The following is a 55,285-nucleotide window of genomic DNA, read 5'->3' on the forward strand; positions in this document are numbered from 1 at the left end:
GTGGCGGGGTCTCTTTTTTTTTTAAACCTCCCTCTCCTTCCTCCCCCCCCCCCCCCCCCCCCCCCCGGGGGCGCCCCCCCCCCCCCCCGCCCCCCCCCCCCGCCCCCCCCCCACGGCAGACCCAGGTCTACGGCCTGCGCGAACTGGAACAGATCGAACCCTTCCTGCGCGACCTCTATGCCGCCTGCAAGGCGCAGGGCATTCCCGCGCGCACGGCGATTTCCGAATACGCCCCCGGTCAGGTGGAAATCACCCTGGAACATGGCCCGGTGCTGGCGGCGATGGATCAGGCGGTACGTTACAAGCGCCTGGTCAAGGGCGTGGCGCACCGTCACGGCATGCAGGCCTGCTTCATGGCCAAGCCATTCGACCATCTGGCCGGCACCGGCATGCATATGCACGTCAGCCTGGCCGATGCGCAAGACAACAACCTGTTCGCCAGCGAAGATCCTGCCGGCACGCCGCTGCTGCGCCAGGCGGTTGGCGGCATGCTCGCCAGCCTGCTCGACTCGCTGCTGCTGTTCTGCCCCAACGCCAACTCCTACCGGCGTTTTCAGGCCAACAGCTATGCGCCGCTGGCGCCAACCTGGGGTGTGGATAACCGTACCGTCAGCCTGCGCGTGCCGGGCGGGCCCGCCAATACCCGGCATGTCGAGCATCGTATCTGTGGCGCCGATGCCAACCCCTATCTCGCCGCGGCGGCGATTCTTGCCGGGATTCACCGTGGCATCGCTGATCGTCTCGACCCAGGCGCGCCGGTGGAAGGCAACGGGTATGCCCAGGCCAAGACTCTGCTGCCGACCGAGTGGCTGGCGTCGATCCAGGCACTGGAGCGCTCCAGCTGGGCGCGTGATGCCTTTGGTGCCGAATTCCTCAAGGTCTTTCTCGCCGTCAAGCGTGCCGAGTATCGCCAGTTCATGGGTGAAGTCGGTGAGCAGGATTGGCGTTGGTATCTGAGCAATGCCTGAGCGCATGAATTGAAAAGCTCGCGGCTAAAGCCGCTCCTACAGGACTCAGCTCAGTGTAGGAGCGGCTTCAGCCGCGAATTCTCCGGATTTACTGGTGCGCACAGCGCACTCTACGGCGGTTCCGCCGCCCCAAGGACATGCAATGAACGCGATCAAGCAACCCGTCAAACCCGCCGCCGAGCGCGCGCCGTCTTACTACTCGGCGTCGCTCAACTTCGAGACCGACTACCCGACACTGCAGGGCAGCGTGACCGTCGACGTGGCCATCATCGGCGGCGGTTTCACCGGCATCGCCACGGCGGTGGAGCTGGCCGAGCGCGGCCTCAAGGTCGCCGTGGTGGAAACCAACAAGGTCGGCTGGGGCGCCAGCGGGCGCAACGGCGGCCAAGTCACCGGTAGCCTCTCCGGCGACGAGGCCATGCGCAAGCAGATGCGCAACACCCTCGGCGAGGAGGTGGATGACTTCATCTGGCACCTGCGCTGGCGCGGCCACGAGATCATCAAGAACCGCGTGGCGAAGTACGGCATCGACTGCGACCTCAAGCACGGCCATCTGCATACGGCGATGAAAGCCAGCCATATGGACGAGCTCAAGGCGACCTACGACGAAGCGCTGCGTCGCGGCATGGGCGGCGATGTCACCCTGCTCGATGCGGCTGGCGTACGCGCTCAGCTGGGCAGCGAGCTGTACTGCGGCGCGCTGAAGAACACCCGCAACATGCACCTGCACCCGCTTAACCTGTGCCTCGGCGAAGCCAAGGCCGCCGAGAGCCTGGGCGCGCTGATATTCGAACATTCCGAGGTGCTGGATATCGTCCACGGCCCGCGTCCGGCGGTGGTCACCAGGGGCGGGCGTATCGAGGCCAAGCAGGTGCTGCTGGCCGGCGACGTCTATCACAAGCTCGAGCGGCGCAAGCTCAAGGGCATGATCTTCCCGGCCATGGGCGGCATCGTCACCACCGCGCCGCTGGGCGAGCTGGCCCGCGAGATCAACCCGCAGGATCTGGCGGTATACGACTGCCGCTTCGTGCTCGACTACTACCGGCTGACCGGTGACGGCCGCCTGCTGTTCGGCGGCGGCGCCAATTACTCCGGGCGCGATTCGCGCGATATCGCCGGCGAGCTGCGCCCGTGCATCGAGAGCACCTTCCCGCAGCTCAAGGGCGTGCAGATCGACTACCAGTGGAGCTGCGCCATGGGCATCGTGATGAACCGCATCCCGCAGTTGGGCAAGCTCTCGTCCAATGTCTGGTACTGCCAGGGCTACTCCGGCCACGGCGTGGCCACCACTCACATCATGGGCGAGATCATGGCCAAGGCGATCACTGGTGATCTGGAGCAGTACGACACCTTCGCTGCCTGCAAGCACATCAAGGTGCCGCTGGGCGACCAGCTCGGCAACCCGATGCTGGCCGCCGGCATGTGGTACTACCAGATGCTCGAAAAGCTGCGCTGAGAAGAACAGGCTTCTGACCGGTATCGAGCAACGCTTCAGCGCTTGGCGTTGTCAATCAGTTGTAGTAACTGCTGGCAAGCCTGCTCGACGTCAGGCTCCAGAATGTTGGGAATGCCTAGTAGCAAGCCTGGCCTGGCATGCTCGGCCTCGGCATACCAGACACTCAGGGGCGCTGGCGCCAGGCCTAGCGCCAAGGCCTGCTGGGCGATGTGCTGATCATCTTGCCCGTTGTCGAGCGGTAGAAGCAGTGCCAAACCCGCCATGGCATCCTGGGCGTGTTGCTGGCCCAGCGCCTTTCGCAGCAGCTCCAGGCGTGCGGCATATAGCCGTTTCATGCGCCTGAGATGGCGCAGGTAATGCCCGCCTTTCATGAACGCCGTAACGGCCATTTGAGTGGCCATGGCCGGAGCCGGTGCCAACACGGCTGCCGTGTCGACGAATTGATTGACCAAGGCGGGTGGCACGACCATGAAGCCCAGGCGCAATGCCGGGCTGATGGTCTTGCTGAAGGTGCCGATGTGGATCACGCGCCCCTCGTTATCCAGCGAAGCCAGCGCCGGAGCGGCCTTGCCTGCCAGTTGCAGTTCGCTGAGGTAGTCGTCCTCGATGATCCAACTGTCACTGCACGCAGCCCACTTCAGCAGTGCGTGGCGCCGAGCCAGCGACAGGGGCATGCCCAGCGGTGCCTGCTGTCCCGCCGTCACCACGGCCAGAGCGGCCTGGGGCACTTGGGACAGACCCTGATCAACCTTCAGCCCCTGTTCATCGACCTCGATTGGCATCACTCGAAAGCCTGCCTTCGTCAGGGCGATGCGGGCCAGCGGGAAGCCGGGTTCTTCGAACCAGGCTTCCCGGTTGCGCAGAGGCAGTGCGTGCAATGCCAGGCCCAAAGCACCGGTATAGCCGCTGGTCACCAGAATCTGCTCTGGCGAGCAGACCACGCCACGAGCGACCGCCAGGTAGGCGGCGATTTCCGTGCGCCGGGACTGCGCGCCACGGGGATCGGGGTAATTGGCTGGGCTATGCGCGGCCTGCCGCGCGGCGCTGATCGAGGTGCGGCGCCATAGCGTGTGGGGAAAGGCATCCTGCGCCGGGACACCGATCTGGAACGGCAGTGGTGGATTGCCGAACGGCTGCACGAAAAACGCCGGCAATGGCCCACGTAGTCCAGCCGGCTCGCTGGTCGTCTTGTTCACAGGCGGGTGCTCGCACACATAGGTGCCTGCTGCACCGCGAGCGACCAGCAATTGCTCGTCGATCAAGCGCTCATAGGCCGCTCGCACGGTACCGCGCGCCACGCCCAGCTGAGCGGCCAGGTCGCGCCATGAAGGCATGCGAGCACCGGCATACAGCTGCCCATCGCGGATGGCCGCGCCGATGCCGAGTCGTATCTGTTCGATCAACGACTGGCCGGTGTGGCGGTTGAGTTCGATGCGCACGTTGCTCACCAGACAAGCCTCGTCTCGGGGGTGCTACATCCATGTGCCGCCCGATCAATATTGCGATGTCGCTAAAAAATGGGCACACCTGCATGCTTTGCCGTGCATGGATGAGCCTCATCGTCATTCGGCTATTTGGGCGATGGTACAGTTGGAAAGGTCATTCTTGGCTCTTTTTTTTGAACCGTCAGCGGGTGAAGATCACCGCCTCTCATTACTCGGTGCGTAGCCGCTCGGCCCCTAGGTCGCCCGTATGCGCGGTACAGGCTTGAAGGAGACTCCCGTTGACACTCACAACACGGATCAAGTGGCTGATCAGCCTGGCCTTGCTCGCTATCGCCAGCCAAGGCGTTCATGCGCAAGACAGCATCGATGAAGGCGAGCGCCGTGCGCAACATGCGGGTGCCTCGCTGATCGGCAAACCGGCGCCGGCCGCAGTCCTCGAAACCATCGATGGCGAGCGGATCGACCTGTCGCAGCTCTACGGCAAAAAACCGGTCTATCTCAAGTTCTGGGCGACCTGGTGCGTGCCTTGCCGGCAGCAGATGCCTGGCTTCGAGGAAGTACAGCAGGCCCTCGGTGAAGATATCCAGATCATCGCCGTGAACACTGGTTTCAGTGACGACATCGAGTCGGTTCGCGCCTATCGCGAGGAGTTAGGGCTGAGCATGCCCATCGTCGTCGACGACGGCAGCCTGGCCGCTGCACTCAACCTGCGTGTCACGCCTCAGCACGTGTTGATCGGGCAGGATGGACGGATCGCCCATATCGGTCACCTGGATGATCCGCAGTTGCATGCGGCCTTGAACCGTATCAAGGCCGTGGGCGATACGACGGTGGCCGCACCTGCGCCTGACACGGCCGACAAGGCCCGTCGCTTTGGCATCGGCGATCAGGTCGAAGGTGTGCAACTGACGACCCTTGACGGTACGGCTGTCTCGCTCGGTCAGGCCAGCGGCAAGCCTCGGGCGTTGGTGTTCTTCGCCCCGTGGTGCGAGCCCTACCTGGCCGAGAGCCGTCCGCAGACCTCCCAGGCCTGCCAGCGGGTTCGTCAGGATGTCGACAAACTGGCGGCGCAAAGTGGTGTCGACTGGCTCGGCATCTCGTCCGGCCTGTGGACCTCGAAGGAAGACCTGCAGGACTACAAGACCAGCACCGATACGCGCCTGCCGCTGGCTCTGGATGAGGATGACGGCCTGTTCCGCGCCTTTGGTGTGCGTGACATTCCCAGTGTCGTCCTGCTCGATGCGCAAGGGCGGGTGGCACAGGTGCTGGCGCCGCAGGACACACAACTGGCTGAAGCGCTGAACGCCATCGCCCCGCGATGACATCCACTGACAGCGGCGGTGTGCGTCGCTGTCAGCCTCTGCTTGCAAGGTAATCATGTCGAAACGGTTAATCACGGCACTGCTGCTCGCTGTCATCGTGGCATCGACTGCCTGGGCACAGAACATGCCGGGGCGCGACGAGATCCTCATCGCTTCGTCCCTGCTGGCCGAGAGCCCGACACCAGCAGCAGGCAAGCAGACGACCCTGGCACTGTTCATGGAGCCCCAGGGCGATTGGCACGGCTACTGGAAGCAGCCAGGTGATGTGGGCCTGGCATCACGGCTGACCTGGCACTTGCCTGAAGGTGTCAGCGTGGGTGAGCCGGTTTACCCGGTGCCGGATACGTTGCTGATCGATGGTCTGATGAACCATGTCTACGAGCACCCTTACGCCGTGCTGGTGCCGTTGCAAATCGCGGACGACCTACCGGCCGGTCAGCCGTTGCCGATTCGCCTGGACATGCAATACCTGGCCTGTCGCTACGATGCCTGCGTCCCGGAACGGGCGACGCTGGAGGCGCTCCTGACGGTTGGTGACGGTCGCCACAACCCGGCACTCAGCAGTGTTTTTGCCCGCTGGCGGCAGGCACTGCCCAAGCCGCTCGGCAGCCGGGCACGGTTCACCCTCGACGAGGGGATCATGCGCGTCAGCATCCCCCTTCCGGCCACTCTGCAGATAGAAAATCCCCACCTGTTTTCAGCCACTCCGGGCGTTCTCGACAATGCGGCTGAGCAGCGTGTGCAACGTACCGACGATCACCTGATCATCGAAACCCGGCCGGGCAAGCAAGTGCCAGAGGCATTCGAGGCATTGCTGTCTCTCGGTAATGGTCTGGGCCTGGACGTGCAGGTCGCGCGCAATGCCAGCCCGTCAACCAATACCCTAATAGTGACGCTGGTCGCTCTGGGCGGCGCGACGCTGGGTGGCCTGCTGCTCAATCTGATGCCCTGCGTATTCCCGATCCTCAGCCTTAAGGCGCTGAGCGTCGCCCGCGCCAATAGCAGTGACGGAGCCGTCCGTCGTGAAGCACTGGCCTATACGGGCGGTGTGGTGGTCGTCTGCGTGCTGCTGGGGGCGTTGCTTCTCGCTCTGCGCGCCGGTGGTTCGCAACTCGGTTGGGCTTTCCAGCTCCAAGACCCGCGCGTGATCCTGATGCTGCTGTTGCTGACCACGGCAATCGCCCTCAATCTCGCTGGTCTGTTCGAGCTTTCGTCGGTGGATGTGGGTAACGGCTTAGTCAGGCGTGAGGGCAGTGCCGGTGCCTTCTGGACGGGAGCGCTGGCTGCCTTCGTGGCCACGCCCTGTACCGGGCCTTTCATGGCGGCAGCCTTGGGCGCGGCCCTGGTGCTTCCAGCCGCTGCGGGCATGCTGGTATTCGCCGGATTGGGCGTGGGCATTGCGCTGCCGTTCCTGCTGCTGGGGTTCGTTCCTGCACTGCGTCAGCGCCTACCCAAGCCTGGCCCCTGGATGGAAACGCTGCGCCGCATTCTCGCCGTTCCCATGTTCCTCACGGCGTTGGCGTTGCTCTGGGTGCTCGGTCAGCAAGTGAGTGCCAATGCCTTGGTCGTGGTGGTTGGTTGCACCCTGCTTCTGGGGCTTGGCTTATGGGCCTCGGGCTTGCGTCAGCGCACGTTGAAGTCCCGTAGCTGGATGCCGGCAACCCTGGCGGCCCTGCTGGCGCTGGGCATTGGCCTGACCCAGGACAACAGCCCGTCGACGCAGACCTCGGCGCCGGATCATCAACCTTTCGACGAGGCTCGATTGGCCACCCTTCGCCAGAGTGGCAACGCCGTCTTCGTGTACTTCACGGCAGACTGGTGCGTGACCTGCAAGGTCAACGAGCAGGTCGCCATCGATCGTCCGGAGACGCAGCGCGCCTTCGAGGAAAACAACGTCGTGGTGATGCGCGGTGATTGGACTCGTGGCGATGCGGCGATTACGGCCTTTCTCGAACAGCATGGTCGATCGGGCGTCCCGCTGTACCTGTGGTACGCCGCCCACAGCTCGTCAGCAGAGGTGTTGCCGCAAATTCTTGGCCCAGGACTGCTGAGCGAGCGGGCCTATCAATGACCCTCTGGGTCTTCAGGCGCAACGCAAACAACTTAACTCGGTCTACCGTCGTCTGATGCCAAGCGAACCAAGGATTGGGGCACCTGCAGACCCTAAGTGGTACTGATGGGGCGATCTTGCAGGGCCGGCTGCTCGCGTTCGGTGATGAAGGTCGCAGGCTTTGACCCATCGGCGTTGAGCTGAAGGATGCGCTTGGGCCGCCCCTGTTCATCGAAGAACACCTGGCCTAGGCCGGCGCTGTTCCACAAGCGTTCACCCGAGCGGCTGCGGTCGGGGATAAGCGGGGTGACGCGCATGCGGCGGCGTTTGGTCAGCCAGTTGAGCGGCGACCAGGGCGCGTAGAGCCAGCGATTGAGGCGGTCGAACCAGTCCAGCAGGTCGGCCGGGAATTCGTTCTTGATGCCGCTGCTGGTGATCTGCCAGATGGTCGGGCTGGCGCGGCGGTGGCGGATGTTCACGCGGTAGACGAAGGAGTAGTGCACGTCGCCGGAGAGGATGACGAAATCTCTTGGCGTACGTGAATGGCGGAAGATGTTCATCATCACGCTGGCCGCGCCGCGGTGGGCCATCCAGTTTTCTGCGTCGACCATCAGCGGGTGGCCGGCGAGTGTGAAGAGTTTCTGGATGCCCTCGATCAGTTTCACGCCGAACATTGGCGCCGCTGAAACGATGATGCAACTGGGGTGATCGAGCAGCGCCTGCTGGAAGTCGCACAGCGCCTCCCAGTCCATCAGCCCCGAGGGTTTCGACAGGTGCCCTTCGCTGCGCCAACGCCGTGTGCGGGTATCCAGTACCAGCAGCGCCGGCGTGCTCGGCAGCACGTAGTGCCACTGTTCGAAGCCCTGCAACTGGTCGATCAGTGCGTCCTGCGCCTTGGCCTGCAGATGGTCGTCCTGGCGCTGCTCAAGCAGTTCGCGAAAGGCCTGCAGCGGCTCCTCGAACACGTCCGGGTTATTGCCCCAGCCCTGGCACAGCAGGTAGGCGAGCAGGGCGTTGCCGATGATGCGTTTGGAGAACGGATGGCCGTAGGCGGTCTGCTCCCAGCGCGCGGAGAGGTTCCAGTCATCGGTGACGTCGTGGTCGTCGAAGATCATCAACGTCGGCAGGTGGGCGAATACCCGCGCGACCTGGCCAAGATTCTGGCGGAACGCATCGATACGCTCGCGCTCGTTGGCGTAACGCTGCTGTTGTTCTTCATCCAGCGGCGGCTGCTTTTCGCTGATCAGTGTCCAGGGCACCGGCGACCAGACCAGCAGGTACATGGCGATCATCTCGGCGAAGGTCACCAGGTGGTTGTCGGCGCTGTTGCTGGTAAAGACCGGCTTTTCCACACCGCCGAAGAACTTGTCGCGCAAGGTCTGGTTGCTCTTCACCGCGGGCAGTAGTTCGGCGCGCTGGTAGTAGCCGACCGGGTTGGCGTAGAGCGCCTGGCTGTCCTCGACCACGGCACCTTCGAGAAATTCGTCAAACAGGCCGAGGCGGGCGATCAGTTGGTGGATGGCGCACAGCAATGGGCCGGCGACATCGTCGACATAGACCTGGTCGCCGCTCATCAGCAGCAGGGCCGGGCGCTGGTCGGCTTCGGGTTGACCTGCGAGCAGGCGGTCGGCGCAGAGCAGGCCGTCATCGGCAGCGTGGTGCGGCTTGCGGCAGGAGCCGTGGAGCAGGTGATCGACACGCGAGCGCAGGACGAAATCGGCATGCTCGGCACCGTCATGCATCAGGTGCGGTGCCCAGTCGCGCATGCCTTGCGGATCATCGTCAGCGACGATCTGCAGGTCATAGGCGATGCGTACGTCTTGCGGCAGGGCCTGCGTAAGGGGCAGGTCGATCAGATGCAGCACGGCATGTCGGCCGAGCGGCAGTTGCTGGCAGTGTTCGTCCAGTGCATGTGTCTGCTGCGTCTGGCCTTCGGGCTGCAGCCACAGTTGCAGGCTCAGCTCGCGACTCGCCACCAGCCACAGTACCAGGCGGCCGGGCTCCAGGCGGCGCAGCAGCGGGCCGGCGAGCACATCGGGCAGTGGAGTGTGAGTGTTGTCTGGCATCGGTACGGTACTTCCTGCAAAAACACGACAGGGGTTGGACAGTGGCAGGGCGCCAGCAGTTCAGGAGGCCAGCTGGCGCAGACGCTCGAAGTCGAGAATTTCGATCTCACCGTAAGTGAGCTGCACCACGCCCTGCGCCTGCAACTCCTTGAGGATCTGGTTGGTGGTCTGGCGTGACAGCGAGAGCATCAGCGCCAACTGCTCCTGGGCCAGGTGCAGAATCCGGCGCGGTTCGCTTTCACCGTAGTTCTCAGCGATCAGCAGCAGCCGTCGGGCCAGGCGCGGCGCAGCGGGTAGCAGGCTCATGTCTTCCAGGGTGAGGAAGGCCAGGCGCAGCTTGTGGCTCATCAGCAGGGCGAAGTCGCGCCAGTACTGCGGCTCGCGTTCGAGCAGCGCGAGCAGGTCGTGCTGGGGCAGCAGCAGCAGGGTGCTGGCGCTTTCAGCGAAGGCATCGTGGGTGCGTGGCAGGCCATCGAACAGGGAAATTTCGCCGAACCAGTAGGGCGGCTCGACCAGGGTCAGCAATGCCTCCTTGCCGTTTTCGCTGACCGCGCCGATGCGCACTGCACCTTCGACTACCGCATACAGCCCGCTGGGTTTTTCGCCACGGCGAAACAGCCGCTGGCCGGCATCCAGGCGTTGCACCTGGGCCATTTCCAACAGGCTCTGGCTTAGCGCTGGGGGCAATGCGGCGAACCAGTGACCCTGGTTCAGCTGGCTGACGTAATGACGGGGATCGGGCATTGCGGCTCCTGTGAGGTTGCGCGGCGGTGCGGCCATCCCTGCCATTATCGGCTAGCCGACAGTGCGACTAGCCAAGGTGGGGGGATCATGTACGGGCCCGTTTCACACCTGAGGACGATAATAATGAAAACCCTCGTCGATCACCTGGCGCAATATGCCGCCTACCATCGCGACCGGCGCAATATCGCCAGCCATTTCATCGGCATCCCGATGATCGTGCTGGCCGTCGCCGTGCTGCTGTCGCGGCCAGGCTTCCATCTCGCCGGCCTGTGGCTGGCGCCTGCCACGCTGGTGGCACTAGCGTCGGCATGGTTCTACCTGCGTCTGGACACCCGTTTCGGCCTGCTCATGGCCGTGCTACTGGGGCTGTGCCTGTGGGCCGGTGCCAGCCTGGCGGTCGCTTCCACAGCCCTGTGGCTGACGGCAGGCATTGGCCTGTTCGTGGTCGGCTGGGTCATCCAGTTCGTCGGTCATTACTACGAAGGACGCAAGCCGGCCTTCGTCGATGACGTCATGGGGCTGGTGATCGGCCCGCTGTTCGTGGTCGCTGAACTGGCTTTCCTGCTCGGCCTGCGCAAGGAAGTCGAACATGCCGTGGTGGAGATCGCCGGCCCGACCTGCATCCGCGAGAAGAAGGCGCTGGCCTGAGCACGTGCTGCTGTTCGTCGCGGCTGAAGCCCCTCCCACGGCCATTCGGTTTTGTGGGAGGGGCTTCAGCCGCGAGCCTTTCTAGAACATCTCCATCCACTGCGCCGTCATCGAGCGTGCGTGACGATCCACGGTAATGGGCGCGAAGGGACGGCCGGAGACGCTCTGCAGGGTGTTGCTCTGGCTGTTCATGTCGGCCAGCGCGGCACGCAGGTAGCTCCAGCGCGTCTGCAGCTTGGTCACCTGCGGGTCGGATTGATCCTCGATTGCCTGCAGCTCGCTGTCGATAGCGGGCAGCAGCAGGCGTTCGTCCTGACCGAGGTAGGTGCCGGGTTGCTCGCGGGCGATCTCGAAGGTGCCCAGGTAGGAGCGGCTGAGGTATTGCACACAGAGGTACTCGACCTTTGCCGCCAGCTCGCTCTGGCCTTCGGCGCCCGGCAGGGCCCGGGCCGTGCTGAGGAAGTCACGCAGGGCGCGGCTGAGGTCCTCGGGGAAGCGCCAGGGCACGTTCTCGTCACCGGGGCCATAGGAAACACCGTTGCGCAATTGGGTAACGAGCGCCTGATGCGCGCTGGTGAGTTCGGCGCTGCCCTGCGGCAGGCTCTGCATCGCACCGGCCAGCGCGGCGAGGTCGGCTTCCAGGCGCTGCTGATGGGTCTTCTGGAAACCTTCGCCACGTAACAGCATCAGGCTGCTGGTGGCGCGGCTGGCGTGTACCTGAATCTGTTCCTGCGGGCTGACAGCCTCGGCGAAGGCCACTGGCGAGAGCCCGACGAAGAGTCCGAGCGACCAGAGAAAAGCATGACGCAACAGTGCTTTACAGCGCATCCGGGGTGCTCCTTGTTATTGTTTTGAGCAGGTATGCATTGGCAGCGTCAATGACGCAGCGCCAAGACTACTGCGCCAAGCGTCGCGGAGCATGACCCGAAAGAGTGATTTCGTCGGAAATCGCTACCGTTCAGGGGCTTTTCGCCAGGTTGCGCAGGTAGTCGGCGGTGAAGGCGTCGGCGGGGAAGAAGGTCTCCAGCGCCAATTCGGCGAGGGTCACGTCATTCGGTGTGCCGAACACCGTGATGGTGCTGATCAGGCTGAGTACACCGTGCTCACTGTGCAGTTGCAGCGGCACCAACACGGCATCGCTCGGCGGCGCAGGGACCTCTGCCGGCGCCGGGTAGCCGCTCAGCTCATCGAGCAGGCTGAACAAGGCTTCGTCGCCGCTGATTTCTGCATCGCGCTGCAGGCGCATCAGCAGATGTGCGCGCCACAGCGCCAGGTTGGCGATGCGCGGGGCCAGGCCCTCGGGGTGCAGTGACAGGCGCATCACGTTGAGCGGCGGGCCGAGCAGAAAGTCCGGCATGCCGGCGAGGAAGGGGCCGACCGAGGCGTTGGCTGCCAGCAAATTCCATTGTCGGTCGATGGCCAACGCCGGATAGGGCTCATGGGCCTTGAGCAACTGTTCGATGGCCTGGCGGGCTGGGGCCAGCGCCGGGTCGCTGAGCTCGTGCTGGCTGTACAGCGGGGCGAAACCGGCGGCGCTGAGCAGGCGATTGCGCTCGCGCAGGGGAATCTCCAGTTGCTCGGCCAGGTGCAGCAGCATTTCGCGGCTGGGTTGGGCGCGTCCGGTTTCGACGAAGCTCAGGTGGCGGGTGGAGATCTCCGCCTCGCAGGCGAGGTCGAGCTGGCTCAGGCGGCGCCTTTGGCGCCATTGGCGCAACAGGGCGCCGGCGGTCTGGGTATTGTTCATGGTCAGCACGATAGTTCAGTCAGGTCATGCCGGCCATTACCTGGCAGGTAATCGACGCCCCGCGCGTTTCGGCGAAATCTGTAGGCCAGGCACCACCCCGGTGTCCCTATGGAGGATTCATCATGAACGCACTGCAACCCACCCCGATGCTGCGCAATGCTCTCTTGCTCGATGGCCTGCTCAGCGGCGTCACCGGCCTGCTGCTGGTCCTGGCGGCCGGCTGGTTGGGCGCCTTCCTCGAATTGCCACGCCTGCTGTTACTGGTCGCCGGTAGCGCGCTGCTGCCCTTCGCGGCGCTGCTGGTGTGGTTGTCCAACCGCGCCGAAATCAGCCGCCAGGCCATCTGGGCGGTGATCGCGGTCAACGCGCTGTGGGTGATCGACAGCCTGCTGGTACTGGTGATCGGCTGGGTGTCGCCGAACTTGTTCGGCTACGCCTTCATCATCGGCCAGGCGCTGGCGGTGGCGCTGCTGGCCGAGTTGCAATGGTTCGGCCTCAAGCACTCGCAGGCTGCCGTGATCTGATGGCGCCGGCTCAGAGACCGCGCAGCGCCAACTCGGCACCGAGCAGCAACAGGCCGATGAAGAACCAGCGTATGAAGCGCTCCGCGCTGATGCGTTTGCGCAGCCACTGGCCGCCGGCCATGCCCAGCAGTGCGGGCAGCAGGGCGAGAGCCGATACACCCAGCACCGCCGGTTGCAGCAGTTCACCGCTGTGACCGAGCGCTGCCGCTAGAGCCAGGGTGGAGACGCTGAAGGACAACCCCAGGGCCTGAACCAGATCGTCCTTCTCCAGGCCGATGGCCTGCAGGTAAGGCACGGCGGGAATCACGAATACACCGGTAACTGCGGTGATCGCTCCGGTGATCGCTCCGATCACCGGGCTCAGCCAGCCTTCCTTGGCCCGCTCCACGCGAAAGTGCACCTTGGCCAGGCCAAGCACTGCGTAGATCACCAGCGCGACGCCCAGCCAGCGGGTAGCGCCGGGCAGGTCGAGGCTCTGCAGCAGGGCGGCCACCAGCAGCGTGCCGCACAGGATTCCCAGCAGCATCGGCCATAGCCGGCGCAGCATCGGCAGCGGGCTGCGACCGTCGCACAACTGCCAGATGTTGGTCACCATCGACGGGATGATCAGCAGCGCGGCGGCCTGCAGTGGCGCCATCACCAGACCGAGCAGACCGACGGCGATGGTCGGCAGACCAAGGCCGACCACACCCTTGACCATGCCGGCGAGCAGGAAGGTGGCGAGGATCAGCGGCAGGTGCTCAGTCATCGCGCTGCCCCTGCTCGTGGATCGCGCGGCTGTCGGCCGGCGCCTGTTCGCGCTCGTGCATGCCGTAGTCGCGCAGTACGTGGGCCACGCGCAGGCGATAGTTACTGAAGACCTCCTCGCGTCCTGCCGTCTGTGCGCGTCGGTGTTCCTCGCGCTGGCGCCAGGCCTGGATCGCGGCTTCGTCCTGCCAGAACGACAGCGACAGGATCTTCCCAGGCTGGGTCAGGCTCTGGAAGCGTTCGATGGAGATGAAACCCGGCTGCTCGGCGAGCAGCGGGCGCAACTCCCCGGCGAGGTCGAGATAGTCCTGCTGCTGGCCTGTCTTGGCCTGAACTTCGAAGATCACGGCGAGCATCGGTTTCTCCCTGGCTGGCTCTGGCTGAAATTGCCTGCCAGTATCCACATTTGCTGCACGCCATGTTTCGTCATGAGGTGAACTATGGAATACGCACCGGGTTTCAGCTCGATTGCCGCACTGCTCGCCGATGCCGGGCGCGCCAGCATGGTCTGGGCGCTGATGGACGGCAGCGCGCGGCCGGCCGGCGAGCTGGCATTGCTGGCGGGGCTGTCGCCTTCGTCGACCAGCGCGCACCTGGCCAAGCTGGTAGAAGGCGGCCTGCTGGCGCAGCAACGCCATGGGCGCAATCGCTATTACCGCCTGGCCGGGCCGGAAGTCGGGCAATTGGTCGAGGCCCTGGCCAGTGCCGCGCTGGCCGCGCAGCCACGGCAACCACGCGCGGTGCCGGCTTCACGCGGGACGCCACAGACCATGCGTGAGGCGCGCACCTGCTATGACCATCTGGCCGGCGAACTGGCGGTCGGCGTGTTCGCGCGCATGCGCGCGGCTGACTGGCTGAGCGAGGAGGGCGGTGCGTTGCAGCTGACGGCAAGTGGTGAGCAGGGGCTGCAGGCGTTGGGCATCGATCTGCACCAGATCAACCGTCAGCGACGCCAGCGACTCTGTGCCTGCCCGGACTGGAGCGAGCGCAAGCCGCATCTCGGTGGTGCGCTGGGCGCGGCGTTGCTGAGTCTGTGCGAAGGCGAGGGCTGGCTGCGGCGCAGCACGGGTTCGCGTGCGCTGCAGGTTTCACCGAAGGGGCGCAGGGCGATCATGGCGATCGCTGCTTCGTCGGGGGGGCTGGGCGGTGATCCGCTTCAGCCCACCGAACACAGGTTGAGCTCCTGTCGGTGTAGTCGGTGGGCTGAAGCCCACCCTACGCCCAGCCTACGTACTATCGCCCGGCCTACCCTACGAAGAACTACACCTGGGCGCTGACCGGCTTGCCGCCCTTGGGCTTGAAGTACAGGGTGGTGCCGCGGGCGAGGTTGTCCAGGCTGATGTGATCCTTGGCCACCTCGGCCTCGATCAGCTCGTCCTGGCCGTCGACCTTGAGGGTGATGCGGGTGATCGCGCCGAGCAGGCGGATGTCGCGCACCTCACCGGCCTTGTGCTCCGGGCTCGGTTCGCTGGACAGGTCGACCTCGTGCGGGCGGAACAGCACGTGGTGATCATTGCCGACGTAGAGGCGGTTGGCGTCGCCAAGGAAGTGGTAGACGAAATCGCTGGCCGGATACTCGTAGACTTCGGCCGGCGTGCCGATCTGCTCGATCACACCCTTGTTCATCACCACGATGCGGTCGGCCACTTCCATGGCTTCTTCCTGGTCGTGGGTGACGAATACGCTGGTCAGGTGTACGTCCTCGTGCAGGCGCGCCAGCCAGCGGCGCAGCTCCTTGCGCACCTTGGCGTCCAGCGCCCCGAAGGGTTCGTCGAGCAGCAGCACTTTCGGCTCCACTGCCAGGGCGCGGGCCAGGGCGATACGCTGGCGCTGACCACCGGAGAGCTGTTCCGGGTAGCGATCGCCGAGCCAGTCGAGCTGCACCAGGTCGAGCAGTTCGTGCACCTTCTGCTGGATCACCGCTTCGCTCGGGCGCTCGCGCTTGGGCTTCATGCGCAGGCCAAAGGCGACGTTGTCGAATACCGTCATGTGGCGGAACAGCGCGTAGTGCTGGAACACGAAGCCGACGTTGCGATCACGCACGTCGTGGTTGGAGACGTCCTCGCCGTGAAACTCGATGGTGCCGCTGTCCGGGGTTTCCAGGCCGGCGATGATGCGCAACAGGGTGGTCTTGCCGCAGCCGGACGGGCCGAGCAGGGCGACCAGTTCGCCGCTCTGGATGTTCAGATTGATCTCGTTCAGCGCCTTGAACGCATTGAAGTTCTTGCTGACGTTACGGATTTCGATACTCATGTTTATTCCTCGCCAGCACTGGCTTTGCGGCGGTTGATACGGGATTCGCTCCACTGCTTGAGCAGCAGGATGAACAGCGCCAGAAGCAGCAGCAGGCTGGCAACGCTGAAGGCGGCGACGTGATTGTATTCGTTATAGAGAATCTCGACATGCAGCGGCAGCGTGTTGGTGTAGCCGCGGATGTGCCCGGAGACCACCGATACCGCGCCGAACTCGCCCATCGCCCGGGCGGTGCACAGCACCACGCCGTAGATCAGGCCCCATTTGATATTGGGCAGCGTCACGTGCCAGAACATCTGCCAGCCGTTGGCACCGAGCAGGCGCGCGGCCTCTTCCTCCTGTGTGCCCTGCTCCTGCATCAGCGGGATCAGCTCGCGGGCGACGAAGGGCACGGTGACGAACACGGTGGCGAGGACGATGCCGGGCAGGGCGAAGATGATCTGGATGTCGTGCTCACGCAACCAGGGACCGAAGAAGCCCTGGGCGCCGAACAGCAGCACGTAGATCAGACCGGCAATTACCGGTGACACCGAGAACGGCAGGTCGATCAGGGTCACCAGCATGCTCTTGCCACGGAACTCGTACTTGCTCACGCACCAGGCGGCGGCCACGCCGAACACCAGGTTGAGCGGCACGGCGATGCCCACGGCGAGCAGGGTCAGTTTCAGCGCGCTGATGGCGTCGGGCTCGAGGATCGAGGTGACGAACACGCCGACGCCCTGTTTGAGTGCCTCGGTCGCCACCACGAACAGGGGGAGTAGCAGGAAGAAGGCGAACACCAGCCAGGCCGAAATGATCAGCAGGCGGCGGCCCAGGGCGTTGCCGCGGCGCGCGGCGTTGTTGGCGGCGCTGGCCGTCAGGGTTGCAGATGACATGCCTGGCTCCTCAAGAACGACTGATGCGGCGCTGCAGCAGGTTGATCAGCAGCAGCAGAATGAACGACACCACCAGCATCAACACGCCGATGGCGGTGGCGCCGGCGTAGTTGTACTGGTCCAGTTGCACCATGATCAGCAGCGGCAGGATCTCGGTCTTCATCGGCATGTTGCCGGCGATGAAGATCACCGAGCCGTACTCGCCGACGCCACGGGCGAAGGCCAGGGCAAAGCCGGTCAGCCAGGCCGGCAGCAGCGCCGGCAGCAGCACATGGCGAGCCACCTGCAACGGCTTGGCACCGAGGCAGGCGGCGGCTTCCTCGACCTCGCGCGGGATGTCGGCCAGCACCGGCTGCAGGGTGCGCACGACGAAGGGCAGGGTGACGAAGGTCAGCGCCAGGGTGATGCCCAGCGGGGTGTAGGCGATCTTGAAGCCCAGGGCCGTGGCGAACTGGCCGATCAAACCGTTGGGCGCGTAGAGCGCGGTCAGGGCGATACCGGCAACGGCTGTGGGCAGGGCGAAGGGCAGGTCGATCATCGCTTCGATGACCTTGCGACCGGGGAAGGTGTAGCGCACCAGCACCCAGGCCAGCAGGGTGCCGATCACGCCGTTGATGATGGCAGCGAGAAAGGCGGTGCCGAAGCTCAGCTTCAGGGCGGCCAGCACGCGCGGTGAGGAAATGATTGCCCAGAACTGATCCCAGGTGAGCTGGGCAGCGTGGACGAACATGGCACCCAGGGGAATCAACACCAACAGACTGAGGTACACCAGGGTGTAACCCAGCGTCAGCCCGAAGCCGGGTATGACGGGGGAAGTGCGGCGAGACATGGAATGAACCTGTACGGGGTAGGGTGCGCCGTGCGCACCATCTGAGTGCGCGCAGCCTAGTGTGTAGGGTGGAAGTCGCTTTTCACTTCCACCAGCGGCACTCGCAGGGGCGATGGTGGATCGGTGAAGCGTGATCCACCCTACGGATCAATGGGCCTGGTAGATCTGGTCGAAGATGCCGCCATCGTTGAAGAACTTCGGCTGAGCGGTTTTCCAGCCATCGAAGTCAGCGTCGATGGTTACCAGTTTGAGCTGCGGGAACTGCTTGGCGAACTCGGCCGCCACCGCCTGGTTGCGTGGGCGGTAGAAGTGCTTGGCGGCGATGCGCTGGCCTTCCTCGCTGTACAGGTAGTTGAGGTAGGCCTCGGCGACTTTGCGGGTGCCTTTCTTGTCGACGTTCTGATCGACCACGCTCACCGGCGGTTCGGCGAGGATCGACAGCGACGGCGCGACGATCTCGAAGTTGTCCCCGCCTTCTTCCTTGAGTGCCAGGAAGGCTTCGTTTTCCCAAGCCAGCAGCACGTCGCCGATGCCGTTGTTGACGAAGGTGATGGTCGAGCCACGGGCGCCGGTATCGAGCACCGGGACGTTCTTGTAGAGCTTCTCGGTGAAGGTCTTGGCCTCGGCTTCGCTGCCGTACTTCTGCTGGGCATAGGCCCAGGCAGCGAGGAAGTTCCAGCGTGCGCCACCGGAGGTTTTCGGGTTCGGGGTAATCACTTCCACGCCCGGCTTGACCAGGTCATCCCAGTCCTTCAGGCCTTTCGGGTTGCCCTTGCGCACCAGGAACACGATGGTCGAGGTGTAGGGGGTGCTGGCGTCCGGCAGACGCTCCTGCCAGTTTTCCGGGATCAGCTTGCCGAGCTTGTACAGCTCGTCGATATCGCCGGCCAGAGCCAGGGTCACCACGTCGGCGCGCAGGCCATCGATTACCGCACGGGCCTGCTTGCCCGAGCCACCGTGGGATTGCTGGATGGTCAGCGCTTCGTTGCCCTGGGCCTGCCAGTGCTTGTTGAAGGCGGCGTTGAATTCGGTGTACAGCTCACGGGTCGGGTCGTAGGACACGTTGAGCAGGGTTTGTGCGGCGGCCACCGGGCCGGCGATCAGACTGCTGGCCAGCGCGGCCAGGGCAAAACGACGAAGGGACATGGTGCAGCTCCTGACTGGGTTTTTATGTTGGCTCTGGTTCGTGGCGGTCAGTCGCACATTCGCGGGCGACAGCAACGATGGCGGTGCGTGTTCATGGCTGGGTTCTTTTCATGGTCACGCCCTCCGGTGGTCCAGTCGGGCTGCTTGCTTGGCTCAGGGGGTCTTGGCGTTCGGTTGTTGCAGGCGAATCTTTTCCTTGCGCTCGATCTGCACGACCTGGCCGTTGTGCACGGTGATTTCCACCGAGCCAAATTTCAGGCCATGCAGGGCGGTCTGGATCTCGCGCAGGATCACGGCTTCGTCCTGGCCTTCCAGGTTTCTCAGCGTCGCGGTCATTTCCAGGCTCCTTGTGAACAGGTCGCCACGGCGGCGGTATGGAGTACCGACGCTGGCGTGGAGCGGATAGTAGAGAGGCGGAAATATTCTTAAAAATATTGTTTAAGAACATTTATATGCTTTTTGGAAATATGAGGCGTGATGCGGTTTATCGTTTTTTTGGAATAAGTAAATAAGTTCTTATTCTTTTTGTAATTTATTCGTGCTGCCTAGACTGACGCCATTCGATTCAAGGAGGCGCCGTCATGGGCAGCGAAGCAATCCGTTATCTGATCCTGCCGGGCTGGCAGGGCTCACCCGAAGAACACTGGCAAAGCCATTGGCAGCGCAGCCTGCCGAACAGCGCGCGTGTGGAGCAGAAGGACTGGCTCAACCCGCAGCGTGGCGACTGGGTCACCGCGTTGAACCAGGCAGTCGCCGACGATCCGCGTCCGCTCATCCTCATCGCCCATAGCCTGGGCTGCGTGACGGTGGCGCATTGGGCCGCGCAGGCACCGGTCGAACTGCTGCGCCGGGTGCGCGGCGCGCTGCTGGTGGCGCCGGCCGATGTCGAGCGGCCGGGTTGCCCCGAGCCGCTGCAGAATTTCGCACCGATGCCACGTGATCTGCTGCCCTTTCCCAGCCTGCTGGTGGGCTCCGACAACGACGCGGCGGCCAGCGCCCTGCGCGCCATGGAGCTGGCGCGGGCCTGGGGTAGCGAGGCGGCGATTCTGAGCGGAGCCGGGCATATCAACGTGAAGTCCGGGCACCGTTACTGGGAGCAGGGCTTCGGCTATCTGTATCGCCTGCAGAACCGGATCGAACAGCAGTCGCGCTTGCGCGCCTGAGACTGTCATTGCTGCACCACCTTTCTCATCGCGGCGCACCCCACGGCGTGCACCGATCTTTACGTAGGGTGCGCCATGCGCACCGGGTGTGCCGCAATTGTCGGGCATCTGGTAATCGCCCCGGATTGCATCCGGGCTACGAGCCTGGTGCATCCGCGTGTGATCGGTGCGCGGCGCACCCTACGGTCGGCCGGATCGTTTGTCCCGCACCCTACGGCGCGAGCAGCGACACCGACTTCACCTGCGCCCACAGCGCCTGTCCGGCATGAATGCCCAACTGATCGAAGGAGTAACGGGTGATTCGCGCCAGCAGGCGTTGATCACCGATGCGCAGGGTCAGCAGCATCTGTGCGTCTAGCGCCTGCCAACTTTCCACCGTCGCCAGCAGCAGGTTGAGCAGGCTGCTGCCCTCGGCGCGTTGCAGGCCGAGGCTGACGTCGCGTGCCTTGATCTTCACCCGAACCTGATGGCCGCTGGGCAGCGCCGTATGGGGCAAGCGCAGGCGCGCCTCGCTGCCAGGTAGTTGAAGCTCCAGCAGATCGTAGGCGGCATCGTGGCCGCAGACCTGGCCGTCGATCACCGCTTCGGCATCCTCGTCGCTGGCGAAGGGCAGGTCGGCGCGCAGCAGGGTTTCCTTGAGCGGGCCGCTGGCGCGCACCTGGCCTTCGTCGAGCAGCACCAGATGATCGGCCAGGCGCGCCACTTCGTCCGGCGCATGGCTGACATAGAGCACGGGGATGTCCAGCTCTTCGTGCAGCCTCTCCAGATAGGGCAGCACTTCCTGCTTGCGCTTGAGGTCCAGCGAAGCCAGCGGCTCGTCCATCAGCAGCAGGCGCGGGCTGGTGACCAGCGCACGGGCGATGCCGACGCGCTGGCGTTCGCCACCGGACAGCGCCGAGGGCATGCGCTCGAGCAGATGGCCGATGCCCAGCAGCTGCAGTGCCTGATCCAACGCCACCTTGCGCTGCGCGGCGGGGATGCGCCGTTGGCCGTACTCCAGATTCTTGCGCACGCTCAGGTGCGGGAACAGGTTGGCGTCCTGGAATACGTAACCGATGGCCCGCTTGTGTGCGGGCAGAAAGAACCCGCGCTCACTGTCTTGCCAGAGCTCTCCAGCGACCTGCAGGTAGCCCTGCTGCGGGCGATCCAGCCCGGCGAAGCAGCGCAGGCAACTGGTCTTGCCCGAACCGGAGTGGCCGAATAGCGCACTGACGCCGCGTCCGGGCAGGTCGAGGTCGACATCCAGGGTGAAGCCCGGATGCTTGACCAGAAAGCGCGCGCGAATGCGTCCATCGTCGTGAACGGCGGGTGGCGAGGCCTTGCCGAAACCGAACATCACAGCGCCCTCATCCGGGTGCTGCGCCCGCTGTACAACGCCAGCAGAACGATGAAGGAGAACGCCACCATGCCACCGGCCAGCCAGTGCGCCTGGGCGTAGTTCATGGTTTCCACGTGGTTGTAGATCTGCACCGAGACCACCTGGGTCTTGCCGGGGATATTGCCGCCGATCATCAGCACCACGCCGAACTCACCGATGGTATGGGCGAAGCTGAGAATGGCGGCGGTGATGAAGCCAGGGCGGGCCAGCGGCAGCACGACGCTGAAGAAGCTGTCCCAGGGATTGGCGCGCAAGGTCGCAGCAGCCTCCAGCGGGCCGCGGCCGATGGCCTCGAAGGCGTTCTGCAACGGCTGCACGACGAAGGGCAGGGAATAGAAGATCGATCCGATCACCAGGCCGGTAAAGGTGAAAGTGAAGGTGCCGAGACCCAGGCTTTGCGTCAGTTGGCCGAAGAAACCATTGGGCCCCATGCTTACCAGCAGATAGAAGCCGATCACCGTCGGTGGCAGCACCAGCGGCAGCGCCACCACGGCGCCGACCGGGCGCTTGAGCCAGGAGTCGGTGCGCGCCAGCCACAGGGCGATGGGGGTGCCGATGATCAGCAGCAGCACGGTGGTCAGCGAGGCCAGCTCGAGGGTCAGGAGAATGGCATCGAGGTCGTTCTTGGACAGCGGCATGAGTGGGTTCCGGTGGCAGACGTAGCCCGGATGCAATCCGGGGCATGCTCAGACAGATGGCCCCGGATTGCATCCGGGCTACGGCAGTTTATAGCCGAACGATTCGATCACCTTGGCCGCTTCCGGGCCTTTCAGATACTCGACCAGTGCGACGGCGGCCGGATTGTTCGCGCTCTGCTTGAGGATCACCGCGTCCTGCCTGATCGGGTCGTACATGGCGTCCGGGACGATCCAGGCCGAGCCGCTGCTGAGCTGGCCGTCCTTGTACACCTGCGACAACGCGACGAAACCCAGCTCGGCGTTACCGCTGGAGACGAACTGATGCGCCTGGGTGATGTTCTGGCCCTCCACCAGCTTGGCCTTGACCGCCTCGCTCAGGCCCTGCTTGTCCAGCACCTGCATCGCGGCCAGACCATAGGGCGCGGCCTTGGGGTTGGCGATGGACAGGTGCCTGAACTGGCCGGCTTTCAGCGCTGCGTCCGTGCCGTCGAGGTAGCTGGCATCGGCCGACCACAGCACCAGGCCGCCGATGGCGTAGGTGAAGCGCGAGCCGGGCACGGTCGCGCCCTCGCGTTCCAGCCTGGCCGGCGTCGTGTCGTCGGCTGCGAGCAGTACATCGAACGGCGCACCATTCCTGATCTGCGCATAGAACTGCCCGGTGGCACCAAAGGACGCCACCAGCTTGTGCCCGGTGGCTTTTTCGAACGCGGGCGCCATGGCCTGCATCGGTGCGGTGAAGTTGGAGGCCACGGCCACCTTGACCTCGTCGGCGATGGCGCCGCTGGCGAAGACCAGGCCGAGGACAAACAGGCTGTGCTTGAGAGGCTTGAACATGAGGATTCCTCGTGGAATCGATCCCGACGAGAGACCGGATGCGCAATCCTACATCGTTATGTTTTTTTGTATATAGCGATCGTTGAAGTGGCTGCGGGCCTGGCCTGCATCACTTGAAGAACTGGCTGGGCGTTGTGCCGAACTGCTTCTTGAACATGGTGGCGAAGGCGCTGGGGCTTTCGTAGCCCAGCTCCCCGGCGATGTCGATGATCTTCTCGCCCAGGGCGATGCGCTCCAGGGCCAACAACAGGCGCGCTTGCTGGCGCCATTGGCCGAAGGTCATGCCGGTGCCCTTCTGGAACAGGCGCTGGATGGTTTTCTCGTCCAGACACAGGCGGGTGCTCCATTCAGCCAGGGTGGAGGCGTCGCCAGGGTCGTTCTGCAGCGTCGCGCAGATCGCCTGGATGCGTGGGTCGGCCGGCTGCGGCAGGTGCAGCGGCAGGGTCGGCAGGATGCGCAATTCATCGAGGATCAGACGCATCACCCGCGCCTCGCGCGAGTCGTCGGCATAGGGCTGGGTGATCGCCACGGCGGCTCGGATCAGCTCGCTGAGCAGCGGTGAGATGGCCACGGCGCGGCACTCGGCGGGCATGTCCGCCAGGCTGTCGGGGCGCACGAAGACGCTGCGCATTCGCACGCTGCCGATGCAGCGGATCGCATGTACCTGGCCGCGGGGCATCCAGATGCCTCGGCTCGGCGGCACCGTCCACTGGTTCAGCGCCGAAGTCACCACCATCACCCCGGAGATGGCGTAGATCAGCTGGTGCTTGTTGCGGTGCGAGTGCGGCTCGATGACGGCGTTGATCGGGTAATCGGTGGCGCTGCTGCTGACAAGCCAGGGGGAAGCGTCGATCTCGGCCAGCAACTTGTCAGCTAAGCGCATGAGGATGCCTTTTTTGCGAGGGTTGCTGCCCTGTCTTCGTGAGACAGGCGATTGAGCGGAGCCTAGCATAGCGCCGTTCCTCACCTCGTTCGGAAGCTTCAAGCATGTCCAGCAGTCCTGCCGCTACGCCCCTGGCCGGCGCCTCGCCCGTCAGCCAGGCCAGCCCTCTGGTGATGCGCGTGATCGGCGCCTGCGCCCTGGCGCACCTGATCAACGACCTGATCCAGGCGGTGTTGCCCGCCATCTACCCGATGCTCAAGCTCAACTACGGCCTGAGCTTCGCCCAGATCGGCCTGATCACCCTGACCTTCCAGCTCACCGCCTCGCTGCTGCAGCCCTGGGTGGGCTATCACACCGACCGCCATCCCAAGCCCTGGCTATTGCCGGCCGGTTCGCTGTGTACCCTGGTCGGCATCCTCATGTTGGCCTTCGTCGGCAGCTTTCCGGCGATCCTCATGGCCGCAGCATTGGTGGGCATCGGTTCCTCGACCTTCCATCCCGAGGCGTCGCGCATCGCCCGCCTCGCATCGGGCGGACGCTACGGCCTGGCGCAGTCCACCTTCCAGGTCGGCGGCAACGCCGGTACCGCCTTCGGCCCGCTGCTGGCGGCGGCGATCATCATTCCCTACGGCCAGGGTAACGTCGCCTGGTTCGGCCTGTTCGCCGCCTTCGCCATCGTCGTGCTATATGGCCTGAGCCGTTGGTATCGCCACCACCTGACGCTGTTCAAACTCAAGCAGGGCGGCATGGCTACTCATGGCCTGTCGTCCGGGCGGGTGAAGTTCGCCTTGCTGATCCTGGCGCTGTTGGTGTTCTCCAAATACTTCTACATGGCCAGCTTCACCAGCTATTTCACCTTCTTCCTGATCGAGAAGTTCGACCTGTCGGTGGCCAGCTCGCAGCTCTACCTGTTCCTGTTCCTCGGCGCGGTGGCGGCCGGCACCTTCTTCGGCGGGCCGATCGGCGACCGCATCGGGCGCAAGCAGGTGATCTGGTTCTCCATCCTCGGCGTGGCGCCGTTCTCCCTGCTGTTGCCGCACGTCGACCTGTTCTGGACCGGCGTGCTGAGCATGGTGATCGGCTTCATCCTGGCCTCGGCGTTCTCCGCCATCGTGGTCTTCGCCCAGGAGCTGATGCCGGGCAACGTCGGCATGATCGCCGGGCTGTTCTTCGGTCTGATGTTCGGCTTTGGCGGTATTGGCGGAGCGCTGCTCGGCTACCTGGCGGACATCCACGGCATCGAGGAGGTGTTCCTGCTGTGCTCCTTCCTGCCGCTGCTGGGCATCCTCACCGCGCTGCTGCCGTCGCTCAAGACCCGTTAGCCGACTCACCGCGGGGGCAAGGGGCCCCCACTACCCGCAAGGAGCAGGGACGAATGAAAAACCTTGATCGGATGTTGCTTGGCCTGGGCGTGCTGATACCGTTCTGGCTGTTCTTCGGCGTGTTGCTGACGGCGCTGGCGTACCCCGATTACAGCCATCTGGATCAGGCCATGAGCCAGCTTGGAGCGCAGGGCTCACCCACCCAGGGCTTCTCGGCCTGGGTCAATAACCTGCCGCTGGGCGTGCTCTTTGTGCTCTTCGCCGTGGGCGTGCTGCGTCGGCTGCGCGGCTCGCGGTTGGCGCTGTTCAGTGCCGGGCTGATTCTCGTCCATGGGCTGGCCAGCTTCGCCACTGGTTATTTCCCCTGCGACCAGGGATGTGCGCCAGTACAGCCGTCCTTCTCGCAGCAGATGCACAACCTGGCCGGGCTGGTGATGTTCCTATCGCTGACCCTGGCCAGCCTGCTCTGGGCCTTTGCGAGTAAACGCCTGATGGGCGCTCGCGGCTTCGGTCTGTTTTCCCTCGCCTGCACCGTGTTGGCCGTGGCCACTGTGGTGCTGATGGCCCAGGCCGTCGAGACCGGGCATTCGTTCGGCCTGTACCAGCGTATCAACTACGGTATCTCGGTGATCTGGGTCGCAGGCCTGGCGCTGATGTTGTCGCGAAGCCGTGCCGGTGCCCTCCAGCCAGGTACAACTTGAAGCGCTTCGCGGGCACTGGGGCGCCGATGCTCGGTGCTCTGCAGCGGGCGGTTGTTGGCGAAGGCGATTTCGTTCCGTAGCAGATGCATCTGCCGGCCGAGCCGTGTTTATATCGCGCGCTCATCGAACATGCCCGCAAGGAAGGACTGCCATGATCACTTGCTACCTGCGCTACATCGTCGACCCCTACAAACTCGAGGAATTCGAGCGCTACGCGAAACTGTGGATTCCCTTGGTAGAGAAATTCGGCGGTACGCACCATGGCTATTTCCTGCCGTCCGAGGGGGCCAATAACGTCGCGCTGGCACTGTTCAGTTTTCCCAGCCTGACCGACTACGAGCGCTACCGTCAGGACTCATTCGTCGACGCCGAGTGCCAGGCGGCGTTCAAGTACGCCGAGGAGACGCGCTGCGTCCTCAGCTACGAGCGCAGCTTCTTCCGCCCTGTACTCGACTAGGGCGAGGCAGGGAACTGCCAGGCGCCTGGCTGTCCCGAGCGAGCGCCCTGGCATGCCTTGCGGCGGTGAACCTCAACCGAGTCGCCGCCACACGCTGGCCAGCCAGGGTTGCTGGTCGCGTGGCAGGCCGGCGGGGCGGTAGTAGTGCTCCAGCTCGACGAAACCGGCTGCCGTGAGCCGTGCGCGCCAGCGTTCGAGGTCGTGGTAGCTGCCGTAGCGTGGGCCGTTCCAGCCCTCCTGATTCTCGCCGCGCGGGTTGGAGCTGAACAGCACACCACCGGCCTTGAGCGCCGCATGCAGCTCGCCGAGCACGCGCGGCAGCTCCTGATCCGGCACGTGGAACAGGCTGGCGTTGGCGAAGATGCCGTCGAAATGTCCAGCCGGCAGGTCCAGTTCGAGAAAGCTCTGCTGCCACACCTCGCAGCCGCTGTCGGCACGCGCCATGGCGACGAACTCGGCGCAACCATCGAGGCCGACGGCGGTATGGCCGAGGCCGCTGAAAGTGCGCAGGTCACGCCCTGGCCCACAGCCGAAATCGAGGATACGCCAGGGCTTTTCAGCTTCGATATGACGCAGCAGGGCGGCAATGTTCTGACTCACATCATGGTCGCGCGTGCCCTCGCGAAAATCCTCGGCGCTGCTCTGGTAGTGGGCCAGGGTGAGAGCGCTGATCTGCGTGAGTTCGTCGGGGCTCAGGGGCATGTGAGGTTCCGGTAAAAGAGCGCATTAAAACCCTTTGGTGGGGCGCACGGCCAGAGGCGGCATGCCCCTTGGTCGATGGCAATGAACCCGCGTACTGCTTGCACAGTCCCATTTCCTGAGGGGTGTAGACCGGCTGGCTGCAGTCGGGCACCCACAATCAAGGAGATAACGCGATGGTTACGCACTACAAAGTCTCTGGCCACCTAGCCTGTGGTTCTCATGGTGAAAAGCTGCCCGCCACTACCGAATTGGCCAAGGTCAAATGCCGCAATTGCCGCAAGACCGAAGTGTTCACCGAAGCTCGACGTAACTCACGCAATGCCGCGCGCCGTGCCGCCCGCCGCGAGAAGGCTGCCCGCGCCATCAACGACTGGCGCACTTCCTGGGAGGCGCGTCTGGCTGCCTTGCCAGGCCCGCAGCGTCTGCCGCGAGGTTTCGGCGACCAGGCATTCGTCTAGCCTGGATATTGGCGGGAGGAATGACCTCCCGCATCCCCCGAGCTGCCAATACCTGCAGGAGCCGCGCCCGCGGCGAATGGAGCCGGCAGCTCACTATTGCGATACGGCCGCATCCGTCTTCACGCCGGGGCGGCGCTCCTACAGTGACCTAACCAGGCGCGGCACCCGGCGTTGTCCAGTAAGGCGCTCGTGTGTCTGACGCCACCGCGCGGTCCAGGGCGCGATCTGCGCAACAGCCTGTTCCTGGGTTTGCCCCGTGGCGGAGCTTTCCCGTAGATTGGCCGGCTTACCTCGTCCGGCACTAGCCGGTCTTGCCTCGAGATTTTCGCCGTGTCCGCTGCCCCTGTTTCCGTTTACCGACTTCCCGGTTTCCTGCCGTTTCTCATCGCTCGCATCGTGGTGGTGTTCGCCGTTCAGATCCAGGCCATCGTGGTGGCCTGGCAGGTCTACGACCTGACGCGCGATCCGCTGTCGCTGGCCTATGTCGGCCTGGCCCAGTTCATTCCCATGCTGGTGCTGCTGATGCCCGCCGGCGACCTGATCGACCGCTACGACCGCAAGCTTATCCTCATGCTCAGTTGGCTGGTCGAGGGCCTGTGTGCGGCGGCGCTGCTGTGGTTGTCGCTGAGTGAGGCGGCCGTCAGTTGGTACTACGCGGTGCTGGTGCTCTACGGCTGTGGCCGCGCCTTCACCGGGCCGGCGCTATCGAGCCTGTTGCCGCAGATCGTGCCGCGCGAACGCCTGGCTGCGGCCATTGCGGCCAACAGCATGATCATGCGCGGCGCGACCATTTCCGGGCCGGTGATCGGTGGCGGCCTGTACGCCATCGGTGGCGGCGGGTTGACCTACTCGGTGTGCCTGGCCTGCTTCCTCGCTGGCTCCGCACTGCTGCTGCGGGTACCGGTGCGCTACGCGGAAAAAATGCAGGCGCTGGAGTCCACTGCCTGGGCGCGTTTTACTGCTGGCATCCACTTCATCCGCACGCGGCCGATCATCCTCGGCACCATCTCGCTGGACCTGTTCGCCGTGCTGCTGGGTGGCGTGATAGCGCTGCTGCCGATCTACGCCCAGGAAGTGCTGGAAGTCGGGCCGACGGGCCTTGGTCTGCTGCGCAGCGCCATGGCCATCGGCGAAGTGTCGGTCGGCCTGTACCTGAGCATGAAACCCTTCAACCGCCATGTTGGGCTGGTGATGTTCGGCGCGGTGGCGCTGTTCGGCGTGGCCAACCTGGTGTTCGCGCTGTCCAGCCTGTTCTGGCTATCGTTCGCCGCGCTGGTGGTGGCCGGCGGTGCGGACATGGTGAGCATGTACATCCGCTCCTCACTGGTGCAGTTCTCCACCCCGGACACCATGCGTGGCCGGGTCAACGCGGTGAACATGCTGTTCATCGGTTCTTCCAACGAGCTCGGCGAATTCCGCGCCGGCACCAGCGCCGCCTGGTTCGGCGTGGTGCCGGCGGCGCTGATCGGCTGCGCCTGCACCCTGACCGTGACTGGCGGCTGGATGCTCGGCTTCAAGAGCCTGCGCAAGGTGAATCGCTTCGAGGATGCGTCGCCGGGGAAGGTGAACTAGCGTCGTCGTTTTGAGGCGTAGCCCGGATGAAATCCGGGGCCTTTATCTGTTCGAGGCATCGAGGCATGGTGGGCCTGGAACCAATAGTTTCATTCGTATGAGCGTTCGCTGATTAAAGCGCATGGCACGGGTTGAGCATCGAGGCCCTTCAGGAGGGCTGAATGATCAGAAAAATAGGGAAAGCCCCATTCTGCCAATCAGGAAGAGCAGCAAAATGAGGAAAAATATCCGGATGAAGCCACTCCCGTAACGCAGGGCCAAGAAAACGCCCGTCAGCGCTCCGGCGATATTGCACAGGCCTACGATGCCGCCTGCCAGCCATAACACATTGCCTGATGGCGCGAAGAACAGCAGCGCCGCGCTGAACGTCCCCAGGTTGATGAGCTTGGCGGAGGCCGAAGCGTTCAGGAAATCAAAACCGAAGAACCTGACGAATACGAAAAGCAAGAGGCTGCCACTGCCGGGGCCGAATACGCCATCGTAAAAACCGAGTAGTGCACCGAAGAATATGCCGAGCAGAATATCTCGCCTGCCATGTTGCAGGTTGCCCTGGTGTTGTCCAAAGTCCTTCCTGACAAAGGTATGGATGGCCATGGCGATCAGGAGCACAAAGACGACATATTCCATGAGTGCTTTGGGAATGAGCGATACCGAAAGGGCGCCCAGGAAAGAAAATACGAAGGCAGAAATCATCGTGGGTAGCATGAGCGTCCAGACGATATTTATTCTTCTCAGGTAGCCCGAGATAGACGAAATATTTCCCAGTAATACCGCCAGTTTGTTCGTGCCGAACACGGTGGCCAAACTATGTTGCGGTAATGCATGCAAAAGTGCAGGCACTTGCACAAGGCCGCCGCCGCCAACTGCCGCATCAATCAGTCCACCGCAGAACGCAAAGAAACCGAGTGCAACGATGACGTACTCAAAGCTCATCATGCATTTCCCTGTTTGGGGATATTAGGGGCGGTGACATACAGGGCTATCCATTGACAGGTTGTAACGGTGTGGGTATTTCGCTTATAGGGCGAAACGGAATACCCATGCGTGTATTTAAACGGGCGTTGTCATGCGTTTAGCGCATGGTGAAGTCCATGGAAGGAATTATCCTTAAAGGAATTGCATATTAAATGCGGTGCTTGCTCAATACGGCTGAGTTGGCTCGACAACGCTAAGTTGATTGAGTGCGCTGAACAAGTAACTTATAGTCAGTTGTCTATTCACTTTTAGTGAGCGGTGTTGCAATGGAATTGTCACAGCTGAAAATGTTCAAGGTGGTTGCCGACCACGGCAGCATCGTACAGGCCGCTAAAGTGTTGCACTGCGTTCCCTCGAATATTACGAACCGCCTCAAGCTCCTTGAGCAGGAGTTGGGTGTGGCTCTATTCATTCGTAAAGGGCGAGGGCTTGTCATCAGCCCCTCGGGCGAGTTGTTTCTCGGCTATGCCAATAAGATTCTGGCTGTGTGTCAGGAAGCCAAAAGAGCACTTGCCCCGGATGCAGTGCCCTCTGGTGTGCTGAAGATCGGTGCTATCGAGTCCGCAGCCACAGGGCGATTACCGATTTTATTATCCAAGTACCATCATCTTTATCCCGATGTGCAGATGCAATTCAGCACCGGAACATGGTCTCAATTAATCAATGATGTGGTAGGGCATAACCTGGATGGTGCAATCATCGCAGTCCATACAACACATCCAGATATTGCTCAGGTGGAGGTCTATAAGGAACCGCTGGTCATGATTGCATCTCCCTCTGTCGGGGTAATACGTACGCCACAGGATTTAGAGCAGATGAACATATTCATGTGGCCCGAGGGGTGCCCATATCGGCGTGCACTGGAAGGATGGCTGAATGAACACAATGTATCGGCTACCATCACCAGCATCGCCAGTTATGGAACCATCCTCGGTTGCGTCAGTGCCGGGGCAGGCGTTTCCCTGGTACCTGTAGGGGTTTTCGAACAGTTCAAGAAAATTGGGAATATCAGTGGCTATACCTTTAGCCAGTTATCGCCTGTGCAGAATTATTTTGTATGGAACAAGCATGTAGGTTTTCACCGAGCCAAGGATGCATTTGCTGAGTTGCTGCAGAATGAGTTTAAAAGGCTATAAACCTGATGGTGGAACTGGCCGCCCGCTACGAGATCGCCGTGCTGCTGGTCACCCATGACCTCGACGAAGCCTCCTACCTCAGCGACGCACGTGCTGGCCCTTCGTAGCCCGGGTCCAGACCTCTCAATAACCACCCACAAATTCTGTTAACAGCGCTGTGGATAACCTTTGCAAAAGCGCTCCGCACCTAGCATTCAAGCGGGCCTCAGTAAGCCGTATAGTTTTTGCTCAATGACGTTTTGCTGGCGTTATTGCCAGACGGAATATCAATTTTAATCAATCACTTGGCTCGAATTTTCAACACCCGGGCAGGGCGGGGGCTTGTTGCCGGGTGTCGTGCACAGAAACTGGGGAAAGCGCTGTGGATAAGATGCGGGAAAACTCTTCCAGCCCAGGTGGGGCAAGGGCTGCGTGGGGCTGGTGGTTTTTCGTTCGATGTCGTGCGGTTGTCATGTTTCGTGGCTATAGTGCCCGGTCGATTTATCCGCCGATGGAGCCCTTCGATGTCCGACTCCCCTGAGCGTCCCGCCCCGGTCAGTTTGCTGCAGGCCTTCTGGTTCTGGTTGAAGCTGGGGCTGATCAGTTTCGGTGGGCCGGCCGGGCAGATTTCGATCATGCACCAGGAGTTGGTGGAGAAGCGCCGCTGGCTGTCCGAGCGGCGTTTTCTGCATGCGCTGAATTACTGCATGTTGCTGCCGGGGCCGGAGGCGCAGCAGTTGGCCACTTATATTGGCTGGTTGATGCACCGCACCTGGGGCGGGGTGATTGCCGGGGCGCTGTTCGTGCTGCCGTCGCGGTTTATTCTGATTGTGCTGTCCTGGGTCTATCTGGTGTTCGGCGATGTACCGCTGGTGGCCGGGATCTTCTATGGCATCAAGCCGGCGGTGACGGCCATCGTGCTACAGGCGGCCTGGCGTATCGGCGGGCGGGTGTTGAAGAACGCCTGGCTGTGGGCCATCGCGGCGGCGGCTTTCGTGGCCATCTTCGCGTTGCAGCTGCCGTTCCCGCTGATCGTGCTGGGCGCCGCGCTGGTGGGGTACATCGGTGGGCGACTGGCGCCGCAGCACTTCGCGGTCGGTGCCGGGCATGGCGAGAAGGTCGGGGCGCATGCACCGGCATTGATCGATGACGAGACGCGCCTGGCGCACACGCATTTTCGCTCCAGCCGCCTGGCGCTGATCCTGTTGGTCGGCGCGCTGCTCTGGCTGCTGCCGATGGGCCTGCTGACCCTGGCGTTCGGCTGGCAGGGCACGCTGACGCAGATGGGCTGGTTCTTCACCAAGGCTGCGTTACTGACCTTCGGCGGAGCCTATGCGGTGCTGCCCTATGTGTATCAAGGGGCCATCGAGCACTACGGCTGGCTGACGCCGCGACAGATGATCGATGGCCTGGCGCTGGGCGAGACCACGCCGGGGCCGTTGATCATGGTGGTGGCTTTCGTCGCCTTTGTCGGTGCCTATGGCCAGCCGGTGTTCGGTGGCGACTCGGCCTTCGCCGGTGGCGCGTTGGCGGCGGTGCTGGTCACCTGGTTCACCTTCCTGCCGTCGTTTTTGTTCATCCTCGCCGGCGGGCCGCTGGTGGAGTCGACCCACGGGCAGTTGACGTTCACCGCGCCGCTGACTGGCATCACGGCCGCTGTGGTGGGGGTGATCCTCAACCTGGCGCTGTTCTTCGGTTATCACGTGCTTTGGCCCGCGGGCTTTGCCGGGGCGTTTGATTGGGTGTCGGCGTTGATTACCCTGGGCGCCGGTGTGGCGTTGCTGGGCTTCAAGCGTGGGGTGATCGAGACCATTGCAGGGTGCGCTGTAGTCGGGCTGGTGGCGCATCTGTTGGTTTGATGGATGGGTCTGGCATCGCTTGGTGGGTTACGCGGCGCGCCAAGTTTGTACGTGGCTGTGGTAGCGGTGTTTCGCGCCGCTAACCCACCCTCTACGGGGCTGTGCCCATGCCATCGTAGCGGTGCCGTCGCCGCTGAAGCGCCTCCCACAGGGCTGATCCCACTGCATCAATACGATTTCTTTACGCCCCGGCGGCGGGGTGCCAATCGAATCTTTACGGCCAGCCTTTCGACAATGCTCGCGAGCGGATTCCCCGCATCGTGGAGCTTTGGACATGAACGCAATCGATGGTGTGTCGCTGATCCTGGTGGTCGGCCTCTTCGCCTACCTGCTGTCGGCGCTGCTGACCGCCGGGCGTGGCTGAGGAGACGGCCATGCACGACTACGACTGGCTGCTGCTGGCGGCCTTCTTCCTGCTGGTGCTGGCGCCGGCACCTTTTCTCGGACGCTACTTCTACCGCGTGATGGAGGGCCAGCGCACCTGGCTCAGCCCGGTGCTGCAGCCGGTGGAGCGCCTGTGCTACCGCGTGGCCGGCGTCGACCCGGAACGTGAGCAAAGCTGGCGCGGTTACGCTCTGGCGCTGCTGGCCTTCACCCTGGTCTGCCTGCTGGTGCTGATGAGCATTCTGCTGTTGCAGGGCGCTCTGCCGCTCAACCCGCAGCAGCTCGCCGGACTGAGCCTGCCACTGGCGTTCAACACGGCGGTGAGCTTCGTCACCAACACCAATTGGCAGGCGTACAGCGGCGAGGCGCAGCTGAGCTATTTCAGCCAGATGCTCGGCCTCGGGGTGCAGAACTTCGTCAGCCCGGCGGTGGGTCTGGCGGTGCTGGTGGTGCTGTGCCGGGGCCTGGCGCGGCAGTCCAGCGACCGCCTGGGCAATTTCTGGGTCGACATCACCCGCGCCGTGCTCTACGGCCTGCTGCCGCTGTGCCTGGTGCTGGCGGTGCTGCTGGTGTGGCAAGGCGTGCCGCAAAACTTCAGCGACTACGTCTCGGCCACTACCCTGCAAGGCAGCGAGCAGACCCTGCCGATGGGGCCGGCGGCCAGCCAGATTGCGATCAAGCAACTGGGCACCAACGGCGGCGGCTTCTTCGGCGTCAACTCGGCGCATCCGTTCGAGAACCCCACGGCGCTGAGCAACCTGCTGGAGCTGGCGTCGATCCTGCTGATTCCGGCGGCGCTGGTGTTCACCTTCGGCCATTACGTGCGTGACCTGCGCCAGAGTCGGGCGATCCTCGCCAGCATGCTGGTGCTGTTCGTCATCGGCCTGGCTGTTTGCGCCTGGGCGGAGTTGCAGCCGAACCCGGCGCTGGCGGGGCTGCCCATCGAGCAGGTCGGCTCGCTGGAGGGCAAGGAGGCGCGCTTCGGCAGCTTCGCCTCGGCGCTCTGGGCGACCACCACCACGGCGGCGTCCAACGGTTCGGTGAACGCGATGCACGACAGCTTCAGCGCCCTGGGCGGGCTGGTGCCGCTGGTCAACATGCTGCTGGGCGAGATCGTCTTCGGCGGCGTCGGCGCGGGCCTCTACGGCATGCTGCTGTTCGTGCTGATCGCGGTGTTCCTCGCCGGCCTGATGATTGGCCGCACGCCGGCCTACCTGGGCAAGAAGCTGGAGGCTCGCGAGGTGCGTCTGATGGTCGCCACGCTGCTGGTGATGCCGGTCGGCGTGCTGGTGTTCGGCGCCCTGGCGGTGAGTTTCGCCGGGCCTGCGGCGTCCATCGGCAACCCCGGCCCGCATGGCTTCAGCCAGGCGCTGTATGCCTACGGCTCGGCCACCGGCAACAACGGCTCGGCTTTCGCCGGCTTCACCGCCGACACCCCCTACCACAACCTGATGCTCGGCCTGGCCATGCTGCTCGGGCGCTTCGGCTACATCCTGCCGGTGCTGGCGATTGCCGGCAGCCTGGCGGCCAAGCGCGCGGCGCCGCAGGGGCAGAACAGTTTTCCCACCCATGGGCCGCTGTTCGTCGTGCTGCTGACCTTGACCATCCTCCTGGTGGGTGGCCTGACCTTCATGCCGGCGCTGGCCCTGGGCCCGCTGGCCGAATACCTGGCGTTCTGAAGGAGAAACCGTGATGAATGCCCCCGTAACGGCGCAACGCAGCGTCAAATCGTCCAGCAGCCAGCCGCAGACCGGCCTCGGCGCGCTGTGGCGCCCGGCCCTCAAGCAGGCCTTCGGCAAGCTCGCCCCGCGCCAACTGGTGCGCTCGCCAGTGATGCTGGTGGTGGAGCTGACAGCGCTGGTCACCAGCGTGCTGTGCTTGGTCCCCAACCCGGCGGTGAGCACCGCCCTGGGCGTGCAGATCGCCCTGTGGCTGTGGTTCACCGTGCTCTTCGCCAACTTCGCCGAAGCACTGGCCGAGGGCCGTGGCAAGGCCCGCGCCGACAGCCTCAAGTCCGGCAGCCAGGGGCTGATGGCGAGCAAGCAGGTCGGTGCGCAGTTCCAGTCCGTACCGGCCAGCAGCCTGCGCAAGGGCGATGTGGTGCGGGTCGAGGCCGGTGACCTGATCCCCGGTGACGGCGAGGTGATCGAAGGTGTGGCGGCGGTCAACGAGGCCGCCATCACCGGCGAATCCGCGCCGGTAATCCGCGAGTCCGGCGGCGACCGCTCGGCAGTGACGGGCAACACCCGGCTGGTGTCGGACTGGCTGCTGGTCAGAATCCGCGCCAACCCCGGCGAGTCCACCCTCGACCGCATGATTGCCCTGGTCGAAGGCGCGCGCCGGCAGAAGACGCCCAACGAAGTGGCGTTGGATATCCTGCTGATCGGCCTGACTCTGATCTTCCTGCTGGTGGTGGCCACGCTGCAGCCGTTCGCCCGTTTCGCCGACGGCGATCTGCCGCTGATCTACCTGGCGGCGCTGCTGGTGACGCTGATCCCGACCACCATCGGCGGCCTGCTCTCGGCCATCGGCATCGCCGGCATGGATCGCCTGGTGCGCCTGAACGTCATTGCCAAGTCCGGCCGCGCCGTGGAGGCCGCCGGCGACGTGCACACCCTGCTGCTGGACAAGACCGGTACCATCACCTTCGGCAACCGCCGTTGCAGCGCCATGGTCAAGGCACCGGGTGTGTCCACGCTGGAACTGGCCGAGGCGGCGCTGCTGGCCTCGCAGGGCGACGATACGCCGGAGGGCAAGTCCATCGTCGAGTACCTGTCGGCGCTGCACACGATGGATGTGCCCGACCGCGCCAGCATGACGCTGATCGCTTTCAGCGCCGAGACGCGCCTGTCCGGTGCCGACGTGCGCGGTGTGGCTTATCGCAAGGGTGCGGTGGACGCCGTGCTGGCCTACCTCGACCTGGGGCGTGACGACTTGCCGGCGCCGCTGGCGCGCGAGGTGGAGAAGATCGCCCAGAGTGGTGGCACGCCGCTGCTGGTGGCCGGGAATGGGCGCCTGCTCGGCGCCATCCACCTCAAGGACGTGGTCAAGCCGGGCATCCGCGAGCGTTTCGCCGAGCTGCGCGCCATGGGCATCCGCACCGTCATGGTGACCGGCGACAACCCGCTGACCGCCGCCGCCATCGCCGCCGAGGCGGGTGTGGACGACGTGATCGCCGAGGCCACGCCGGAGAAGAAGCTGGCGCGCATCCGCGCCGAGCAGGCCGAAGGCAAGCTGGTGGCGATGTGCGGCGACGGTGCCAACGACGCCCCGGCGCTGGCCCAGGCCGACGTCGGCCTGGCGATGAACGACGGCACCCAGGCCGCCCGTGAGGCCGCCAACCTGGTGGATCTGGACAGCGACCCGACCAAGCTGATCGACGTGGTGCAGGTGGGCAAGGAGCTGCTGGTGACGCGCGGCGCGCTGACCACCTTCTCGGTGGCCAACGACGTGGCCAAGTACTTCGCCATCCTTCCGGCGCTGTTCGCCGGCATCTACCCGCAGCTCGGCGCGCTCAACCTGATGCAGCTGCACAGCCCGCAGAGCGCGATCCTCTCGGCCATCGTGTTCAACGCGCTGATCATCGTCGCGCTGATTCCGCTGGCGCTGCGCGGCGTGCGCATCCCCGCGCTGGACGCCGGCCAGCTGTTGCGGCGCAACCTGCTGATCTACGGCCTGGGCGGGCTCGTCGCGCCCTTCGTCGGCATCAAGCTGCTCGACCTGCTGTTGGTGGGCTTGGGCTGGGTTTAACAGTGTTGTTTCGTTCACACGCGGTCTGCCCCCTCTCCTATTCATGGGGGGCACGCCCAGTGGAGAGGGCTGGGGAGAGGGTAGGGCAGGCCACTCGGTATTGCCGGACAGACCCTCTCGCTCAGCGACGTAGCCCGGATGCAATCCGGGGCCACACGAATCAGGAGATTCATCATGCTCGACCATATTCGCCCTGCCATCACCACACTGGCCTTCATGACCCTGCTGGTCGGGGTCGCCTATCCGTTGACCGTTACTGGCGTGGCACACCTGGCCTTCCCCGATCAGGCCGCCGGTAGCCTGGTGCATGACGACGCTGGCCAGGTGCGTGGCAGCCGTCTGATCGCCCAGGCCTTTGATGACGACCAGTGGTTCCACTCGCGCCCCTCGGCTGCGAACTTCGCCACCGTGGCCAGCGGCGCCAGCAACCTGTCGTCCGGCAACCCGAAGCTGTTTGCCCGCATCGAGCAGGCCAGCGCCGGCCTTGCTGGTGACACGCCGGTGCCGATGCAACTGGTCACTACCTCGGGCAGCGGCCTCGACCCGCACCTGTCACCTGAGGCCGCCACCTGGCAGGTGCCGCGCATTGCCCAGGCCCGTGGCATGGCCGAAGCTGAGTTGCTGCGCCTGGTCGAGGCGCACACCGAGCGCCCGTTGTTCGGCCCGGCGTTGGTCAATGTACTGGCGCTGAACCTGGCGCTGGTCGACAATCCGCCCACTTCTTCCCAGTGACGACTGCTCGATGAACGACAGCCTGCGCGCCGAAGCGCTGCTCGCCGACCTGCCCCGCGAAGGCCGTGGCCGGCTCAAGGTGTTCCTCGGCGCGGCGCCGGGCGTGGGCAAGACCTACGCCATGCTCCAGGCCGCCCATGCGCAACTGCGCCAGGGCGTGGCGCTGCGTGCCGGGGTGGTGGAAAGCCACGGCCGCAGCGAGACAGAGGCGCTGCTGCTGGGGCTGCCGCAGCAGCCAGCGCTGCGCCTGCCGTATCGCGGGCTGGAGCTGAGCGAGATGGACCTCGACGGCCTGCTGGCCGACCCGCCGAAGCTGGCGCTGGTCGATGAGCTGGCGCACAGCAACGCCCCCGGCAGCCGCCACGCCAAGCGCTGGCAGGACGTGCAGGAGCTGCTTGCAGCCGGCATTGACGTCTACACCACGGTCAACGTCCAGCACCTGGAAAGCCTCAACGACCGCGTCCGCGACATCACCGGTGTGCAGGTGCGCGAGACGGTGCCGGACTGGGTGCTGCAGGAGGCCGACGAGATCCAGCTGGTCGACCTGCCGCCGCGCGAGCTGCTCGAACGCCTGCGCGACGGCAAGGTGTACATGCCCGAGCAGGCGCGCGCGGCCATCGACGCCTTCTTCTCGCCGACCAACCTGACTGCGCTGCGCGAACTGGCCATGCAGACCGCCGCCGCGCGGGTCGATGCCGACCTCGACCAACGCTACCGCCAGCTCGGCCAGGCCGCGCCCAGCGTGCTCGGGCGTCTGCTGGTGGGCGTTGATGGCGATGGCGATGGCGAGGCCGAGCGCCTGGTGCGCCACGCCTGCCGGGTCGCCGAGCGGCGTCATCTGCCTTGGTCGGTGGTGCACGTGGACGGCCGCCAGGCCATGGACGAGGACCAGCGCGGCCGTCTGCAAGCCGCGCTGCGCCTGGCCGAGCGCCTCGGTGGTGAGGTGGTGACGCTGCACGGCGACTCGGTGGCGCGCACGCTGCTCGACCATGCCCGCGAGCGCCGCGCCAGCCTGATCCTGGTCGGCAACAGTACGCGGCGCTTGCGTCGACGCTGGTTTGGTCGCGGCCTCGGCGAGCGCCTGCTGGCTGCCAGGGCGGGGCTGGAGGTGAGCGTGCTGGATGCGGCAGGTGGTCAGCCACGGGCTGGCCGGCGTCCACGACTCGCCGCGCGCTGGCGCGACTACCTGCTGGCCACGCTGGCTGCTGCCTGCGCCACGCTGATTTCCCTCGGTCTGGCGCGGGTGCTGGAGCTGCCGAACATCTCCCTGGTGTTTCTCGCCGCCGTGCTGCTGGTGGCGGTGCGCAGCAGCCTGGGGCCGGCGCTGGCGTGCTCGGGGCTGTCGTTCCTGGCCTACAACTTCCTGTTCATCCCGCCGACCCTGACCCTGCGCATCCAGCGTCAGGAAGACGTGCTGACCCTGCTGTTCTTCCTGCTCATGGCTGGGTTGACCGGCAACCTGGCCAGCCGCCAGCGGCGCCAGGTGCAGGCGCTGCGGCAGGCGCAGGGCGAAACCACGGCGCTGCTGGAGCTGTCGCGCAAGCTCACCGTCGCTGCCGACCGCCAGGCCGTGCTGGCCGTGGCTGAGCAGCAACTGGGTGGCTGGGCGGACATGCAGCTGACCCTGCTGTCGCGCAGCGCTGATGGGCAGTGGCGCCATGAGGGGGGGCTGCACGCCGAGTTGCCCGATGCCGAACGCGCCGCCGCCGACTGGGCCTGGCAGCACGAGCAACCTGCTGGCCTCGGCACCGACACCCTGCCCAGCAGTCGCTGGTGGTGGTGGCCGTTGTGTGGCGAGGAGGGGCCGCTGCTGCTGATCGGTTTGCAGAGCGCCGATGGCACACCGCTGGCGGACGAGCGTCGGCGCCTGGTGGCTGCCCTTGCCCAGCCGCTGGCGCAGGCCCTGGCCCGTGCGCAATTGGCCGAGGAGCTGGAAGCGGCGCGCCTGCACGGGCAGACCGAGGAACTGCGCAGCGCGTTGCTGGCTTCGGTGTCGCACGACCTGCGCACGCCGCTGACCGCCATGCGCGGCTCCATCGACAGTCTGCTGGCGTTGGGTGATGCGATCCCAGCTTCGGATCGCAACGAGCTGCTGGAGGGCACCCGCGACGAGGCCGAGCGCCTCGACCGCTACATCCAGAACCTGCTCGACATGACCCGCCTCGGCCATGGCGGGCTCAAACTGGCGCGCGATTGGGTGGCGCCCAGCGACATCGTCGCCAGCGCCCTGCAACGCCTGCGCGCGGTGCTCGCGCCGCTGCAGGTCGAATGCGCACTGCCGCCGGAACCACCGCTGCTGTACGTGCACGCGGCGCTGATCGAGCAGGCACTGATCAACGTGCTGGAGAATGCCGCGCGCTTCTCGCCGTCCGGTGGCCGTCTGCGCGTGGCGCTGGAGTACGACGAACAGGCGCTGCGCTTCATCGTCGCCGACCAGGGCCCTGGCATTCCCGAGGCGGAACGGGCGAAGATCTTCGACATGTTCTACACCGCAGCGCGGGGCGATCGCGGCGGCCAGGGTACGGGCCTGGGCCTGGCGATCTGCCAGGGTATGGTGGGTGCCCATGGCGGCCGCGTCACGGTCGGCGAGGGGCTCGACGGCCGTGGCGCCAGCCTGCCCCTGCACCTGCCATTGACCGCGCAACCGCAAGCCGCCGAGGAAGACTGATGAGCCAAGGGCCGAACATTCTGCTGATCGACGACGAGGCGCAGATTCGCAAGTTCCTGCGCATCGCCCTCAGCGCCCAGGGCTATCGGGTGCTGGAGGCGGCGAACGGCGAAGACGGCCTGGCCCAGGCGGCACTGCACAACCCCGATCTCGTCGTGCTCGACCTCGGCCTGCCCGACCTCGACGGCCAGCAGGTACTGCGCGGCTTGCGCGAATGGAGCCAGGTGCCGGTGCTGGTGCTCTCGGTGCGCGCCAGCGAGGGCGAGAAGGTGCTGGCGCTGGATGGCGGCGCCAATGACTACGTGACCAAGCCGTTCGGCATCCAGGAGTTCCTCGCCCGTGTGCGCGTGCTGCTGCGCCAGGGCCAGGGGCGTGAAGTGCTGCCGGCGAGCATCGTCTGTGGCGCGCTGAACATCGATCTGGCCTACCGCCGGGTCACCCTCGACGACGCCGAAATCGCCCTGACGCCCAAGGAATATGCTGTGCTGGCGCTGCTCGCCCAGCACCTCGGCCGGGTCGTGACCCAGCAACAACTGCTGCGCGACATCTGGGGGCCCAGCCACGTCGGCGACAGCCACTACCTGCGCGTGGTGGTCGGCCACCTGCGGCAGAAGCTCGGCGACGACCCGGCCGCGCCGCGCTACCTGATCACCGAGGCCGGTGTGGGTTATCGCCTGCGCGAGCCCGCCTAGGTTCTGTACGAAAAGTGCCTGCGCTCGGTGATGCTTCGTTAAAAACAGGTTCGGCAAGCTGCTTACAGCTAACGCGCTTCAGCGCGGCCCGGAGGGCGAACGAAGTGAGTAATGCTCATTTACAGCTCGTAAACTCGAGTGCGAGCCCAGTCCGTTCCTCACCTGTTTTTGCGGGGCCGCCACCGGTATCGCCTGACCTTCGCTCGACGACTTTTCGTACAGAACCTAAAGCGCCAGAGCCAGGCGTAAACGATCTCGATGCTGCAGGCCGTTCTCGAACAGCGGCTCAGGGTAGTGGGTGAGGAAGTAGTCCGGCTCAACCGCTACCACGCGAAAACCGGCGCGCTGGTAGAAGGTCAGCTGGTGACCGAAGGTGCCGGTGCCCAGCTCCAGGCGCTGCGCCCCGAGCTGCCTGGCCTGCTCGATGGCGTGGCGTAGCAGCAGGGCGCCAATGCCCTGGCCCTGGTGCTCGGGTGCCACGGCCATGTTCATCAGTTCCCAGGTGTCGGCCGTCAGGGCCTTGATCACGTAGACGCCGACAGTCGCTTCGCCCAGGCGTGCGACCACGCAATGACCCTCCTGCAGATAGCGGGCGATGACGCAGGGGCTGGGGTCGGCCTCCAGCAGCAGCGCTATCGGTACCTGTTCGCTGGGAACCTTGTGCAGGCTTGGGGTGGGCATGACGAACCTTCCTTGAATAATTTTTTGGTTATAAATAAATCATTATTTATTCTTTTTGTTTCGATTGGTTCCTGAGCATAGTGAGCACCACGCAAGCTACTGCCAAGGAGCACGATCATGAGCATCCGTCTGGGCGACATCGCCCCTGACTTCGAACAGGATTCCAGTGAAGGCCGCATTCGATTCCACGAGTGGCTGGGCGACAGCTGGGGCATCCTCTTCTCCCACCCGGCCGACTTCACGCCGGTGTGCACCACCGAACTGGGCTTTACCGCCAAGCTCAAGGACGAATTCGCCAAGCGCGGCGTCAAGGCCATCGCCCTGTCGGTCGACCCGGTGGATTCGCACATCAAATGGATCGATGACATCAACGAGACGCAGAACACGGTGGTCAACTTCCCGATCATCGCCGATGCCGACCGCAAGGTGTCCGACCTCTACGACCTGATCCACCCGAACGCCAACGACACCCTGACCGTGCGTTCGCTGTTCGTCATCGACCCGAACAAGAAGGTGCGCCTGACCATCACCTATCCGGCCAGTACCGGGCGCAACTTCAATGAAATCCTGCGCGTCGTAGACTCGCTGCAGCTGACCGACAACTACAAGGTGGCCACCCCGGCCAACTGGCAGGACGGTGAAGAGGTGGTGATCGTGCCGTCGTTGAAGGACGAGGCCGAGATCGCCGAGCGCTTCCCGAGAGGCTATCGCGCAGTGAAGCCCTATCTGCGTCTGACGCCGCAACCGAACCGCTAAGGACTGACCATGCATGTCGTGTTGCTATCCGGTAGCCCTGCGGCGCGCTCGCGCACTGAAGTGCTGCTGGACCATGTACGCCAGCGCCTGGAAGCGCAGCAGATGGAAGTGAGCCTGTTGCGAGTTCGCGATTTTGCCGCCGAGGACCTGCTGCATGCGCGTTTCGACAGCCCGGCTGTCCAGCGACTGCAGGCGGTGGTGGCCAGTGCCTATGGCCTGGTGGTCGGCACGCCGGTGTACAAGGCGTCGTTCACCGGTGCGCTGAAGGTGCTGCTGGACCTGCTGCCCGAACGTGCCCTGGCGCACAAGGTGGTACTGCCCCTGGCCAGTGGTGGCAGCCCGGCGCATCTGCTGGCTGTGGATTACGCGCTCAAGCCGGTGCTGGCCGCGCTGAAGGCGCAGGAAATGCTCTCCGGCGTGTTCGCCGTGGACAAGCAGATCGCCTACCCGGAAGGGGACAGGCCCGCGCAGATCGACGACGAGTTGCGCGAACGTCTCGATGAGGCTCTGGAACAACTGGGCGCAGCCCTGGCGCGACGGCCGAAGCCGATCGACCCGAACCTGCTCAACGACCGGCTGGTGAACGCCCGCTGGAGCATCTGATCCATCTGTAACACCCCGCCTTACTCGCCCGCCAACGGGCAAGCAGGTAGCCAACCAAGACATCACTGCAAAGGGAGAGCGCCATGCGCACCATTACTTTGCGTCGAAGCCTGGTCGCCCTGTTTGCCGCGGCCATTTCCTTCGGCGCCATCACTCAAGCTCAGGCTGCTTCTGATAACAAAAGCGTCCTGCGTATCGGCTATCAGAAATACGGCACCCTGGTACTGCTAAAGGCCAAGGGCACCCTGGAAAAACGCCTGGCCGAGCAGGGCGTGGAGGTCAAATGGACGGAGTTCCCGGGCGGTCCGCAACTGCTCGAAGGTCTCAACGTCGGCTCCGTGGATTTCGGTGTCACCGGTGAAACCCCGCCGGTGTTCGCTCAGGCGGCTGGCGCCGACCTGCTCTACGTCGCCCATGAGCCGCCAGCTCCGACTGGCGAGGCGATCCTCGTGCCGAAAGATTCGCCGATCAAATCGGTGGCCGAACTCAAGGGCAAGAAGGTCGCTTTGAACAAGGGCTCCAACGTGCATTACCTGCTGGTGCGCGCGCTGGAAGACGCCGGCCTCAAGTATGCCGACATCACCCCGGTCTACCTGCCGCCGGCCGATGCCCGCGCCGCGTTCGAGCGCGGCAGTGTCGATGCCTGGGTGATCTGGGATCCGTTCCAGTCCGCCGCCGAGAAGCAATTACAGGCCCGCACCCTGCGTGACGGTAGCGGTCTGGTGGATAACCACCAGTTCTACCTGGCGACCCGCACCTATGCCGAGAAAAACCCGCAGGTGGTCGGTGTACTGGTCGAGGAAATCCGCGGCGTCGGCGAGTGGGTCAAGGGCAACCTCGACGAAGCCACCAGTCAGGTCGCGCCGCTGATCGGCCTGTCCCCGGAGATCACCCGCCAGGCCGTCGAGCGCCAGGGTTACGGCGCGCAGTTCATCAGCCCGGAGGTGGTCGAGGCGCAGCAGAAGATCGCCGATACCTTCTCCGAGCTGAAGCTGATCCCCAAGCAGCTGACCATCAAGGACGTGATCTGGAATCCGCCGGCCAAGGTGGCCCAGGCCCAGTAGAACTCTCACCCCCAGCCCCTCTCCCGGCGGGAGAGGGGAGCGAATTCAAGGAGAACACTCCATGAGCCTCAACATCTTCTGGTTCCTGCCTACCCATGGTGATGGCAAGTACCTGGGCACAGCCGAAGGCGCGCGCGCCGTCGATCACGGCTATCTCACTCAAATCGCGCAGGCCGCTGACCGCCTCGGCTACGGCGGCGTGTTGATCCCCACCGGGCGTTCCTGTGAAGACTCCTGGCTGGTTGCTGCGTCCCTCATCCCGGTGACGCAGCACCTGAAGTTTCTGGTCGCCCTGCGTCCGGGGATCATTTCGCCTACCGTGGCCGCGCGCCAGGCGGCGACCCTGGATCGCCTGTCGAACGGCCGTGCGCTGTTCAATCTAGTGACCGGGGGCGACCCGGACGAGCTGGCCGGCGATGGCCTGCACCTGTCGCATGCCGAGCGTTATGAGGCCTCCGTCGAATTCACCCGTATCTGGCGCCGCGTGCTGGAGGGCGAAACCGTCGACTACGACGGCAAGCACATCCGGGTGAAGGGCGCCAAACTGCTCTATCCGCCTATCCAGCAGCCGCGTCCGCCGCTGTATTTCGGCGGTTCCTCCGACGCGGCGCAGGACCTGGCCGCGGAGCAGGTCGAGCTGTACCTGACCTGGGGCGAGCCGCCGGCTGCGGTGGCCGAGAAGATCGCCCAGGTGCGTGAGAAGGCGGCCAGGCAGGGTCGTGAAGTGCGTTTCGGCATTCGTCTGCACGTGATCGTGCGCGAGACCAATGAGGAAGCCTGGGCGGCGGCGGATAGTCTGATCAGCCACCTGGATCAGGACACCATCGACCGCGCCCAGGCGTCGCTGGCGCGCTTCGACTCCGTTGGCCAGCAGCGCATGGCCGCGCTACACGGCGGCAAGACCGACAACCTGGAAGTGTCGCCGAATCTCTGGGCCGGTGTCGGCCTGGTGCGCGGCGGCGCCGGCACCGCGCTGGTGGGCGACGGCCCGAGCGTAGCCGCGCGGGTCAAGGAGTACGCGGAGCTGGGCATCGACACCTTCATTTTCTCCGGCTACCCGCATCTGGAGGAGTCGTACCGGGTCGCCGAACTGCTGTTCCCGCACCTGGACGTGGCCCAGCCGCAGCGCCCAGAGAGCCGCAGTTATGTCAGCCCGTTCGGCGAAATGATCTCCAGCGACATCCTGCCGAAGGCGGCTTCGGCGAGTTGAGGGTGGTGCAGTCACTGGTTGCCCCGGATTGCATCCGGGCTACGGGTGAGTCGTAGGGTGCGCTGCGCGCACCGCGATGGACTGCGGTCTCATTGGTGCGCATGGCGCACCCTACGGATCGATGTTCCTCCGGCTCTCCCATTGATGGGGGAGAGGGGATTTGTAGCCCGGATGAAATCCGGGAGCACAGGTTCGAGTAAACAGAATTCTTCGAGGCAAAAAATGCGCAACACGACCCTTCACAAACTGGCCCTGCGCGCCGCGCCCTGGGCCTTGCCGCTGGGGCTGCTGGCCGCCTGGCAACTGGCGGTGGCCAGCGGCTGGCTGTCCAGTCGCATCCTGCCGGCGCCCAGCGCCGTGCTGGCTGCCGGCTGGGCGCTGCTGGCTTCCGGCGAAATCTGGCAGCATCTGGCGATCAGCGGCCAGCGCGCCGGGATCGGTTTCGCCATCGGCGGTGGTATCGGTCTGCTGCTGGGCTTTATCACCGGCCTGTCGAAATGGGGCGAGCGCTTTCTCGATAGCTCGGTGCAGATGATCCGTAACGTACCGCACCTGGCGCTGATTCCGCTGGTGATCCTCTGGTTCGGCATCGACGAGGCGGCCAAGGTGTTCCTGGTCGCGCTCGGCACGCTGTTCCCGATCTACCTCAACACCTACCACGGCATCCGCAACGTCGACCCGGCGCTGGTTGAGATGGCGCGTAGCTATGGTTTGTCCGGTTTCGCCCTGTTCCGCCAGGTGATCCTGCCCGGCGCGCTGCCGTCGATCCTGGTCGGCGTGCGTTTCGCCCTCGGCTTCATGTGGCTGACGCTGATCGTCGCCGAGACCATCTCGGCCAGCGCCGGCATCGGCTACCTGGCGATGAACGCCCGCGAGTTCCTGCAGACCGACGTGGTGGTGCTGGCGATCCTGCTCTATGCGGTGCTCGGCAAGCTGGCCGACGTCGCCGCCCGTGGCCTTGAGCGCGTGTGGCTGCGCTGGCACCCGGCCTATCAGGTCAAGGCAGGTGGCCAATGACAGCGCTGCATAACATTCGTCAGGGCATTCCCCTGGCGATCGAGAAGATCGAGAAATCCTTCGGCGAGCGTCAGGTGCTCAAGGGTATCGACCTGCATATCCCGGCCGGCCAGTTCGTCGCCGTGGTTGGTCGCAGTGGCTGCGGCAAGAGCACGCTGCTGCGCCTGCTGGCCGGGCTGGATCAACCCAGCGACGGTCAGCTGCTGGCCGGCAGTGGTTCGCTCAACGCGGTGCGCGAAGACATTCGCCTGATGTTCCAGGACTCGCGTCTGCTGCCCTGGAAGCGGGTGATCGATAACGTCGGCCTCGGTCTTGCCGGCAACTGGCGCAAGCAGGCCGAGGAAGCCCTGGCGGCGGTCGGCCTGGCGGATCGCGCCAATGAGTGGCCGGCGGCCCTGTCCGGGGGGCAGAAGCAGCGTGTGGCCCTGGCTCGGGCGCTGATCCATCGGCCGCGCCTGCTGCTGCTCGACGAGCCGCTGGGCGCGCTCGATGCGCTGACCCGCATCGAGATGCAGCAACTGATCGAGCGCCTGTGGCAGCAGCATGGCTTCACCGTGCTGCTGGTCACCCACGACGTGGCCGAGGCCGTGGCCGTCGCGGACCGGGTGATCCTCATCGAGGACGGCCAGATTGGCCTCGACCTCGATGTGCAACTGGTACGCCCGCGTCCGCATGGCTCGCCACTGCTGGCAGCACTGGAAGCGCGCGTGCTCGACCGGGTGCTGGCGCAGCCTGAATTACCCATACCACCGGAACCCGTATCACCCCTGCCCACGCAATTGCGTTGGGCGCTTTGACGTCGTAGCCCGGATGCAATCCGGGAGCGGTTGCAAGATTCCCCGGATTTCATCCGGGCTACATCAGTGGACCATCAGGAGAAACACCATGACCATCAAAGCCATCAACGTGCGTAACCAGTTCAAGGGCAGCATCAAGGAAATCGTCATCGGCGACGTGCTGTCGGAAATCGACGTGCAGACCGCCGCCGGCATCGTCACTTCGGTGATCACCACCCGTTCCGTACGCGAGCTGGAACTGCAGGTGGGCAGTGAAGTGATCGCCTTCGTCAAATCCACCGAGGTGTCCATCGCCAAACTCTGATCGGCGGATGATGGCTCCCTCGCTCCAGCGTGGGAGCCCAAGCCTGGGCGCTTTGCGCCCGCTTGCGCTGGTGCTGCAGCAGCATCTGACGCGGAGCGTCTCTGGATGCATTCCCACGCGGAGCGTGAGGAACGATCAATTTCGAAAGCAAAGCAAGCTTGGTTATAAGAGGCAAATAAAAAGATATTTTTCAGCTATATGATTTTTCTGCAGAATCGCGCCATCAAATAGCCTGCTTGCAGGCTCCTCTCTCGATAAGAAGGACGCCTTAGATGCTGAAGAAGATCGTTCTGGCCACCGTGGCCAGTGCCACCCTGCTGACGGGCTCGTTGAGCCATGCCGCCGCCGATACGCCATTCCACAACGCTTCCTACGACATCGCCCGCGAACTGTTCGGTGAGATCAATCCGCTGTTCGTCGAGCACTGGAAGCAGCAGAGCGGCAAGGAAGTGAAGATCATCCAGTCCTTCGCCGGCACTTCGCGCCAGGCGCAGGACATCATTCAGGGCAAGAAGGTCGATGTGGTCACCTTCAACCAGGTGACCGATGTGGACATCCTGGCCAAGCGCAAACTGCTGCGTGAGGACTGGGCCGAGCAGTTCCCCAACAACAGCTCGCCGTACTACAGCACCACTGCCTTCCTGGTGCGCGAAGGCAACCCGAAGAACATCAAGAGCTGGGATGACCTGATTCGCGATGACGTGAAGCTGGTATTCCCGAACCCGAAGACGTCCGGCAACGCCCGTTACAGCTACCTGGGCGCCTGGCTGTTCGCCAACGAGAAATTCAACGGCGACCAGGAGAAGGTCAAGGCCTTCGTCGGCAAGCTGCTGAAGAACGTCGAGAACTTCCCCACCGGCGGCCGTGGCGCCACCGTGGCCTTCGCCCAGAACGGCCAGGGCGACGTGCTGCTGACCTTCGAGTCGGAAGTGATCAACATCGCCAAGGGCGACGAGTTCAAGTCCGCCAACCTGGCAATCGTGGTGCCGGAGGTCAGCGTACTGGCTGAGTTCCCGGTGGCCATCGTCGACAAGGTGGCCGACGAGCGCGGCACCCGCGAGCAGGCCAAGGCCTTCCTGGATTTCCAGTACAGCAAGGACATCCAGCAACTGCTGACTCGCTACAACTACCGTGTGCACAACCCGGAAGTGGTCGAGGCGACCAAGGCGCAGTTCGCTCCGGTACGCCTGATCAATCCGACCGAGGTGCTCGGCACCTGGGACGAGATCACCGCCAAGCATTTCGACAACGGTGGTATCCTCGACCAGCTTCTCGCGACCGGGCGCTGAGCGCGCCGGTCTGGCGTAGCAGGCTGTTGAAAAACGTAGGCGAGGCAGGCAAGACAAGGCAAAAACGGCCGAAAAAGCGCAGTTTACGTGCTGTAAATGAGCATTTTGAGGCCGTTTTTAACGCAGTATTGCCAACGTAGGTAGTTTTTCAACGGCCTGTTAGGGCGGGTGCAACCCACCAGCCTATGAGTGGCGGGTTGCACCCGCCCTACGCGAGCATCGTAATGGTCCGTTGGCCGCCTTATTGGCGGCCAACTGCATTTGTAGAGCCGAGCTTTTCGTGAGTAAACCGACGCTGTTCTTCCTGCAGACCCCGCTGTTGCCCGGCTTCGGCCTGAGCTTCGGCGTCAGTGTGCTGTACCTCTCGCTGGTGATCCTGCTGCCGTTGTCGGCGCTGCTGCTGTACGTCAGTGACATGACCTGGGGCCAGTACTGGTTCGCCATCAGCGATCCGCGCGTGGTGCAGACCTATAAGGTGACCATTTCGGCGGCCTTCTACTCGACCCTGGCGGTGCTGGTGCTCGGCCTGCTGCTGGCCTGGATCATCACCCGTTACGACTTCCCCGGCCGGCGTATCGTCGATGCGCTGATCGACTTGCCCTTCGCCCTGCCGACCTCGGTAGCCGGCCTGACCCTGGCCGCGCTGCTGGTGCCCAATGGCTGGATCGGCCAGTGGCTGGGTTTCAAGGTGGCCTATGCATATGCCGGTATCGTGGTGGCCATGGTATTCACCAGCATTCCCTTCGTGGTGCGCACCGTACAGCCGGTGCTGCAGGACCTGGGGTCGGAATACGAAGAGGCCGCGCGCACCCTCGGTGCCAGCCGCGTGCAGACCTTCCGCAAGGTGATCCTGCCGACGCTGGCCCCTGCGCTGGTCACCGGTGGTTCGCAGGCGTTCATTCGCAGCCTCGGCGAGTTCGGTGCGGTGATCATGATCGCCGGCAACATTCCCTATCAGACGGAGGTCAGCTCGCTGATGATTTTCGTCCGTCTGCAGGAATTCAATTACCCGGCGGCGGCAGCCATCGCTTCTGTGATTCTGCTCGCCTCGCTGACTCTTCTGTTCCTCCTGCAGGTCGTGCAGGGGCGTCTGTTCGCATGGCAACGGCAAGGTCGATGAAAAAACCTCAGGATTGGCGCCAGTGGGCGCTGGTAACCCTCGGTCTGTTGGTGGTGGCGCTGATTCTGCTGGTGCCACTGGCATTGATCTTCAGCAAGGCGCTGGCCGGCGGGCTTGAGCTGCTGTGGAGCAATCTGAACGAAGACTACATGCTCCACGCCATTGGCCTGACCCTGTTGGTGGCAGCGATCACCGTGCCGCTGAACCTGTGCTTTGGCATCTGCCTGGCCTGGTGCGTGACCCATTACGACTTCCGTGGTCGCAAGCTGCTGACCACGCTGATCGACATCCCTTACGCGGTATCGCCGGTGGTCGCTGGTCTTTGTTACCTGGTGGTGTATGGCCTGGAAAGCTTCATCGGCCGCTGGTTCTACGATAACGGCATGCAGCTGATGTTCGCCTGGCCGGGCATCGTCATGGTCACCGTGTTCGTCACTGCGCCTTACGTGGCGCGCATCCTGATTCCGGTGATGCAGACCCAGGGCCAGGACGAGGAAACCGCCGCCATGTGCCTGGGGGCCAGTGGCTGGCAGATCTTCCGCCGCATCAGCCTGCCGAAGATCAAGTGGGCGCTGCTGTATGGCGTGGTGGTGACCAATGCCCGTGCGGTCGGTGAGTTCGGCGCGGTGTCGGTGGTGTCCGGCACCATCATCAACCAGACCCTGACCCTGCCGCTTCTGGTCGACCAGCTCAACAACGACTACAAGCCCGCAGCCGCCTTCACCGCTGCCGGCCTGCTGGCGTGCATGGCGCTGCTTACGCTGTTCCTGAAAACTTTCATGGAGTGGCGCCAGCGCCGCCTGATGCAGCGCGCCGAGGCGTGATCGGGCGCTGGCGTTGTGGTGGATGTGAAGAGCGACATCCACCTTATGGCCTTTGTTTCTTATCGCGACTGAAGCCGCTCCTGCAATCGCCTCGTCTTTTGTGGGAGCGGCTTCAGCCGCGATGCTCTTCCACCGCGGCGATTTGCACCTGATTGCGCCCGCTGTGCTTGGCGGCGTATAGCGCCTTGTCCGCGCGCTCACGCAGCTGTTCCGCTTCGCTGTGCACATCGGTGCCGGCGATACCGGCACTGAGGGTGCAGGAGAATTCGCCGCCATCGGCGATGAAGCGTAGCTCGGCGAAGCGCTCGCGAATCTCATCGACGATCTGCTTGGCCTGCTGCGGGTTGCAGTCCGGCAGTACCGCGAGAAATTCCTCGCCGCCATAGCGCCCCAGGCTGTCGACTCGACGCAGGCGCTGGCGCAGCAGATTGGCCAGGGCGCGGATGACGTTGTCGCCGGCGGCGTGACCATGTTCGTCGTTGACCCGCTTGAAGTGATCGATATCCAGCATCACCACGCTGGCGCGGTCGCCACTGCGTAGCGTGCGTTCCAGTTCGATGGCCACCTGCTCCTTGATATCGCCATGCTTGAGCAGGCCGGTGAGACTGTCGCGCGCTAGGGCGTTGGACAGCAGGCGTGCGCGCTGAGCGCGGGAGAACACGGTGGCGACCAGGGCGTTGTCGGAAATCGGTTTGGTGACGAAGTCATCGCCGGCCTTGATCAGCGCGTTCATCTGCTTGCCGATATCGGTTTCCGCCGACAGGTAGATGATCGGGATGCGCAGCCAGTCGTCGTTGCAGCGGATGATCTGCGCCAGCTCAGGGCCGGTGCAGTCCGGCATGTTGACGTCGAGCAGCACCACTTCGGGATTGAAGTCGCGCAGGTGCTCGAAGATCTGCGCCGGGTCCTGAAGGATTTCCACCAGCATGCCGGCGTCGCGCAGCACCAGGCTGTAGCGGCTGGCCAGATCGCGGTCGTCGTCGACGATCAGCACTCGGTAGGGCTCGCCGCTCTGCTGGGCGAAGCAGCGTTCCAGGCGGCTTTCCAGCTGTGGAATGTCCACCGGCTTGGCGAAGAAACCCAATGCACCGGCCCGCACCGCCTGCAACTGGGTGGCGAAGTCATCCTGGTGAGTCAGCACCAGCAGCGGCAGTGGCACCTCCAGGCGCTGCTGCAGGCCTGCGGCATAGTCCAGGCCGCTGCAGTCTTCGCTGGCCAGATTGACGTCGACGATCAGCGCGTCCGGTATCTGCTGCTCCAGAGCAGCATCGAGACTGGCGATGGAATTGAAGTGTTCGGCCTGATAGCCGAAGTTGTTCAGGGTCAGGCGCATGTTTTCGCCTACGGCTATTTCATCCTCGAGGATGTAGATGAGCCGGGACTCGGTTTCTCCGCGTAGCGCCTGTGGTATCTGCTGCTGCGCTGCGCCGGGTGCCTCGCTGCTGGAGGTCTGGTTGCCCAGGCGTTGCAGCGCCGCGATGAATTCGCCGAGTTCGTGCTGCAGGCGTTGCCGGTGTTCCAGCCAGCGCTCGGCCTGTTGCTCCAGCTCCCGGGCTTGCTGGCCGAGCTGGTCGAAACCGAACGTGCCGGCGCTGCCGGCCAGGCGATGCAGCTGGTTGCGTAGCGCCTGCAACAGGTGCCTGCGCTGCTCGTCGTCGGCCTCGAGCAATTGCTCGCCCTGCTGCGTCAGTTGCGGAAGCTCCTGGCGAAGGCGTTCGGCGAATTGCTGGCCGAGCTGCTGCAGACGCTCTTGCAGGGTCTGAGGGATGGCGTTGCCGTCGTGTTTATCCATGGCGTTGGCTCCAGATCTGTCGGATCTGGGCGGCGAGCTGCATGGGATCGAAGGGTTTCACGATCACGTCGAGCGCGCCCAGGCTGCGGTAATGGGCCACCTCGCCGGGTTGGACCTTGGCCGTCATGAAGGCTACCGGCACCTCACCGATATCCACCAGTTGGCGCAGCCTCTCCAGCGTTTGCGGGCCGTCCATGCCAGGCATCATCACGTCGAGCAGGATGAAGTCGGGCGCGAAGCCTTGCACCTGATCGAGCGCTTCCTGGCCGCTGGCGCAGCTCAGCACCTGGAAGCCGCCGACGGCTTCCAGAGCGACCTTGGCCACGGCCTGGATCGAGGGGTCGTCCTCGACGTGAAGGATGCGCTTGAGCTCAGTCATTGCGGGTCTCCTTGGCGGGTAACAAGCGGTTGAGCATGTTCAGGAAGTGTTGCCCATCATTGCGCGATTTGGCCAGCGCCGCGCTCACCCCGGCGAACTCATGGCCATCCATCTCGCTGGCCGAGAGCACGGCCACCGGTAGCCCTGGCTGCTGGTTCTGCAGTTCGTCGAGCAGCTCCAGGCCGTTGCCGTCAGGCAGACCGAGATCGAGCAGAACCAGGTCGAAAGGCTGCTCGGCGAGCAGGCGACGCGCTTCGGCGAGGCTGTCGGCGGGAATGAACTCGGCCAGCTCGCGGCCCTGTTCGGCGACTACCAGACGCAGATCGTGATCGTCTTCCACGTGTAACACGCGTGGGCTCTGCGGCAGGTTCTGCAAGGCCTGAGCAAGGCTGGCGAGCAGGCGCTGCGGGTCGATCGGCTTGCTCAGCCAGTCCAGCGCGGGCACCCCGTCGAGCGCCAGGCGGCCTTCTTCACAGGCGGCCGATACCACCAGAATCGGCAGCTCGCGATAGCGCGCGTCGGCGCGCAGTTCTTGTACCAGTTGCATGCCGTCGCCGTCCGGCAGACGCAGATCGAGGCTGATGGCGGCGGGTATTTCCTCACGCAGACGGGCGCGTGCTTCGCCCAGGCTGTGAGCCAGACGCACGCGATAACCGGCATTTTCCAGCAACTGGCGCAGCAGGTTGGCGATGTCCGGTTCGTCCTCGACCACCAGCAGGCTGCGCCGGCCGTCGCTGGCCGCGGGCAGGGCGGCTTCGGCCAGCGTGGGCAGCTCGAACCAGAAGCAGGCGCCCTGGCCCTCTACCGAGTCGAAGCCGATCTGCCCGCCCATGCGTTCGATCAACTCCTTGCTGATCGCCAGGCCCAGGCCGGTGCCGCCCTTGCTGCGGCTGTCGCTGGCGTCGGCCTGGGAGAACTTGCTGAAGATGCGCTGGCGAAATTCGGCGGCGATGCCTGGGCCCTGGTCGCTGACCTCGACGCGCACGCGAGCGCCACGACCTTCGGCGCGCAGGCATACTTCGGCGCCGGGCGGCGAGTACTTCACGGCGTTGGAGATGAAGTTGGCCAGTACCTGCTGCAGACGCATGGCATCGACCCGTACGCGGGCCGCTACGCAGTCGAGCAGACGCAACTTGACCTGGTGGCGGTCGGCGTAGGCCTGGTTGCTGTCCAGTGCCTCCTGGAGCTGGGCGGCAAGCGCGCAGGGTTGCAGGTCGAACTGCATCTTGCCTGCCTCCAGTTTGTCCATGTCCAGCAGATCGTTGATCAGGTGACTGAGGCGCTGGCTGTTGGCCTGGGCGATGCCCAGCATGGTGCGCATGCTTTCCGGTACCGTGCCCAGTGCGCCGCCATTGATCAGGCCCAGCGAGCCGGCGATGGCGGTAAGCGGGGTGCGCAGCTCGTGGCTGACGGTGGAGACGAACTCGCTCTTGAGGCGCTCGATGCGCTTGGCCTCACTCTGGTCCATGGTGGTGCCGGTGATGCGCTGCGGGTAGCCGTTGGCGTCGCGCTGGATGTAGCCGCGCAGCAGCACCGGCAGTTCGCTGCCGTCGACACGCAGCAGACGACAGTCGATGGTGAAGTTGCTGGCGCCTGTGGATAGTGCCTGTTTCAGACGGGCGCGCGTTGCGGGCAGATCGTCCGGGTGTACCAGGTTTTCCCAGGCCCAGGGGTCATCGGCAAAGCCGGGCGGGCCCTGCTCCGGATAGCCGAGCATCTGCCAGCCGTGGGCCGAGGCGAAGAAGCTGCCGGCTTTGACCTCGATATCCCACCAACCGTCATTCCCGCCCTTGAGCGCCAGCGCCAGGCGCTCTTCGCTGCGGTGCAGCTGTTCGGTGATGCGCTCGGCCAGCTGCTGTACCTGCTCGCGGCGCAGGCTCAGGCTGCTGATCAGGAAGAACAGCAGCAGGCTGATGCAGACCCCCAGGGCGAGCAGTGAGCCCTCGCCGCGATGGACACCGTCGAGAAAACCCGGGGCGTAGTGAAAGTTCAGGTACCAGCGCTGGCCGAACAGTTCCAGCTCTCGCTGGGTGTCGGCAGCTCTATCGAGGGCGTTGCCGCTGCTGCTGTAAAGCAGGTCGGCAGCACCCGTATCGGGGCCGGCATAGAGCTCGAACTCCAGCTCGCGTTGGCGCGCACCGAGGATGCCGTGCATCAGGTCGTGCGCGCGGTAGGGGCTGTAGGCAAAGCCGCGTAGCGCGGCGAGGCGCTGCTCGGGGGTGTCCAGCGGTTGGCCGTGCCGGTACACCGGGGTGTACAGCAACAAACCCGGTTGGACCTTGCCGTGGGTTTCCTGCACCAGTGTGACACGGCCGGACAGACGGCTCTGGCCGCTGCGTGCAGCGCTCA

Annotated in this window: 51 protein-coding genes and 2 pseudogenes (1 of these 53 cut by a window edge); 31 read left to right on the forward strand and 22 right to left on the reverse strand. The window is 64.4% G+C overall.

What is annotated here, in order from left to right; all coding sequences use genetic code 11:
- Window positions 1–110: 110 nt before the first annotated feature.
- Both EGJ86_RS18770 and EGJ86_RS18775 read left to right on the forward strand, forming a co-directional pair.
- A pseudogene (locus tag EGJ86_RS18770) lies at window positions 111–968 on the forward strand (glutamine synthetase family protein); the annotation flags it as partial.
- A 142-nt stretch (window positions 969–1,110) separates the two neighbouring features.
- Window positions 1,111–2,424: an FAD-binding oxidoreductase gene (locus EGJ86_RS18775; protein WP_125836158.1), complete on the forward strand. Its 1,314-nt coding sequence runs from the start codon at window positions 1,111–1,113 to the stop codon at window positions 2,422–2,424.
- Between the two features lie 35 nt (window positions 2,425–2,459).
- Here the strand turns inward: EGJ86_RS18775 and EGJ86_RS18780 are convergent, their stop codons facing one another.
- Window positions 2,460–3,872 (reverse strand): PLP-dependent aminotransferase family protein, encoded by a 1,413-nt coding sequence (locus EGJ86_RS18780; protein WP_125836159.1) that lies wholly within the window; start codon window positions 3,870–3,872, stop codon window positions 2,460–2,462.
- Window positions 3,873–4,147: 275 nt separating this feature from the next.
- Here EGJ86_RS18780 and EGJ86_RS18785 point away from each other — a divergent pair, with 275 nt between their 5' ends.
- Window positions 4,148–5,191, forward strand: a complete 1,044-nt coding sequence (locus tag EGJ86_RS18785) for a TlpA disulfide reductase family protein (protein WP_125836160.1) — start codon at window positions 4,148–4,150, stop codon at window positions 5,189–5,191.
- Window positions 5,192–5,246: 55 nt separating this feature from the next.
- Window positions 5,247–7,262: a protein-disulfide reductase DsbD gene (locus EGJ86_RS18790; protein ID WP_125836161.1), complete on the forward strand. Its 2,016-nt coding sequence runs from the start codon at window positions 5,247–5,249 to the stop codon at window positions 7,260–7,262.
- Between the two features lie 92 nt (window positions 7,263–7,354).
- On the opposite strand, the gene EGJ86_RS18795 is transcribed toward EGJ86_RS18790, so the two are convergent.
- Window positions 7,355–9,307 carry an alkaline phosphatase family protein gene (locus tag EGJ86_RS18795; protein ID WP_125836162.1) on the reverse strand — a complete coding sequence of 651 codons (1,953 nt, stop codon included), beginning with the start codon at window positions 9,305–9,307 and terminating at the stop codon, window positions 7,355–7,357.
- Window positions 9,308–9,367: 60 nt separating this feature from the next.
- A complete protein-coding gene (locus EGJ86_RS18800; protein WP_125836163.1) occupies window positions 9,368–10,051 on the reverse strand; it encodes a Crp/Fnr family transcriptional regulator in 684 nt (227 codons plus the stop codon).
- A gap of 123 nt (window positions 10,052–10,174) precedes the next feature.
- On the opposite strand from EGJ86_RS18800, the gene EGJ86_RS18805 reads away from it, so the two are divergent.
- Entirely contained in the window at window positions 10,175–10,699 is a 525-nt protein-coding gene (locus tag EGJ86_RS18805; RefSeq protein WP_017676040.1) for a DUF962 domain-containing protein, read from the forward strand.
- Between the two features lie 81 nt (window positions 10,700–10,780).
- Here the strand turns inward: EGJ86_RS18805 and EGJ86_RS18810 are convergent, their stop codons facing one another.
- Entirely contained in the window at window positions 10,781–11,527 is a 747-nt protein-coding gene (locus tag EGJ86_RS18810; RefSeq protein WP_125836164.1) for a hypothetical protein, read from the reverse strand.
- A gap of 130 nt (window positions 11,528–11,657) precedes the next feature.
- Complete coding sequence (locus EGJ86_RS18815; RefSeq protein WP_125836165.1) at window positions 11,658–12,443, reverse strand: helix-turn-helix domain-containing protein; 786 nt, start codon at window positions 12,441–12,443, stop codon at window positions 11,658–11,660.
- A gap of 122 nt (window positions 12,444–12,565) precedes the next feature.
- On the opposite strand from EGJ86_RS18815, the gene EGJ86_RS18820 reads away from it, so the two are divergent.
- Window positions 12,566–12,967: a hypothetical protein gene (locus EGJ86_RS18820; RefSeq protein ID WP_125836166.1), complete on the forward strand. Its 402-nt coding sequence runs from the start codon at window positions 12,566–12,568 to the stop codon at window positions 12,965–12,967.
- Window positions 12,968–12,977: 10 nt separating this feature from the next.
- Here EGJ86_RS18820 and EGJ86_RS18825 read toward each other — a convergent pair whose 3' ends face one another.
- Window positions 12,978–13,715: a sulfite exporter TauE/SafE family protein gene (locus EGJ86_RS18825; RefSeq protein WP_125836167.1), complete on the reverse strand. Its 738-nt coding sequence runs from the start codon at window positions 13,713–13,715 to the stop codon at window positions 12,978–12,980.
- Window positions 13,708–14,070: an antibiotic biosynthesis monooxygenase gene (locus EGJ86_RS18830; protein ID WP_125836168.1), complete on the reverse strand. Its 363-nt coding sequence runs from the start codon at window positions 14,068–14,070 to the stop codon at window positions 13,708–13,710. The genes EGJ86_RS18825 and EGJ86_RS18830 overlap by 8 nt, the downstream gene beginning before the upstream one ends.
- Before the next feature lie 84 nt (window positions 14,071–14,154).
- On the opposite strand from EGJ86_RS18830, the pseudogene EGJ86_RS18835 reads away from it, so the two are divergent.
- Window positions 14,155–14,853, forward strand: a pseudogene (locus EGJ86_RS18835) (ArsR/SmtB family transcription factor); the annotation flags it as partial.
- 121 nt (window positions 14,854–14,974) lie between these two features.
- Here EGJ86_RS18835 and EGJ86_RS18840 read toward each other — a convergent pair.
- The 5 genes from EGJ86_RS18840 to oscA form a co-directional block, all read right to left on the reverse strand.
- Window positions 14,975–15,967 carry a sulfate/molybdate ABC transporter ATP-binding protein gene (locus tag EGJ86_RS18840; protein WP_125836169.1) on the reverse strand — a complete coding sequence of 331 codons (993 nt, stop codon included), beginning with the start codon at window positions 15,965–15,967 and terminating at the stop codon, window positions 14,975–14,977.
- Between the two features lie 2 nt (window positions 15,968–15,969).
- Complete coding sequence (cysW, locus tag EGJ86_RS18845; protein WP_125836170.1) at window positions 15,970–16,842, reverse strand: sulfate ABC transporter permease subunit CysW; 873 nt, start codon at window positions 16,840–16,842, stop codon at window positions 15,970–15,972.
- Window positions 16,843–16,852: 10 nt separating this feature from the next.
- A complete protein-coding gene (gene cysT / locus EGJ86_RS18850) occupies window positions 16,853–17,671 on the reverse strand; it encodes a sulfate ABC transporter permease subunit CysT (protein ID WP_074918778.1) in 819 nt (272 codons plus the stop codon).
- Window positions 17,672–17,818: 147 nt separating this feature from the next.
- Window positions 17,819–18,817, reverse strand: coding sequence for a sulfate ABC transporter substrate-binding protein (locus EGJ86_RS18855; protein WP_125836171.1), 999 nt, complete (start codon window positions 18,815–18,817; stop codon window positions 17,819–17,821).
- Between the two features lie 153 nt (window positions 18,818–18,970).
- Window positions 18,971–19,153, reverse strand: coding sequence for a sulfur starvation response protein OscA (gene oscA / locus EGJ86_RS18860; protein ID WP_125836172.1), 183 nt, complete (start codon window positions 19,151–19,153; stop codon window positions 18,971–18,973).
- A 245-nt stretch (window positions 19,154–19,398) separates the two neighbouring features.
- On the opposite strand from oscA, the gene EGJ86_RS18865 reads away from it, so the two are divergent.
- Window positions 19,399–19,980: an alpha/beta hydrolase gene (locus EGJ86_RS18865; RefSeq protein ID WP_125836173.1), complete on the forward strand. Its 582-nt coding sequence runs from the start codon at window positions 19,399–19,401 to the stop codon at window positions 19,978–19,980.
- Between the two features lie 211 nt (window positions 19,981–20,191).
- On the opposite strand, the gene modC is transcribed toward EGJ86_RS18865, so the two are convergent.
- From modC to EGJ86_RS18885, 4 genes are all read right to left on the reverse strand, one after another.
- Window positions 20,192–21,316 carry a molybdenum ABC transporter ATP-binding protein gene (gene modC, locus EGJ86_RS18870; protein ID WP_125836214.1) on the reverse strand — a complete coding sequence of 375 codons (1,125 nt, stop codon included), beginning with the start codon at window positions 21,314–21,316 and terminating at the stop codon, window positions 20,192–20,194.
- Entirely contained in the window at window positions 21,316–21,996 is a 681-nt protein-coding gene (gene modB / locus EGJ86_RS18875) for a molybdate ABC transporter permease subunit (protein ID WP_125836174.1), read from the reverse strand. Before modB ends, modC begins: the two co-directional genes overlap by 1 nt.
- 78 nt (window positions 21,997–22,074) lie before the next feature.
- Entirely contained in the window at window positions 22,075–22,830 is a 756-nt protein-coding gene (modA, locus tag EGJ86_RS18880; RefSeq protein ID WP_125836175.1) for a molybdate ABC transporter substrate-binding protein, read from the reverse strand.
- 109 nt (window positions 22,831–22,939) lie between these two features.
- A complete protein-coding gene (locus tag EGJ86_RS18885) occupies window positions 22,940–23,713 on the reverse strand; it encodes a helix-turn-helix domain-containing protein (protein WP_125836176.1) in 774 nt (257 codons plus the stop codon).
- A 104-nt stretch (window positions 23,714–23,817) separates the two neighbouring features.
- On the opposite strand from EGJ86_RS18885, the gene EGJ86_RS18890 reads away from it, so the two are divergent.
- The 3 genes from EGJ86_RS18890 (at window position 23,818) to EGJ86_RS18900 (ending at window position 26,193) form a co-directional block, all read left to right on the forward strand.
- Complete coding sequence (locus tag EGJ86_RS18890; RefSeq protein ID WP_125836177.1) at window positions 23,818–25,035, forward strand: MFS transporter; 1,218 nt, start codon at window positions 23,818–23,820, stop codon at window positions 25,033–25,035.
- 53 nt (window positions 25,036–25,088) lie between these two features.
- On the forward strand, window positions 25,089–25,736 hold the full coding sequence (locus tag EGJ86_RS18895) for a DUF998 domain-containing protein (protein WP_125836178.1): 648 nt from the start codon (window positions 25,089–25,091) through the stop codon (window positions 25,734–25,736).
- Between the two features lie 151 nt (window positions 25,737–25,887).
- A complete protein-coding gene (locus EGJ86_RS18900; protein WP_125836179.1) occupies window positions 25,888–26,193 on the forward strand; it encodes an NIPSNAP family protein in 306 nt (101 codons plus the stop codon).
- Between the two features lie 72 nt (window positions 26,194–26,265).
- Here EGJ86_RS18900 and EGJ86_RS18905 read toward each other — a convergent pair whose 3' ends face one another.
- Window positions 26,266–26,895 carry a bifunctional 2-polyprenyl-6-hydroxyphenol methylase/3-demethylubiquinol 3-O-methyltransferase UbiG gene (locus tag EGJ86_RS18905; protein ID WP_125836180.1) on the reverse strand — a complete coding sequence of 210 codons (630 nt, stop codon included), beginning with the start codon at window positions 26,893–26,895 and terminating at the stop codon, window positions 26,266–26,268.
- A gap of 173 nt (window positions 26,896–27,068) precedes the next feature.
- Between EGJ86_RS18905 and EGJ86_RS18910 the strand changes: the two genes are divergently transcribed.
- Together EGJ86_RS18910 and EGJ86_RS18915 are read left to right on the forward strand one after the other, a co-directional pair.
- Entirely contained in the window at window positions 27,069–27,353 is a 285-nt protein-coding gene (locus EGJ86_RS18910; RefSeq protein ID WP_125836181.1) for a hypothetical protein, read from the forward strand.
- 330 nt (window positions 27,354–27,683) lie between these two features.
- Window positions 27,684–28,925: an MFS transporter gene (locus EGJ86_RS18915; RefSeq protein ID WP_125836182.1), complete on the forward strand. Its 1,242-nt coding sequence runs from the start codon at window positions 27,684–27,686 to the stop codon at window positions 28,923–28,925.
- A 165-nt stretch (window positions 28,926–29,090) separates the two neighbouring features.
- Here the strand turns inward: EGJ86_RS18915 and EGJ86_RS18920 are convergent, their stop codons facing one another.
- Window positions 29,091–29,858, reverse strand: a complete 768-nt coding sequence (locus EGJ86_RS18920) for a TSUP family transporter (protein ID WP_125836183.1) — start codon at window positions 29,856–29,858, stop codon at window positions 29,091–29,093.
- Window positions 29,859–30,166: 308 nt separating this feature from the next.
- Here EGJ86_RS18920 and EGJ86_RS18925 point away from each other — a divergent pair, with 308 nt between their 5' ends.
- The 8 genes from EGJ86_RS18925 (at window position 30,167) to EGJ86_RS18965 (ending at window position 41,100) form a co-directional block, all read left to right on the forward strand.
- A complete protein-coding gene (locus EGJ86_RS18925; protein WP_125836184.1) occupies window positions 30,167–31,036 on the forward strand; it encodes a LysR family transcriptional regulator in 870 nt (289 codons plus the stop codon).
- Between the two features lie 503 nt (window positions 31,037–31,539).
- Window positions 31,540–32,874: a chromate efflux transporter gene (chrA, locus tag EGJ86_RS18935; protein WP_125836185.1), complete on the forward strand. Its 1,335-nt coding sequence runs from the start codon at window positions 31,540–31,542 to the stop codon at window positions 32,872–32,874.
- Between the two features lie 274 nt (window positions 32,875–33,148).
- Window positions 33,149–33,238 carry a hypothetical protein gene (locus tag EGJ86_RS18940; protein WP_021490657.1) on the forward strand — a complete coding sequence of 30 codons (90 nt, stop codon included), beginning with the start codon at window positions 33,149–33,151 and terminating at the stop codon, window positions 33,236–33,238.
- Between the two features lie 10 nt (window positions 33,239–33,248).
- A complete protein-coding gene (gene kdpA, locus EGJ86_RS18945) occupies window positions 33,249–34,937 on the forward strand; it encodes a potassium-transporting ATPase subunit KdpA (RefSeq protein WP_125836186.1) in 1,689 nt (562 codons plus the stop codon).
- 13 nt (window positions 34,938–34,950) lie between these two features.
- Window positions 34,951–37,008: a potassium-transporting ATPase subunit KdpB gene (gene kdpB / locus EGJ86_RS18950; protein WP_125836187.1), complete on the forward strand. Its 2,058-nt coding sequence runs from the start codon at window positions 34,951–34,953 to the stop codon at window positions 37,006–37,008.
- A gap of 174 nt (window positions 37,009–37,182) precedes the next feature.
- A complete protein-coding gene (gene kdpC, locus EGJ86_RS18955; protein WP_125836188.1) occupies window positions 37,183–37,740 on the forward strand; it encodes a potassium-transporting ATPase subunit KdpC in 558 nt (185 codons plus the stop codon).
- A gap of 10 nt (window positions 37,741–37,750) precedes the next feature.
- The gene (locus EGJ86_RS18960; protein WP_125836189.1) at window positions 37,751–40,408 is read left to right on the forward strand and encodes a sensor histidine kinase KdpD; all 2,658 of its coding nucleotides are present in this window, start codon (window positions 37,751–37,753) and stop codon (window positions 40,406–40,408) included.
- Window positions 40,408–41,100 (forward strand): response regulator, encoded by a 693-nt coding sequence (locus EGJ86_RS18965; RefSeq protein WP_125836190.1) that lies wholly within the window; start codon window positions 40,408–40,410, stop codon window positions 41,098–41,100. The genes EGJ86_RS18960 and EGJ86_RS18965 overlap by 1 nt, the downstream gene beginning before the upstream one ends.
- A gap of 225 nt (window positions 41,101–41,325) precedes the next feature.
- Here the strand turns inward: EGJ86_RS18965 and EGJ86_RS18970 are convergent, their stop codons facing one another.
- The gene (locus tag EGJ86_RS18970) at window positions 41,326–41,781 is read right to left on the reverse strand and encodes a GNAT family N-acetyltransferase (protein ID WP_125836191.1); all 456 of its coding nucleotides are present in this window, start codon (window positions 41,779–41,781) and stop codon (window positions 41,326–41,328) included.
- A 117-nt stretch (window positions 41,782–41,898) separates the two neighbouring features.
- On the opposite strand from EGJ86_RS18970, the gene EGJ86_RS18975 reads away from it, so the two are divergent.
- From EGJ86_RS18975 to cysW (EGJ86_RS19020), 10 genes are all read left to right on the forward strand, one after another.
- The gene (locus EGJ86_RS18975) at window positions 41,899–42,537 is read left to right on the forward strand and encodes a peroxiredoxin (protein WP_125836192.1); all 639 of its coding nucleotides are present in this window, start codon (window positions 41,899–41,901) and stop codon (window positions 42,535–42,537) included.
- A gap of 9 nt (window positions 42,538–42,546) precedes the next feature.
- Complete coding sequence (ssuE, locus tag EGJ86_RS18980) at window positions 42,547–43,140, forward strand: NADPH-dependent FMN reductase (RefSeq protein WP_125836193.1); 594 nt, start codon at window positions 42,547–42,549, stop codon at window positions 43,138–43,140.
- Window positions 43,141–43,223: 83 nt separating this feature from the next.
- On the forward strand, window positions 43,224–44,204 hold the full coding sequence (locus EGJ86_RS18985) for a sulfonate ABC transporter substrate-binding protein (RefSeq protein WP_125836194.1): 981 nt from the start codon (window positions 43,224–43,226) through the stop codon (window positions 44,202–44,204).
- A 61-nt stretch (window positions 44,205–44,265) separates the two neighbouring features.
- Complete coding sequence (gene ssuD / locus EGJ86_RS18990; RefSeq protein ID WP_125836195.1) at window positions 44,266–45,414, forward strand: FMNH2-dependent alkanesulfonate monooxygenase; 1,149 nt, start codon at window positions 44,266–44,268, stop codon at window positions 45,412–45,414.
- Between the two features lie 222 nt (window positions 45,415–45,636).
- On the forward strand, window positions 45,637–46,431 hold the full coding sequence (gene ssuC, locus EGJ86_RS18995) for an aliphatic sulfonate ABC transporter permease SsuC (RefSeq protein WP_125836196.1): 795 nt from the start codon (window positions 45,637–45,639) through the stop codon (window positions 46,429–46,431).
- On the forward strand, window positions 46,428–47,228 hold the full coding sequence (gene ssuB, locus EGJ86_RS19000; RefSeq protein ID WP_125836197.1) for an aliphatic sulfonates ABC transporter ATP-binding protein: 801 nt from the start codon (window positions 46,428–46,430) through the stop codon (window positions 47,226–47,228). Before ssuC ends, ssuB begins: the two co-directional genes overlap by 4 nt.
- Window positions 47,229–47,316: 88 nt before the next feature.
- The gene (locus EGJ86_RS19005; protein ID WP_003242436.1) at window positions 47,317–47,532 is read left to right on the forward strand and encodes a molybdopterin-binding protein; all 216 of its coding nucleotides are present in this window, start codon (window positions 47,317–47,319) and stop codon (window positions 47,530–47,532) included.
- A gap of 272 nt (window positions 47,533–47,804) precedes the next feature.
- On the forward strand, window positions 47,805–48,821 hold the full coding sequence (gene cysP, locus EGJ86_RS19010; protein WP_125836198.1) for a thiosulfate ABC transporter substrate-binding protein CysP: 1,017 nt from the start codon (window positions 47,805–47,807) through the stop codon (window positions 48,819–48,821).
- A 280-nt stretch (window positions 48,822–49,101) separates the two neighbouring features.
- Window positions 49,102–49,941 (forward strand): sulfate ABC transporter permease subunit CysT, encoded by an 840-nt coding sequence (gene cysT / locus EGJ86_RS19015; protein WP_125836199.1) that lies wholly within the window; start codon window positions 49,102–49,104, stop codon window positions 49,939–49,941.
- A complete protein-coding gene (gene cysW, locus EGJ86_RS19020) occupies window positions 49,938–50,765 on the forward strand; it encodes a sulfate ABC transporter permease subunit CysW (protein WP_125836200.1) in 828 nt (275 codons plus the stop codon). The genes cysT (EGJ86_RS19015) and cysW (EGJ86_RS19020) overlap by 4 nt, the downstream gene beginning before the upstream one ends.
- Window positions 50,766–50,877: 112 nt before the next feature.
- On the opposite strand, the gene EGJ86_RS19025 is transcribed toward cysW (EGJ86_RS19020), so the two are convergent.
- The 3 genes in view from EGJ86_RS19025 to EGJ86_RS19035 are tightly spaced (each overlapping or abutting the next) and all read right to left on the reverse strand, a layout consistent with a single transcriptional unit that may run on beyond the window.
- Window positions 50,878–52,557: a diguanylate cyclase gene (locus EGJ86_RS19025; protein ID WP_125836201.1), complete on the reverse strand. Its 1,680-nt coding sequence runs from the start codon at window positions 52,555–52,557 to the stop codon at window positions 50,878–50,880.
- Window positions 52,550–52,936, reverse strand: coding sequence for a response regulator (locus tag EGJ86_RS19030; protein ID WP_125836202.1), 387 nt, complete (start codon window positions 52,934–52,936; stop codon window positions 52,550–52,552). The genes EGJ86_RS19025 and EGJ86_RS19030 overlap by 8 nt, the downstream gene beginning before the upstream one ends.
- A protein-coding gene (locus tag EGJ86_RS19035; RefSeq protein WP_125836203.1) for a CHASE domain-containing protein crosses the window boundary here: on the reverse strand, window positions 52,929–55,285 show its 3' portion. 541 nt of this gene lie beyond the right edge of the window; 2,357 of the gene's 2,898 nt are visible here — the last part of the coding sequence; its start codon lies beyond the right edge, outside the window — the gene reads right to left on this strand; its stop codon occupies window positions 52,929–52,931. Before EGJ86_RS19035 ends, EGJ86_RS19030 begins: the two co-directional genes overlap by 8 nt.

This window comes from Pseudomonas sp. o96-267 (assembly GCF_003935465.1).
Lineage (GTDB): Bacteria > Pseudomonadota > Gammaproteobacteria > Pseudomonadales > Pseudomonadaceae > Aquipseudomonas > Aquipseudomonas sediminis.

Excerpts from the sequence above, each read along its gene's own strand:
- EGJ86_RS18910 (WP_125836181.1), top strand. The coding sequence starts at position 27,069 with ATGGTTACGCACTACAAAGTCTCTGGCCACCTAGCCTGTGGTTCTCAT.
- EGJ86_RS18790 (WP_125836161.1), top strand. The coding sequence starts at position 5,247 with ATGTCGAAACGGTTAATCACGGCACTGCTGCTCGCTGTCATCGTGGCA.
- ssuB (WP_125836197.1), top strand. The coding sequence starts at position 46,428 with ATGACAGCGCTGCATAACATTCGTCAGGGCATTCCCCTGGCGATCGAG.
- EGJ86_RS18975 (WP_125836192.1), top strand. The coding sequence starts at position 41,899 with ATGAGCATCCGTCTGGGCGACATCGCCCCTGACTTCGAACAGGATTCC.
- EGJ86_RS18940 (WP_021490657.1), top strand. The coding sequence starts at position 33,149 with ATGAACGCAATCGATGGTGTGTCGCTGATCCTGGTGGTCGGCCTCTTC.
- ssuE (WP_125836193.1), top strand. The coding sequence starts at position 42,547 with ATGCATGTCGTGTTGCTATCCGGTAGCCCTGCGGCGCGCTCGCGCACT.
- chrA (WP_125836185.1), top strand. The coding sequence starts at position 31,540 with ATGTCCGACTCCCCTGAGCGTCCCGCCCCGGTCAGTTTGCTGCAGGCC.
- oscA (WP_125836172.1), bottom strand. The coding sequence starts at position 19,153 with ATGACCGCGACGCTGAGAAACCTGGAAGGCCAGGACGAAGCCGTGATC.
- EGJ86_RS18775 (WP_125836158.1), top strand. The coding sequence starts at position 1,111 with ATGAACGCGATCAAGCAACCCGTCAAACCCGCCGCCGAGCGCGCGCCG.
- cysW (WP_125836200.1), top strand. The coding sequence starts at position 49,938 with ATGAAAAAACCTCAGGATTGGCGCCAGTGGGCGCTGGTAACCCTCGGT.
- cysP (WP_125836198.1), top strand. The coding sequence starts at position 47,805 with ATGCTGAAGAAGATCGTTCTGGCCACCGTGGCCAGTGCCACCCTGCTG.
- EGJ86_RS18865 (WP_125836173.1), top strand. The coding sequence starts at position 19,399 with ATGGGCAGCGAAGCAATCCGTTATCTGATCCTGCCGGGCTGGCAGGGC.
- EGJ86_RS19030 (WP_125836202.1), bottom strand. The coding sequence starts at position 52,936 with ATGACTGAGCTCAAGCGCATCCTTCACGTCGAGGACGACCCCTCGATC.
- ssuC (WP_125836196.1), top strand. The coding sequence starts at position 45,637 with ATGCGCAACACGACCCTTCACAAACTGGCCCTGCGCGCCGCGCCCTGG.
- EGJ86_RS18970 (WP_125836191.1), bottom strand. The coding sequence starts at position 41,781 with ATGCCCACCCCAAGCCTGCACAAGGTTCCCAGCGAACAGGTACCGATA.
- EGJ86_RS18925 (WP_125836184.1), top strand. The coding sequence starts at position 30,167 with ATGGAATTGTCACAGCTGAAAATGTTCAAGGTGGTTGCCGACCACGGC.
- EGJ86_RS19025 (WP_125836201.1), bottom strand. The coding sequence starts at position 52,557 with ATGGATAAACACGACGGCAACGCCATCCCTCAGACCCTGCAAGAGCGT.
- EGJ86_RS18905 (WP_125836180.1), bottom strand. The coding sequence starts at position 26,895 with ATGCCCCTGAGCCCCGACGAACTCACGCAGATCAGCGCTCTCACCCTG.
- kdpA (WP_125836186.1), top strand. The coding sequence starts at position 33,249 with ATGCACGACTACGACTGGCTGCTGCTGGCGGCCTTCTTCCTGCTGGTG.
- modB (WP_125836174.1), bottom strand. The coding sequence starts at position 21,996 with ATGCCGCTGTCCAAGAACGACCTCGATGCCATTCTCCTGACCCTCGAG.
- EGJ86_RS19005 (WP_003242436.1), top strand. The coding sequence starts at position 47,317 with ATGACCATCAAAGCCATCAACGTGCGTAACCAGTTCAAGGGCAGCATC.
- EGJ86_RS18855 (WP_125836171.1), bottom strand. The coding sequence starts at position 18,817 with ATGTCCCTTCGTCGTTTTGCCCTGGCCGCGCTGGCCAGCAGTCTGATC.
- EGJ86_RS18985 (WP_125836194.1), top strand. The coding sequence starts at position 43,224 with ATGCGCACCATTACTTTGCGTCGAAGCCTGGTCGCCCTGTTTGCCGCG.
- EGJ86_RS18840 (WP_125836169.1), bottom strand. The coding sequence starts at position 15,967 with ATGAGTATCGAAATCCGTAACGTCAGCAAGAACTTCAATGCGTTCAAG.
- cysT (WP_074918778.1), bottom strand. The coding sequence starts at position 17,671 with ATGTCTCGCCGCACTTCCCCCGTCATACCCGGCTTCGGGCTGACGCTG.
- EGJ86_RS18810 (WP_125836164.1), bottom strand. The coding sequence starts at position 11,527 with ATGCGCTGTAAAGCACTGTTGCGTCATGCTTTTCTCTGGTCGCTCGGA.
- ssuD (WP_125836195.1), top strand. The coding sequence starts at position 44,266 with ATGAGCCTCAACATCTTCTGGTTCCTGCCTACCCATGGTGATGGCAAG.
- EGJ86_RS18885 (WP_125836176.1), bottom strand. The coding sequence starts at position 23,713 with ATGCGCTTAGCTGACAAGTTGCTGGCCGAGATCGACGCTTCCCCCTGG.
- EGJ86_RS18900 (WP_125836179.1), top strand. The coding sequence starts at position 25,888 with ATGATCACTTGCTACCTGCGCTACATCGTCGACCCCTACAAACTCGAG.
- EGJ86_RS18890 (WP_125836177.1), top strand. The coding sequence starts at position 23,818 with ATGTCCAGCAGTCCTGCCGCTACGCCCCTGGCCGGCGCCTCGCCCGTC.
- EGJ86_RS18960 (WP_125836189.1), top strand. The coding sequence starts at position 37,751 with ATGAACGACAGCCTGCGCGCCGAAGCGCTGCTCGCCGACCTGCCCCGC.
- modA (WP_125836175.1), bottom strand. The coding sequence starts at position 22,830 with ATGTTCAAGCCTCTCAAGCACAGCCTGTTTGTCCTCGGCCTGGTCTTC.
- cysW (WP_125836170.1), bottom strand. The coding sequence starts at position 16,842 with ATGTCATCTGCAACCCTGACGGCCAGCGCCGCCAACAACGCCGCGCGC.
- EGJ86_RS18920 (WP_125836183.1), bottom strand. The coding sequence starts at position 29,858 with ATGAGCTTTGAGTACGTCATCGTTGCACTCGGTTTCTTTGCGTTCTGC.
- EGJ86_RS18895 (WP_125836178.1), top strand. The coding sequence starts at position 25,089 with ATGAAAAACCTTGATCGGATGTTGCTTGGCCTGGGCGTGCTGATACCG.
- EGJ86_RS18815 (WP_125836165.1), bottom strand. The coding sequence starts at position 12,443 with ATGAACAATACCCAGACCGCCGGCGCCCTGTTGCGCCAATGGCGCCAA.
- EGJ86_RS18805 (WP_017676040.1), top strand. The coding sequence starts at position 10,175 with ATGAAAACCCTCGTCGATCACCTGGCGCAATATGCCGCCTACCATCGC.
- kdpC (WP_125836188.1), top strand. The coding sequence starts at position 37,183 with ATGCTCGACCATATTCGCCCTGCCATCACCACACTGGCCTTCATGACC.
- EGJ86_RS18820 (WP_125836166.1), top strand. The coding sequence starts at position 12,566 with ATGAACGCACTGCAACCCACCCCGATGCTGCGCAATGCTCTCTTGCTC.
- kdpB (WP_125836187.1), top strand. The coding sequence starts at position 34,951 with ATGAATGCCCCCGTAACGGCGCAACGCAGCGTCAAATCGTCCAGCAGC.
- modC (WP_125836214.1), bottom strand. The coding sequence starts at position 21,316 with ATGTTCGGTTTCGGCAAGGCCTCGCCACCCGCCGTTCACGACGATGGA.
- EGJ86_RS18800 (WP_125836163.1), bottom strand. The coding sequence starts at position 10,051 with ATGCCCGATCCCCGTCATTACGTCAGCCAGCTGAACCAGGGTCACTGG.
- EGJ86_RS18825 (WP_125836167.1), bottom strand. The coding sequence starts at position 13,715 with ATGACTGAGCACCTGCCGCTGATCCTCGCCACCTTCCTGCTCGCCGGC.
- EGJ86_RS18795 (WP_125836162.1), bottom strand. The coding sequence starts at position 9,307 with ATGCCAGACAACACTCACACTCCACTGCCCGATGTGCTCGCCGGCCCG.
- EGJ86_RS18830 (WP_125836168.1), bottom strand. The coding sequence starts at position 14,070 with ATGCTCGCCGTGATCTTCGAAGTTCAGGCCAAGACAGGCCAGCAGCAG.
- EGJ86_RS18965 (WP_125836190.1), top strand. The coding sequence starts at position 40,408 with ATGAGCCAAGGGCCGAACATTCTGCTGATCGACGACGAGGCGCAGATT.